This is a genomic window from Streptomyces sp. NPDC000075, assembly GCF_040301925.1.
In the GTDB taxonomy this organism is placed as follows: Bacteria; Actinomycetota; Actinomycetes; order Streptomycetales; family Streptomycetaceae; genus Streptomyces; species Streptomyces polychromogenes.
Genome location: NZ_JBEPFL010000029.1, coordinates 56879 through 114549, shown reverse-complemented (window position 1 = coordinate 114549; position 57671 = coordinate 56879). Strand labels below are relative to the sequence as shown.

The 57671-nt window shown below is 71.6% G+C and carries 46 protein-coding genes (2 of these 46 running past the window's edge); 21 read left to right on the top strand and 25 right to left on the bottom strand.

Features of this window, described 5'->3' with window-relative positions; translation table 11 throughout:
* On the top strand, positions 1 to 512 hold the 3' portion of the coding sequence (locus ABT403_RS28725) for a hypothetical protein (RefSeq protein WP_344150438.1). The gene continues 277 nt to the left of window position 1, outside the view; only the last 512 of its 789 coding nucleotides appear in the window; its start codon lies beyond the left edge, outside the window; its stop codon occupies positions 510 to 512.
* Positions 513 to 547: 35 nt separating this feature from the next.
* Positions 548 to 1006 (top strand): SAM-dependent methyltransferase, encoded by a 459-nt coding sequence (locus ABT403_RS28720; RefSeq protein WP_344150436.1) that lies wholly within the window; start codon positions 548 to 550, stop codon positions 1004 to 1006.
* A gap of 59 nt (positions 1007 to 1065) precedes the next feature.
* Here ABT403_RS28720 and ABT403_RS28715 read toward each other — a convergent pair whose 3' ends face one another.
* Positions 1066 to 1614: an MOSC domain-containing protein gene (locus tag ABT403_RS28715; protein WP_344150434.1), complete on the bottom strand. Its 549-nt coding sequence runs from the start codon at positions 1612 to 1614 to the stop codon at positions 1066 to 1068.
* Between the two features lie 28 nt (positions 1615 to 1642).
* On the bottom strand, positions 1643 to 1825 hold the full coding sequence (locus ABT403_RS28710; protein ID WP_344150431.1) for a tail-anchor membrane protein: 183 nt from the start codon (positions 1823 to 1825) through the stop codon (positions 1643 to 1645).
* Between the two features lie 231 nt (positions 1826 to 2056).
* Between ABT403_RS28710 and ABT403_RS28705 the strand changes: the two genes are divergently transcribed.
* From ABT403_RS28705 to exaC, 4 genes are all read left to right on the top strand, one after another.
* The gene (locus ABT403_RS28705; protein WP_344150428.1) at positions 2057 to 4978 is read left to right on the top strand and encodes an SCO1167/SCO6262 family helicase; all 2922 of its coding nucleotides are present in this window, start codon (positions 2057 to 2059) and stop codon (positions 4976 to 4978) included.
* On the top strand, positions 4975 to 6333 hold the full coding sequence (locus tag ABT403_RS28700; protein WP_344150425.1) for an SWIM zinc finger family protein: 1359 nt from the start codon (positions 4975 to 4977) through the stop codon (positions 6331 to 6333). Before ABT403_RS28705 ends, ABT403_RS28700 begins: the two co-directional genes overlap by 4 nt.
* A 115-nt stretch (positions 6334 to 6448) precedes the next feature.
* Positions 6449 to 7786: a GAF domain-containing protein gene (locus tag ABT403_RS28695; protein ID WP_344150422.1), complete on the top strand. Its 1338-nt coding sequence runs from the start codon at positions 6449 to 6451 to the stop codon at positions 7784 to 7786.
* 56 nt (positions 7787 to 7842) lie between these two features.
* Complete coding sequence (gene exaC, locus ABT403_RS28690) at positions 7843 to 9366, top strand: acetaldehyde dehydrogenase ExaC (RefSeq protein ID WP_344150419.1); 1524 nt, start codon at positions 7843 to 7845, stop codon at positions 9364 to 9366.
* A 460-nt stretch (positions 9367 to 9826) separates the two neighbouring features.
* Here the strand turns inward: exaC and ABT403_RS28685 are convergent, their stop codons facing one another.
* The 4 genes from ABT403_RS28685 to ABT403_RS28670 all read right to left on the bottom strand — a co-directional run bounded on the left by ABT403_RS28685 (position 9827) and on the right by ABT403_RS28670 (position 18080).
* Complete coding sequence (locus ABT403_RS28685) at positions 9827 to 10936, bottom strand: hypothetical protein (RefSeq protein ID WP_344150416.1); 1110 nt, start codon at positions 10934 to 10936, stop codon at positions 9827 to 9829.
* A 551-nt stretch (positions 10937 to 11487) separates the two neighbouring features.
* Complete coding sequence (locus ABT403_RS28680) at positions 11488 to 12426, bottom strand: hypothetical protein (protein WP_425580090.1); 939 nt, start codon at positions 12424 to 12426, stop codon at positions 11488 to 11490.
* Between the two features lie 30 nt (positions 12427 to 12456).
* A complete protein-coding gene (locus ABT403_RS28675) occupies positions 12457 to 14394 on the bottom strand; it encodes a DNA/RNA non-specific endonuclease (RefSeq protein WP_344150410.1) in 1938 nt (645 codons plus the stop codon).
* 338 nt (positions 14395 to 14732) lie between these two features.
* Positions 14733 to 18080: an ALF repeat-containing protein gene (locus ABT403_RS28670; protein WP_344150407.1), complete on the bottom strand. Its 3348-nt coding sequence runs from the start codon at positions 18078 to 18080 to the stop codon at positions 14733 to 14735.
* A 445-nt stretch (positions 18081 to 18525) separates the two neighbouring features.
* On the opposite strand from ABT403_RS28670, the gene ABT403_RS28665 reads away from it, so the two are divergent.
* From ABT403_RS28665 to ABT403_RS28655, 3 genes are all read left to right on the top strand, one after another.
* Positions 18526 to 19041, top strand: coding sequence for a hypothetical protein (locus ABT403_RS28665; RefSeq protein WP_344150404.1), 516 nt, complete (start codon positions 18526 to 18528; stop codon positions 19039 to 19041).
* A gap of 776 nt (positions 19042 to 19817) precedes the next feature.
* A complete protein-coding gene (locus ABT403_RS28660; protein WP_344150938.1) occupies positions 19818 to 21257 on the top strand; it encodes an FG-GAP-like repeat-containing protein in 1440 nt (479 codons plus the stop codon).
* A 235-nt stretch (positions 21258 to 21492) separates the two neighbouring features.
* Entirely contained in the window at positions 21493 to 22416 is a 924-nt protein-coding gene (locus ABT403_RS28655) for a D-alanyl-D-alanine carboxypeptidase family protein (RefSeq protein ID WP_425580095.1), read from the top strand.
* Positions 22417 to 23699: 1283 nt separating this feature from the next.
* Here the strand turns inward: ABT403_RS28655 and ABT403_RS28650 are convergent.
* The 5 genes from ABT403_RS28650 to ABT403_RS28630 form a co-directional block, all read right to left on the bottom strand.
* On the bottom strand, positions 23700 to 24035 hold the full coding sequence (locus ABT403_RS28650) for an ArsR/SmtB family transcription factor (RefSeq protein ID WP_344150398.1): 336 nt from the start codon (positions 24033 to 24035) through the stop codon (positions 23700 to 23702).
* 333 nt (positions 24036 to 24368) lie between these two features.
* Positions 24369 to 24794, bottom strand: coding sequence for an ATP-binding protein (locus ABT403_RS28645; protein WP_344150395.1), 426 nt, complete (start codon positions 24792 to 24794; stop codon positions 24369 to 24371).
* Entirely contained in the window at positions 24791 to 25213 is a 423-nt protein-coding gene (locus tag ABT403_RS28640) for a pyridoxamine 5'-phosphate oxidase family protein (RefSeq protein ID WP_344150392.1), read from the bottom strand. The genes ABT403_RS28645 and ABT403_RS28640 overlap by 4 nt, the downstream gene beginning before the upstream one ends.
* On the bottom strand, positions 25210 to 26922 hold the full coding sequence (locus ABT403_RS28635; RefSeq protein WP_344150935.1) for a SulP family inorganic anion transporter: 1713 nt from the start codon (positions 26920 to 26922) through the stop codon (positions 25210 to 25212). Before ABT403_RS28635 ends, ABT403_RS28640 begins: the two co-directional genes overlap by 4 nt.
* A gap of 17 nt (positions 26923 to 26939) precedes the next feature.
* Positions 26940 to 27281 (bottom strand): ArsR/SmtB family transcription factor, encoded by a 342-nt coding sequence (locus ABT403_RS28630; protein WP_344150389.1) that lies wholly within the window; start codon positions 27279 to 27281, stop codon positions 26940 to 26942.
* A gap of 209 nt (positions 27282 to 27490) precedes the next feature.
* Between ABT403_RS28630 and ABT403_RS28625 the strand changes: the two genes are divergently transcribed.
* The 3 genes from ABT403_RS28625 (at position 27491) to ABT403_RS28615 (ending at position 30809) form a co-directional block, all read left to right on the top strand.
* On the top strand, positions 27491 to 27850 hold the full coding sequence (locus tag ABT403_RS28625; RefSeq protein ID WP_344150386.1) for a zinc ribbon domain-containing protein YjdM: 360 nt from the start codon (positions 27491 to 27493) through the stop codon (positions 27848 to 27850).
* Positions 27851 to 28032: 182 nt separating this feature from the next.
* Positions 28033 to 30465 (top strand): molybdopterin oxidoreductase family protein, encoded by a 2433-nt coding sequence (locus tag ABT403_RS28620; protein WP_344150383.1) that lies wholly within the window; start codon positions 28033 to 28035, stop codon positions 30463 to 30465.
* 8 nt (positions 30466 to 30473) lie between these two features.
* Entirely contained in the window at positions 30474 to 30809 is a 336-nt protein-coding gene (locus ABT403_RS28615; RefSeq protein WP_344150380.1) for a hypothetical protein, read from the top strand.
* A gap of 81 nt (positions 30810 to 30890) precedes the next feature.
* Here ABT403_RS28615 and ABT403_RS28610 read toward each other — a convergent pair whose 3' ends face one another.
* The 4 genes from ABT403_RS28610 to ABT403_RS28595 are packed head-to-tail and all read right to left on the bottom strand — an operon-like array spanning position 30891 to position 36684.
* Complete coding sequence (locus ABT403_RS28610; protein ID WP_344150377.1) at positions 30891 to 32867, bottom strand: acetoacetate--CoA ligase; 1977 nt, start codon at positions 32865 to 32867, stop codon at positions 30891 to 30893.
* Positions 32864 to 34534 (bottom strand): bifunctional 3-(3-hydroxy-phenyl)propionate/3-hydroxycinnamic acid hydroxylase MhpA, encoded by a 1671-nt coding sequence (gene mhpA, locus ABT403_RS28605; protein ID WP_344150374.1) that lies wholly within the window; start codon positions 34532 to 34534, stop codon positions 32864 to 32866. The genes ABT403_RS28610 and mhpA overlap by 4 nt, the downstream gene beginning before the upstream one ends.
* A 19-nt stretch (positions 34535 to 34553) precedes the next feature.
* The gene (locus ABT403_RS28600) at positions 34554 to 35492 is read right to left on the bottom strand and encodes a fumarylacetoacetate hydrolase family protein (RefSeq protein ID WP_344150371.1); all 939 of its coding nucleotides are present in this window, start codon (positions 35490 to 35492) and stop codon (positions 34554 to 34556) included.
* A gap of 37 nt (positions 35493 to 35529) precedes the next feature.
* Positions 35530 to 36684: a VOC family protein gene (locus ABT403_RS28595; RefSeq protein WP_344150368.1), complete on the bottom strand. Its 1155-nt coding sequence runs from the start codon at positions 36682 to 36684 to the stop codon at positions 35530 to 35532.
* 135 nt (positions 36685 to 36819) lie between these two features.
* Between ABT403_RS28595 and ABT403_RS28590 the strand changes: the two genes are divergently transcribed.
* Together ABT403_RS28590 and ABT403_RS28585 are read left to right on the top strand one after the other, a co-directional pair.
* Positions 36820 to 37455, top strand: coding sequence for a TetR/AcrR family transcriptional regulator (locus ABT403_RS28590; RefSeq protein WP_344150365.1), 636 nt, complete (start codon positions 36820 to 36822; stop codon positions 37453 to 37455).
* 470 nt (positions 37456 to 37925) lie between these two features.
* The gene (locus ABT403_RS28585; RefSeq protein ID WP_344150362.1) at positions 37926 to 39557 is read left to right on the top strand and encodes an MFS transporter; all 1632 of its coding nucleotides are present in this window, start codon (positions 37926 to 37928) and stop codon (positions 39555 to 39557) included.
* A 96-nt stretch (positions 39558 to 39653) separates the two neighbouring features.
* Here the strand turns inward: ABT403_RS28585 and ABT403_RS28580 are convergent, their stop codons facing one another.
* From ABT403_RS28580 to ABT403_RS28555, 6 genes are all read right to left on the bottom strand, one after another.
* Positions 39654 to 40301 (bottom strand): TetR/AcrR family transcriptional regulator, encoded by a 648-nt coding sequence (locus tag ABT403_RS28580; RefSeq protein WP_344150359.1) that lies wholly within the window; start codon positions 40299 to 40301, stop codon positions 39654 to 39656.
* A gap of 103 nt (positions 40302 to 40404) precedes the next feature.
* Positions 40405 to 41502, bottom strand: coding sequence for a catalase family protein (locus ABT403_RS28575; RefSeq protein ID WP_344150356.1), 1098 nt, complete (start codon positions 41500 to 41502; stop codon positions 40405 to 40407).
* Between the two features lie 27 nt (positions 41503 to 41529).
* The gene (locus ABT403_RS28570; protein WP_344150353.1) at positions 41530 to 42870 is read right to left on the bottom strand and encodes a Dyp-type peroxidase; all 1341 of its coding nucleotides are present in this window, start codon (positions 42868 to 42870) and stop codon (positions 41530 to 41532) included.
* A gap of 13 nt (positions 42871 to 42883) precedes the next feature.
* Positions 42884 to 43357, bottom strand: coding sequence for a hypothetical protein (locus ABT403_RS28565; RefSeq protein ID WP_344150350.1), 474 nt, complete (start codon positions 43355 to 43357; stop codon positions 42884 to 42886).
* A gap of 189 nt (positions 43358 to 43546) precedes the next feature.
* Positions 43547 to 45208 carry a phosphoenolpyruvate--protein phosphotransferase gene (gene ptsP, locus ABT403_RS28560; RefSeq protein ID WP_344150347.1) on the bottom strand — a complete coding sequence of 554 codons (1662 nt, stop codon included), beginning with the start codon at positions 45206 to 45208 and terminating at the stop codon, positions 43547 to 43549.
* The gene (locus tag ABT403_RS28555) at positions 45205 to 45477 is read right to left on the bottom strand and encodes an HPr family phosphocarrier protein (RefSeq protein ID WP_344150344.1); all 273 of its coding nucleotides are present in this window, start codon (positions 45475 to 45477) and stop codon (positions 45205 to 45207) included. The genes ptsP and ABT403_RS28555 overlap by 4 nt, the downstream gene beginning before the upstream one ends.
* Positions 45478 to 45797: 320 nt before the next feature.
* On the opposite strand from ABT403_RS28555, the gene ABT403_RS28550 reads away from it, so the two are divergent.
* The 3 genes from ABT403_RS28550 (at position 45798) to ABT403_RS28540 (ending at position 49619) form a co-directional block, all read left to right on the top strand.
* The gene (locus ABT403_RS28550) at positions 45798 to 46559 is read left to right on the top strand and encodes a DeoR/GlpR family DNA-binding transcription regulator (protein WP_344150341.1); all 762 of its coding nucleotides are present in this window, start codon (positions 45798 to 45800) and stop codon (positions 46557 to 46559) included.
* Positions 46556 to 47512, top strand: a complete 957-nt coding sequence (gene pfkB, locus ABT403_RS28545) for a 1-phosphofructokinase (protein ID WP_344150338.1) — start codon at positions 46556 to 46558, stop codon at positions 47510 to 47512. The genes ABT403_RS28550 and pfkB overlap by 4 nt, the downstream gene beginning before the upstream one ends.
* 121 nt (positions 47513 to 47633) lie before the next feature.
* A complete protein-coding gene (locus ABT403_RS28540) occupies positions 47634 to 49619 on the top strand; it encodes a PTS fructose transporter subunit IIABC (protein ID WP_344150335.1) in 1986 nt (661 codons plus the stop codon).
* 113 nt (positions 49620 to 49732) lie between these two features.
* Here the strand turns inward: ABT403_RS28540 and ABT403_RS28535 are convergent, their stop codons facing one another.
* Positions 49733 to 50872, bottom strand: coding sequence for a PucR family transcriptional regulator (locus tag ABT403_RS28535; protein ID WP_344150332.1), 1140 nt, complete (start codon positions 50870 to 50872; stop codon positions 49733 to 49735).
* Between the two features lie 131 nt (positions 50873 to 51003).
* Here ABT403_RS28535 and ABT403_RS28530 point away from each other — a divergent pair, with 131 nt between their 5' ends.
* A complete protein-coding gene (locus ABT403_RS28530) occupies positions 51004 to 52014 on the top strand; it encodes a ferredoxin reductase (protein WP_344150932.1) in 1011 nt (336 codons plus the stop codon).
* 7 nt (positions 52015 to 52021) lie between these two features.
* Complete coding sequence (locus ABT403_RS28525) at positions 52022 to 53140, top strand: fatty acid desaturase family protein (RefSeq protein ID WP_344150329.1); 1119 nt, start codon at positions 52022 to 52024, stop codon at positions 53138 to 53140.
* A gap of 24 nt (positions 53141 to 53164) precedes the next feature.
* On the opposite strand, the gene ABT403_RS28520 is transcribed toward ABT403_RS28525, so the two are convergent.
* Positions 53165 to 53977, bottom strand: a complete 813-nt coding sequence (locus tag ABT403_RS28520) for a DUF2182 domain-containing protein (RefSeq protein WP_344150326.1) — start codon at positions 53975 to 53977, stop codon at positions 53165 to 53167.
* 216 nt (positions 53978 to 54193) lie between these two features.
* Here ABT403_RS28520 and ABT403_RS28515 point away from each other — a divergent pair, with 216 nt between their 5' ends.
* The gene (locus ABT403_RS28515) at positions 54194 to 54847 is read left to right on the top strand and encodes a DUF1326 domain-containing protein (RefSeq protein WP_344150323.1); all 654 of its coding nucleotides are present in this window, start codon (positions 54194 to 54196) and stop codon (positions 54845 to 54847) included.
* A gap of 78 nt (positions 54848 to 54925) precedes the next feature.
* Entirely contained in the window at positions 54926 to 55303 is a 378-nt protein-coding gene (locus ABT403_RS28510) for an FKBP-type peptidyl-prolyl cis-trans isomerase (RefSeq protein WP_344150320.1), read from the top strand.
* Positions 55304 to 55312: 9 nt separating this feature from the next.
* On the opposite strand, the gene ABT403_RS28505 is transcribed toward ABT403_RS28510, so the two are convergent.
* Both ABT403_RS28505 and xdhC read right to left on the bottom strand, forming a co-directional pair.
* Positions 55313 to 56770 (bottom strand): DHA2 family efflux MFS transporter permease subunit, encoded by a 1458-nt coding sequence (locus tag ABT403_RS28505; RefSeq protein ID WP_344150317.1) that lies wholly within the window; start codon positions 56768 to 56770, stop codon positions 55313 to 55315.
* A 191-nt stretch (positions 56771 to 56961) separates the two neighbouring features.
* A protein-coding gene (xdhC, locus tag ABT403_RS28500) for a xanthine dehydrogenase accessory protein XdhC (protein WP_344150929.1) crosses the window boundary here: on the bottom strand, positions 56962 to 57671 show its 3' portion. It continues 100 nt past the right edge of the window; only the last 710 of its 810 coding nucleotides appear in the window; its start codon lies beyond the right edge, outside the window — the gene reads right to left on this strand; the stop codon is at positions 56962 to 56964.

Genomic DNA, 57671 nt, shown 5'->3' with positions numbered 1-57671 from the left:
TGCTCTCGCTGGCGGGCTGGCCGCTGGAGCTGACCGTCAGGGCGCCCGGCGTCCCGGCGCCGCACGACCCGGAGCGGGGCGCGGACGGGACCGGGCGGGTACCGCTCGCGCCGCCGGCGGCGGACACCTGGGGGCCGGTGCAGCGGCGGCTGGGCGCGGACCAGATCGCCCGGGAGTGGGCGGACTGGCGCGAGCGCGTGGCGGAGGACGGCGGGGCCGCGGCCGCCGCGCACCCCGGGCTGGCGCGGGCGCTGCGGGAGGCCGGGGACTACACCCGGCAGGCGCCGCCGCCCGGGCGGGTCCGGTCGGCCTTCGCGGGTGAGGGCGTACGGACCCTCCGGGCGGACGGGCCCGGCTGGTCGCTGGTGGCCCGCACGGACGACGCGGCCTTCGTCCTGCTGGACGAGGAGCCGGGCGAGGTGCTGGCGGTACCCCGCGAGGCGGCGGGCGGACTGCCCGAACTGTCCGGTCTGCTGGCGGCGCTGGACCGCGTCGCGGCGCGGCCGGCCTGAACCGGAGTGGACACGAGGGGGAACGGGGAACGGTGATGGTGGAGTCGACGCCCGTGGGCGTGGTCGTGGGCGGACGGGCTGAGGTCGTGGACGACGACTGGGGGCGGGAGCGGGCCGTGATCCGGCTGGACGCCGGCCTCTTCGGCCCTGAGGCCCTCTACGGGCTGGAGGACTTCTCGCACGTCGAGGTCGTCTACCACTTCGACCGGGTGCCCGCGGAGAAGATCGAGACGGGAGCCAGGCACCCGCGGGGGAACGAGGACTGGCCGCTGGTCGGCATCTTCGCCCAGCGCGGCAAGAACCGGCCCAACCGCCTCGGGGTCTCCCGCTGCCGGGTGGTGCGGGTGGACGGGCTGGACGTGCACGTGGAGGGCCTGGACGCGGTGGACGGCACCCCGGTGCTCGACCTCAAGCCGTACATGGACGAGTTCGGCCCCCGGGGCGAGGTGCGCCAGCCGGAGTGGGCGACGGCCCTGATGCGCGACTACTACTGACGCGCGACCACGGCTGACGCGGTGACCACGGCTGACACGGCGGCCACTGCTGGCGCGGCTCAGACGCGCTCGAGCGGTATGTGCGGCAGCGGCGGGAGGGTGACCGTGATGCCGTCGCCGGGGCGGACCGTGCCGCCCCGGTGGACGACGCCCATGATGCCGGCCTTGCGGACCACCCTGCCCTCCTCGTCCCGGCCGACGACCTGCTTGAGCAGCCCGTCCTGGAAGGCGTTGATCTGCGGGCAGGGGTTGCGCAGGCCCGTGACCTCCACGACGGCCTCCTCGCCCAAGCCCAGCAGGGTGCCGGTCGGGAGCGTGAGCAGGTCTATGCCCTCGGTGGTGACGTTCTCCCCGAGCTGGCCGGGCGTGACGCTGAAGCCGGCCTCGGCGACCTCGTCGAAGAGTTCCCGGTGGATCAGGTGCACCTGGCGCAGATTCGGCTGAGTCGGGTCCTGTGCCACGCGTGAACGGTGCTTGACCGTGACCCCCGCGTGCACGTCCCCCTCGACGCCGAGGCCGGTGAGCAGGGTGATGCTCTCCCGGTTCGGCTTCGTGAAGGAGTACACGCCGTTGCTACTGACCGCCGCGACCCGTGCGGTGTCGTTCATCTCTTGGTCCCCCCTGCCGTCGCCGCTCTCAGCGGCCGATCCGCTTCCTCGACACTCCCCGCACCCGGCGCCTCTGGGCGGGGTCCAGGAGAAGGTAGGCCAGGACCGGGATCCCGATCAGGACCGCCAGCGCCGGCCAGAACCCGAACAGCCAGAACAGCACGACCGCCGCCGCGACCGCGACGACCGCGGTCCTTCCGCTCCTCGACATCGCGGACACCTCCTCCTGTGTGCTGCCGGGCACTAACCGCACAACGTGCCGCGACGGTGGCGCGTTCCCGGCCACGTGCCCGGTCGTGTTCCCGGCCACGCGGACCCTACGCCACATGATCGCCCGCGAGGCTGCCGCGTGACCCGGGTCACTCCGGCGCCGCGTCCGGCGGGCCACCCGGGTGGGGTACTCTCGGCCGCCCCGTACCCGGCAGGAACGACTGAGGAACGCGTGCTCCCCGAGATCTCCGGCCTCGTCCACCGCTCCGCCGTCTTCCTGCCCGCGGACCCTCCGCGCGAGGGGCGCATCGCTTTCTGGCACCCGGACGGCGCCGCCCTCCCCCCGGCGGCCCTCCCCCCGGCGGCCGTCGCCGAAGAGCTCACCGTCGTCACCCCGGACCTCCGCCTCGCCACCGTCCCCGCCCTGGTACTGCCCGTCGGCGCCGCCCTCCCCGTCCTGACCCGGGCCAGTGCCGCCGCTACCCCGGGCCCCTCCCCCGCCTCCCCCGTCGCGTTCTGGGGGGCCGCAGCACTGCTCGCCCTGGGCTTCGCCGCGCGCGGGCTGCTCCTGCCCGGCCTGAGCCCAGGGGGCCACGACGCCTGGCGCATGGGGCCGCTGGACGCCGAGGACCTCGGGCGGATCCGCGAGCTGGCCGCCGCGATGCCGCCCGGGGCCCATTGCGTCCCCTTCAGCCCCACCGACCCCAGCGGCCCCGGCGACCCCCTGGGCTCCCCCGGCCCGCTCCGACTGCCCACGCCCGAGCCCCTGCTGCGGGCCTTCCTCGACGCGGTCGCCGACACCCTGCCCCGCTCCCCCGCCGCACCCGCCGCCACGCGCGGGCCCGCCTACGCCGCCGTCGGCACGGCCCGGGACACCCTCCCGTACGCCGCCCTGCGCCCCTGGGCCGACGAGGTGGCCGCGACCCACGACGCGGGGATCCGGATCTCCCTGCGCCTGGAACTCCGGGAACCGGCCGAGCCGCGCAGGCCGGCCGGTACGTCCGGAGCACCCGGCCCCTCCGCCGCCCCCGCCTTCCGCGCCGTCCTGCGCCTGCACGGCCGCGCCGACGCCTCCCTGGCCGCCGACGCCGCCGACGTCTGGGCGGCCTCGCACCCCGCCGGGGCGGCCTTCCCGCCCCGGGCCCGGCTGGACGCCCTGCGCGCCCTGCGCCGCGCCGCCCGCGTCTGGCCGCCCCTCTCCCCGCTGCTCACGGCCGCCGTACCGGACTCCGTGGACCTCGCCGACGAGGAGGTCGGGGAGCTGCTCGGTGACGCCCGCGCCGCGCTCGCCGCCGACGGCGTCCAGGTGCACTGGCCGCCCGGGCTGGCCCGTACCCTCACCTCCCGCGCCGTCATCGGCACCGGTGCCGTACCCCCGCCCCCCGGCTCCCCCGCGCTGCCTCCCAGCACCCTGTTCTCCCTCGGCTGGTGCCACTCCCTCGGCGAGGGGGCCGGCGACCTCACCCCCGCCGAACTCGACCGCCTCGCCGAGGCGAAACGCCCCCTGGTGCGGCTGCGCGACCGGTGGGTGCTGGTCGACCCCGCCGCCGTGCGCGCCGCCCGCGCCCGGCGGGAGCGGCCCGCCGCGGTCACGGCCGCCGACGCGCTGGCCTCCGTCCTCACCGGCTCGGCGGAGATCGACGGCGTCCGCGTCGAGGTCACCGCAGCCGGGGCGCTGGCGGCGCTGCGGGACCGGCTGACGGGTGAGGTGGGGCCGGTGGTGGCTCCGGTGGGGCTGAAGGCGGTGTTGCGGGATTACCAGCTGCGGGGTCTGGCGTGGCTGGACCTGATGTGTTCGCTGGGGCTGGGGGGTTGTCTGGCGGATGACATGGGGCTGGGCAAGACGGTGACGCTGATCGCGCTGCATCTGCGGCGGGCGCGTCCGGAGCCGACGCTGGTGGTGTGTCCGGCGTCGTTGCTGAGGAACTGGCAGCGGGAGATCGAGCGGTTCGCTCCGGGGGTGGCGGTGCGGCGTTTCCACGGCGGGGACCGCAGCCTCGACTCCCTCGACGGCGGCTTCGTCCTGACCACCTACGGCACGATGCGCCGGGAGGCCGCCGGACTCGCCGCCGTCCCCTGGGGCATGGTCGTCGCCGATGAGGCGCAGCACGTCAAGAACCCCCGCTCGGCGACCGCGAAGGCCCTGCGCACCATCCCCGCCCCGGCCCGCGTCGCGCTCACCGGCACCCCGGTGGAGAACAACCTGTCCGACCTGTGGGCCCTGCTCGACTGGACCACGCCCGGCCTGCTCGGACCGCTCACCACCTTCCGCGCGCGCTACGCCGAGCCCGTCGAATCCGGACGCGACCCGCGGGCGGCGGCCCGGCTGGCGGCGCTGGTGCGGCCGTTCCTGCTGCGCCGCAGGAAGTCCGACCCCGGTATCGCCCCCGAGCTGCCGCCCAAGACCGAGACCGACCACCCCGTCACGCTCGACCCCGAACAGGCAGCCCTGTACGAGGCGGTCGTGCGCGAGGCGCTCGCCGCGATCTCCGCGTCGGACGGGATGGAGCGGCGCGGCCTCGTCCTGAAGCTGCTGACCGCGCTCCGGCAGATCTGCAACCACCCCGAGCAGTACCTCGGGGAGCACGCGGCCGACGCCCCCTCCGGCAACCGGTCGGGCAAGCTGGAGCTGCTCGACGAGCTGCTGGACACGATCCTGGCCGAGGGCGGCTCCGTACTGGTCTTCACCCAGTACGTGACCATGGCCCGCATCCTCGAACGCCACCTCGCCGCCCGGAACATCCCCACCCAGCTCCTCCACGGCGGCACCCCCGTCCCCCGCCGCGAGGAACTCGTCGACCGCTTCCAGTCCGGCCAGGTCCCCGTCTTCCTGCTCTCCCTCAAGGCCGCCGGCACCGGCCTCAACCTCACCCGCGCCGGGCACGTCATCCACTACGACCGCTGGTGGAACCCCGCCGTCGAGGAACAGGCCACCGACCGCGCCTACCGCATCGGCCAGACCCAGCCCGTCCAGGTCCACCGCATCATCGCCGAAGGCACCGTCGAGGACCGCATCGCCGAACTCCTCGCCTCCAAACGCGCCCTCGCCGACGCCGTCCTCGCCACCGGCGAGACCGCCCTGACCGAACTCACCGACGCCGAACTCGCGGCGCTCGTGGCCCTGCGCCCGGCGCCCTCCGGGAGCCACGGATGAGCGACCCGTACGAGCGCACCTTCCGGCCCCTGCCCGCCCCCACCGGCCGTGGCTTCGCCACCACCTGGTGGGGCCACGCCTGGCTGCGCGCCCTGGAGGACAGCGCGCTGGACGGGGAACAGGTCCGCCAGGGCCGCCGGTACGCCCGCGCGGGCGCGGTGGGAGCGGTCTCGGTGCGCCCCGGCGGGCTGACGGCGGTGGTGCGCGACCGGGACGGGACGGCGCACCGGACGGACGTCCTGGTACAGCGGTTCACCGAAGCGGAATGGGACCGGCTGCTGGGTCTGGCCGTCGCCGAGTCGGGCTGGGTCGCGGCGCTGCTGGACCGCGAGGTGCCGCCGGAGCTGGCGGCGGAGGCGGCGGCCGCCGGGGTGGACCCGCTGCCCGGGCTCGGCGACCTCGACCCGCGCTGCGACTGCGGGGAATGGGACCACTGCGCGCACACGGCGGCGCTCTGCCACCAGGTGGCACGGCTGCTGGACGAGGACCCCTTCCTGCTGCTGCTCCTGCGCGGCCGCGCGGAGCGGGACCTCCTGGAGGAGCTGGCGGACCGCGGCGCGGCGGGGGCCGGACCGGAAACGGAATCCGGGCCCGGGCGCGGGCCGACGGCCGACCCCGGGATCCCGGCGGCGGAGGCCTTCGGCGCCGGGCGGAGCCTGCCCCCGCTGCCCGGCCCGCCCGCGCTGCCGCCGGAGCCGGGGCAGCCCCCGACGCTGGACACGGAGACCGAGCCGGCCGGACTGGACGTGGACGCGGTGGAGTTCCTCGCGCAGGCGGCGGCGTCGCAGGCGTACCGGCTGCTCGCGGAGGCCCTCGCTCCGGGCCACGCGTCGCGCCCGCCCGGACCCCCGCCGACCGTCGCCGAAGATGCCGTACGGCTCACCGCCGAGGCGGCCGATTTCCGGCTCTGTTACCGCCTGGCGGTGGCTGCCGGACGGGACGGGGCGGCCATGGACCGGGCCGTCCGGGCCTGGGGCTTCGGCGGGGCCCCGGCCCTCGCGGCGCTGGAGGACGACTGGACGCCGGACCGCGCCGCCCTGGCCCGGGCCCGCTCCGCCCTGGCGGCGGCCTGGCCGGACGAGGAGGCCCCGGAGCTGCGGCGGGTCCGCGCCCGCTGGACGGCCCCGGGCGCGCGCCGGCAGCTCCGGCTCGGGCGGGACGGCCGCTGGTGGCCGCTGCGCCGCGAGGCCGGCCGGTGGGTCCTGGCGGGCCCGTCCTCCCCGGACCCGGCGTCGGCACTGGCGGCGCTGCCCGAGGACGGGGGCTCTGACGGGTCTGACGGGGCTGACGGCTCTGACGGGACTGACGGGTCTGACGGGTCTGACGGGGCGGGGGAACCCGGGGAGCCGCGCTGATCCCGGCCGGGTCAGGTCGCCGACTGGCCGACACACCCCTTGCCGGGCTCCCGGACCCGCACCACGATGGGGGCGCTCCGCTTACCGCGGCTCCACGGTCCCTGGGGAGGGTGACATGGGCGATCCGTCGCCGGCGCTGCCTGGCGGGGCCGATCCCGTCGAGCGCACGCGCGTCCTGCGGCGGGCGCACGAGACCTTCACCAGGGACGGGCGGGTCGAGCCGCCGGTCCGGGCGGTGATCGCGAAGTCCTGGCGGCGCTGCGCGCGGGCCCGGGTCAGCCCTGAGTGCGCGCCCCGCCTGGAACGGTCGGAGGCGGAGCTGGCGGCGTACCGGGAGCGGCATCCGCTGGCCCGGGTGATGCCGCTGTTCCGGGACCTGGTGGGGGCGTTCGCGGCGCACGGGGCCCATCTGCTGGCCGTGTGCGACGCGCAGGGCGGGCTGCTGTGGGTGGAGGGCGAGCCGGGCACCCTGCGCCGTGCCGAGGGGCTGGGCTTCGTCCCGGGTGCGCGCTGGGCGGAGACGGCGATGGGCACCAACGCCCCCGGTACGGCGGTCGCGCTGGGGGAACCCGTACAGGTCTTCGGCGCCGAGCACTTCAGCCGCCGCGTGCACCCCTGGACCTGTGCGGCGGCCCCGGTCCGGGACCCGCGCACCGGCCGGGTGCTGGGGGCGGTGGACATCACCGGCGGCGACGGACTGGCACACCCGCACTCCCTGGCCTTCGTCCAGGCCGTGGCCCGGGCGGCCGAGGCACAACTGGCGCTGCTGGCCCCGGAACCGGACGCGGCCGCCCCCGACACGCTGAGCGCGCTCGGCCGTGACGAGGCGCTGCTGGTGCTCGGCGGGCGGCGGATCACGCTGGGGCGACGGCACAGCGAGATCCTGGCGCTGCTCGCGCAGCACCCCGAGGGGCTGTCCGGGGAGGAGCTGGCGTACGTCCTGTACGAGGACGAGTCGGTGGCGGCGGTGACCCTGCGGGCGGAGCTGTCCCGGCTGCGCGCCCTGCTCGGTGCCGGGAACCTGCTCTCGCGCCCGTACCGCACCGCCGTCCCCCTGGAGGCCGACTTCGCCGCCGTGACCCGGCACTTGGCGGCGGGCGCCGTCTCGGCCGCCCTCACCCGCTACCCGGGTCCGCTGCTGCCGGCCTCCTCGGCCCCGGGGATCGTGCGGCTGCGGCGGCGGATCGAGGACCAGGCGCGGGCTGCGGTGATCGCGCGGGCGGACGTGGGGCTGCTGTCGGACTGGGTGTGCAGTCCGTGGGGCGCGGAGGACCCGGCGGTGTGGCGGGCCCTGGCCGCCGCGCTGCCGCCGCGCGACCGGCCGGCGGCGCTGGCCCGCGTGCGCGCCCTCGACGCGGAACTGGGCGCGGAACCGGGCGTCGGACCGGAGCCGGCACCGAGGCAGAGGCCGCCCGCGGTGCGTGCAACGTTCCCGCAACCCGCCCGCTCCTAGCCTCCTCCCCGAGCGCTGTCCGACGGAGGCCGGCGCCCGTCAAGGGGAGGACCACGATGACCCGTTACGCCGCACCCGGTACCGAGGGCGCCCTGATGGAGTACGCGTCCCGCTACGACCACTACATCGGCGGGGAGTACGTGGCGCCCGCGCGCGGCCGGTACTTCGAGAACCCCTCCCCCATCACCGGGCGGCCCTTCACGGAGGTCGCGCGGGGCACGGCGGAGGACGTGGAGCGGGCGCTGGACGCGGCGCACGCGGCGGCCCCGGCCTGGGGCCGTACGTCCGTCGCGGACCGGGCGGGGATCCTGCTGCGCATCGCGGACCGGATGGAGCAGCACCTGGAGGCCCTGGCGGTCGCGGAGACCTGGGAGAACGGCAAGCCGGTCCGCGAGACCCTGGCCGCCGACCTCCCGCTGGCCGTCGACCAGTTCCGCTACTTCGCGGGGGCGCTGCGCGCGCAGGAGGGCTCGCTGAGCCAGCTGGACGAGGACACGGTCGCCTACCACTTCCACGAGCCGCTGGGCGTGGTCGGGCAGATCATCCCGTGGAACTTCCCGATCCTGATGGCGGTGTGGAAGCTCGCGCCGGCCCTGGCCGCCGGCAACACGGTGGTCCTCAAGCCGGCCGAGCAGACCCCGGCCTCCGTCCACTACTGGCTGAGCCTGGTGGCGGACCTCCTTCCCCCGGGGGTGGTGAACATCGTCAACGGCTTCGGCGAGGAGGCGGGCAAGCCGCTGGCGTCGAGCCCGCGCGTGGCGAAGGTGGCCTTCACCGGGGAGACGGCGACGGGCCGGCTGATCCTGCAGTACGCGGCGGAGCACCTGAAGCCGGTCACGCTGGAGCTGGGCGGCAAGAGCCCGAACCTCTTCTTCGACGACATCTGGTCGAAGGACGACGACCTGCGCGACAAGGCCCTGGAGGGCTTCACGATGTTCGCGCTGAACCAGGGCGAGGTGTGCACGAGCCCCTCACGCGCCCTGATCGAACGCGGCCGCTACGGCGACTTCCTGGACGCGGCGGTGGCCCGCACCGAACTGATCGTGCCGGGCCACCCGTTGGACACGGACACGATGATCGGCGCGCAGGCCTCGCAGGAGCAGCTGCGGAAGGTCCTCTCGTACGTGGAGATCGGCCAGCGGGAGGGCGCGAAGATCCTCACGGGCGGCGGCCGCATCGACCACGGCGGCGACCTGGCGGGCGGCTTCTACGTCCAGCCGACCATCTTCGAGGGAGACAACCGGATGCGGATCTTCCAGGAGGAGATCTTCGGCCCGGTGGTGTCGGTGACCTCGTTCGAGGACTTCGACGACGCGGTCCGCATCGCGAACGACACGGCGTACGGCCTGGGCGCGGGCGTCTGGACCCGCGACGTCAACACGGCCTACCGCGCGGGCCGCGCGATCCAGGCGGGCCGCGTCTGGACGAACTGCTACCACGCCTACCCGGCCCACGCGGCGTTCGGCGGCTACAAGCAGTCGGGCATCGGCCGCGAAACCCACAAAATGATGCTGGAGCACTACCAGCAGACCAAGAACATGCTGGTCAGCTACTCCCCGAAGAAGCTCGGCTTCTTCTAGAGAAAAGAAGCATTTACAGGGAAGGGGTGTTGCCTACCTCAGGCAACGCCCGCCACCTCCACAGAAGTTCATCTACAGCATCGGCGAGTGTGCTTCGAGTGCCTCACCGGGCTCTCGAGCTGAGTGCCGAGTCCGCGAGGCCCTTTGGTCTGTGAGACAGCGAGCTCACTTGCCACGCCCATACAGCCGATCGCCGTGCGCATCGCGTCAAACGTCTCGACACCCTGGCGCGTGAACGCCAACGCACCAGCCAGCGCCGGGCCCTCACGGGCGCCCGAACGCAGCCCGCGACCGCACCACCCACTGGCGCAGCGACTCCGCATAGCTGAAGTCGGCCCGGCACCCCATCGGCGTGAGTCGATCCCAACCACTCGACCGGAGCGTGCTTGATCACCGAGCGAAGAGTCAGGCCCCGCTCGCGCTAACCTGACGCCGCCCCCGAACCAATACGGGACAGCCCTTAGGACCTCGTAGCCTTCCCGCATCCGTCCCCCGAGGAAGCACCCCGCCCGACCGGCGCGCTGCGGTCGTACGGGTCGACTTTCTCGCCAGCGTCGTCTGTCCGGCGGTCCGTGCCGAAGGGCGGGTCGAGGTACCCCTTTGAGGCGTCACATCCGCCGTTGGTCGCCTCGTACTTGTACGAGATGACCGAGAAAGTGCCCGGCTTGGTGATCACCTTGGCGGGGTTGTCCCAGCTCATGACCAGCTCTCGCCGGACAATCGTGCGCACGATCTCGTCGTCGCCGTCCGCGTTCGCGCGGGTGACCGGGTAAACGAAGGTGACGTCGGCGGTCACCTGCAGCGCCCCACGCTCGCCCTCCTGGTAGGTGAGCCGACCACGGGTTTTCACAACATCGCCGACCAACTGGGTACGGGACGGCTGGAAGCGGCTGAAGAGGAGGAGGGGGTCGTTCTTCTCGCTCGGGGTTCGGAAAGAGGATTCCAGAAGGTCCTGGACGTCCTTCTGGTGTGGGTTGATGAGGGCAATGGCCTTCTCAGGACGCTCACCCCGCAGCACCGCGCGGTCCAGGCTGGACGCGACGAGGAAGTCCCGACTGCCGACGAGGGCACGTTCGACCTCGGCCGCTCCCATCCATCCGACCGCTCGGGCCTCCGGCACGGTGATCCCCGCCGCTCCGTTCGCCCAGTCGGCCGCAGGCGAGCCGCGGAACGGTTCCTTCATGGTCGGGCGTTGGGCCGCCCGCGCCGGCGGTCCCTGGGTCGGACGGGCGGTCTCGGCCCCCAGCGGCACGGAGTCAGACAACCCGCCGGCGAACAGGTTCGCTATCGGCCCCGGCACGAGCGTCACCAACACCAGCAGCACCAGCACCAGCGAGGCCAGCAGCCCAACCGTGTACCAGCCCCTGCGCCGTTTGGGCTGGGCGGGCGTGTAGCTGCGCCAGCCGTCCGGGGCACGGCCGGGCTCTTCGCGCAGCCGCTTCGCCACCTCGCGGGCCCGCGCTGACGGCTCCTGGGGCGCGTCGGCAGCACCCGCCACTGAGTCGCGCAGAAACCGCTCCCACTCCTCATCGGACCTGGACGCACCGTCCGGCTCCGCACCCGCACCCATTCCTCAACCCCCTGGCAATCAGCAGACAACATCCCACTCCCCCGGGGACACGTCCGAACTATGCGATGGCCCCTGGAGCTTAGACACAGGGGTTCACACTGCGAGTGACAGTTTAACTGTCTTGAGGCGCTGCTGATCGAACTCCATCGGCGAGCGGTAGGAGAGCACTCCGTGGCGCCGAGACACGATGCAAATGAGCCACCGGACGACTTCCAGCCTAGCTTGCCGCGTCACCAGGAGCGGCTTCTCGTCCATCATTTCTCCCTTTGGACAAGAAATTCCTAGGCAGCGATCAGACTTGCTGATGAGAGTAGATTTGGCCACGTTTCTGGCGCTTGTCGGCTGTGTTCACTTGCCCACTTGGAGAGGATTGGCGGACGGGGGCATCTTCTGCGGCAAGTAAGGAGCGAAGCTCGTCAAGTGGGGCACCGCACGAACGAAAGTACGCCCCTTTCGATGCGAGCAGATACTGGCCGGACCCGACCGACACCATCGGGAACGGCCAATATGCGCTCACGTAGCCGCCGGGGCCGCCCAGTGCTGAGGCGAACTCACTGGATCAAGCTGGCGTGCGGGTGATCCGGGGATTGTGGGCAGATATAGAGCTGGAGGCGGTTACTCCGGGAAACCTGAACCATACATGGGTTCGCCGCATTTGGGTCCTCGAGCGTGATGAGGTGTCGGTCCTCGTACGGAACCCAACCTGTGTTGCTGATGTCCCATTCGCACGAGGCAATCGTCAACAGCGGCACCATTCTTGCCTCACAGGCGGTACAGAAGAGGGCGATCGGGTCGGTGAGGCCCCAGCGTGGCCAGCCGCCGACTTTCCATCCCGGGGCGACGGACAGCTCCCTTCCGTAGTACGAATCCGGGTAGGGGGCCCAGGAACTGTCCACGGCAGCTCCGGCTACCTGCCAGTTGTTCCAGTCGCCAAGCCGCTGCTGCAGTTCCTTGTCCAGGTCCATGAGATTGGGGTACTCGGTGATCTGTTCAGGCATGATCATGCACGGCCGCGGTATGTATTCCTCGTACTCCACGGCGAAGGGGCCGGGCGGCGTAGCGAGGATTTCGGTGACTTCAGCCGAGGACCGCCAGAACAGCGAGGTCGGGGGCTTGTAGTCCGGCTCGTGCTCGAAGGGGCACCACAGCACCTGGAGCAGGTCGGCCTGCCCGGGCGGTCGCAGCACGGGTACATCGTGCACGTACAGCTGCGCTACGGGCACCAAGGGGTTCGGACCGTCCCTCCACTCGTGGTCCTGGCTGGCGTACACCCCGTACGCCTCGTACAGGTCGTTCGCCTCGTTGTGTGACTCCTCGCAGTGCGGCCACGGCTCGCCGGCGGGCCACAGCAGCGGCCCGCCGACCGAACTGTCATGCGGAGTCGGAGATCCGGGGCGAGGGTGCAACCGGGTCGCCGGGCGTGCCCGCGGGGCCAGTTGAGGAAAGACCGCAGTGACGTCGACCGGTCGCGGTGGGGTGGTACGGCTCATTCTGGCTCCCGATGGCTCGAACTGGGTCGGTCAGTTTCCGAGGTTCAGCTGACCGGTGTTCTTCTGAGTGTTGGTGATTTCAACGTCGGGGAACAGTGGCTGCGACGTACCGTCCGAACGCTCGATCCTAGCGCTCATCTTGACAGCCTGAGGAATCGTGCTGTCGGTGTACAGGTAGACAGGCGTTACCTCGTAGAAGATCGCGTCATTCGGCCCAAGGATGCCGCCGTCCTTGATCTCCCTCACTGCCCTTTGAGCCACCGTCTCGTATGTTCGCATGCTGGGACTCCCCGTGTTCGTCCCAGACTGCCAGCAGGGGAAGAGGTTGTTGCCGTCGGCCTTTCCACCCTTGCCGCCGAGGGCGTTGGGTATCAGATGACACCGGGCGATCCCAGTACCGGGCGAATTTTGGTCGCGGAACGTTTCGGCGTCCTTCCAGCCGGTGATGTCAAACGTCTCCGCCTCGCTACCCTTCGGGGGTGTGATGCCCAAGCACGCCTGAGCAATGGCCGCCCGCTCGCCGGGCGGCGACTGCGGGTCGGTCTTCTTGACATGCGGCACCGGCTCGGTAGTGTTCTTGATCCAGCCGGTGCCCGAAGAGACCCATCCCGCGGGAGGATTCTGGCGGCAAACGGCCTGCGGCTCCGCGATCGAACCGGATACTTCCAGCCTGAATTGGTCGCCTTCCACTATTCGCTGGTTCGCGAAGCCTTCGGCGAGCTGCGCCTCACCAGCCTGCTTGTCGGCCAGCGGGACGTGAGCACGGGTGCAAGAGCTACCTGTGCCGCCGTCCAGCACATCGGTGACCCACCCCCCGCGGGTGCTGTGGCGGGGGAGGATCTCAGCGCACTGAGCACCATCGATTCCGCCTTCACGGGTGGCCGCGAAGGGAAACTCATCGCACCTGTCGTCCGCTACGAGGTCATTGCGCGCCTGGAAGGTCCCACAGGTCCGGGCTGTCCGGCCGGCCAAGTCACCCTTCGCTCGGGTCAGCGGCTTGTCGCGCCCCCAGGCGCCGAGGTTACTCTGGGCCCAGAGATAACCGGCGGCAGCGGCCCCGGCGCCTGCGGGGGTCGGCTGGTCGCTCATCTTGACGACCGGCATTTTGCTGGGCACAACGCAGCCGGGGTCCGGCGTACCGGTGCCGGCCGTGTCCCGGACCGCGTCGTCGCAACGGATCTTCTCCGGATTGCTCCAGGAGGCGCTCGGGTCGATGATCTGGGCACCGGGGGACCAGACAAACAACTCATACGACGTCGAGAAATCGACTTGCGCCCCGGGCGCCGGGGTGGATTCGTAGATCACATCGCCGACGAGGATCTTGTCCTTGATAAGGGGCTTACCGGTCCATACGGGGGACTTGGTGACCTTGCAACCGGCCGAGCAAGTGGGCTTGAATCGCACGTTCAGGGTCGTTACGGCCCCGGTCGCACCGGTCATGGTCACTCGAACGAATTCGGTCCATCTGGTGCCCTTGGCGGGCAGGACGGCGCTGCTTGAAACGTCGAGTGTCCCGGTACCGATCGGCTTGTCGTTGCTGTCCTTCAGCGTGTAAAGCACGGTCAGGCCGTCGACACAGTAGGTGAAACGGTTGTGGTACCAATGCCCGGTGGCCGCGAGCGAGCAGCTACCCGTGTCGGCGGCGACAGCGGGGGCCGCCGGTGCTGCGGCGAAGGACTTAGGCCCGGCTGCGGTCGCTGGGGCGGCGATCATGGTGACACAGCCCTTCACGGCTCCTGCCTTGCGCTCGCGGGAACTGGCCGATGTCGGCTCGCAGTTCTCCGCGGCAGTCAGCGTGGCTGGCTGGGTCGTGCCCGGGGTGAGAGCACCGGTCAGGCCGTTCGAGTCGACGCCGGTCGCCGTGGCGGCGGCTGAGATAGGGACCTGCGCAACGGCAGTGCCGGTCGTGGTGACGGTTAATGTGAGAAGGAGACCGGGAAGTATTCGTTTCCAGCGTGGTGAGTTCATGTCTTCTCTCGATAGGAAGCCGCCCCGGGGCGACATCTGACTGACGTTGTGGTGGTTTAGGTGGACCGACTTCTACGGCCAAGGCGAAGGTGAAAAACGGAACTACTTCTGGATGCTGGGGAATGCACCCCTTGGGGCCGCATGTCGACGGATCCGGCGCTCGCGGTGCGGGTCCGTACGACTGGCCGATCAGGGATCGTCGAGCGCCCGTAGCGCTAGCCACACCGGGCCCGTAAGGACCTGAGGAAAGGTTTCACCTCGGCCCGAACGGCCCCGGGTGTCCGAAACCCGGGAAGGGGCCAGCATGACCAGGCGGGGAGCTCGCGGTGGATCAGCTGTCAGGCGACGAGGTCATACAGCAGTTTGGATGCAGCCCCGGCGGCCTTCTCCACGGTCTTGACGACCGGCTTGGCCACAGCGCTGGCTGCGCGGCCGCCGCCGCGGGTGACAAGTCCCAGCGCTGCACGTCCGGCGGAGGAGATGAACGCACCGCTTGCGAAGCCGTACTCGATTCCGTTTGCGATCGCGCTGACTCCGGCGGCGACGACTGAGACGCCAAGGCAAACGGCAGCGATGCTGCCGAGAACAGGTGCCGCCGGGAAGAACACGCACGAAACGCCGAAGCCCGACGCCAGGAGTCCGGCGGCCGTGCTCACCTTGTCGGCGCTGTCAGCCCACCACTTGGCATCGTTCCACCATTCGTCCTTGCCGGGCTGGCTCCCCTTGGGATTGACCGTGTCGTTGTTCGTCGTGTCGGAGGGGTTGCGGTTGGCGTCCCGGTCCTTCTGGGCTTGCTCGGCTGCGACACGGGCGGCCTCCTTCACTTCTGCGGTTCGCTTGTCCGCTGCGGTCTGGCGTGCCTCGGCGGCGGCAGCGGCAGCGGTCTTGGCGTCCCGTCCGGCGGCCAGCTCGGCTTGGTGGGCATTGGCGGCGGAGGCTTGGGCGCTGTAGGCGGAAGCCTGGGCGCTGCGGGCCGCGTCGACGGCGCGGTTCGCAGAGAGGTTCGCGGCACGGGAGGCGCTGCGGGCGGTGGCGGCGGCGTCCTTGGCCCTTTCTGCCGAAGCCTGGGCGTCGGCGGCGGACTTGTCCGCCGCATCCGCATGCTCGCGGGCCTTGGCCGCATAGTCATCAGCCTGCTTTGCCGAGTCCAGCGCCTTCTGCGCCCATTCTTGGGCCTTCTGGCCGGCATCCCGTGCCACTGCCGCGACCTGGGAGGCAAGTGCCGCGTCCCGCTGCGCCTCCTGTGCAATCTTGGCCGCGGCGGCGATGGCCGCCTGCATGGCGGCGGCGTGGCTGAGGGAGTCGTAGTCGAGCTGGGCGGCGCGGTGCTGGACGGATTCGATGAAGTTCCGGCGCATCCATGCCGGGCCTTCCATGGCCACCTCGGCGTAAGCCTTGGAGTACGCGTCACCGCTGGCGACGATCTTCATGGTGGCCACGGCATCGTCCTCTTCGACGGCCTCGGCCAGGTCCTCGTCGAAGAACTTCTGGAGGGCCTCCGGCGTGTTGGCGTTGAGGGCGTCGTTGGCTGCTTTGGTGACGGTCTTGCCGGGCCTTTCGTGTAGAACCTTCAGGATGTTGACCCTGTTGTCATCGGCACGTGACTTGATGACGCCGGAAGTGTTGAAGTCACCCTCCGCGGGGATCCCGCCGGTGAGGGCCTGCACCGCGGCCCTGGCGACAGCCGGTTCGGATACCTGGGCGATGAAGAGAATGGTCTCGCGGTTGTCCTGCGACTCGGCGAGCAGCCGGTCGATGTTGATCCACGAGTGGACGTCGTAGTCGGATCCGGCGAGTGCGAAGCGGGCCGCCTGTCGGGTCCAGGTGCCCTTGGAGTCCAGCAGGGCGACGGCGGCCTGGCGGCCGAGGGTGGCGGCTGCCGCGAGCTCGTCGTTGCCGAGGGCCTGTTCCGCCTTTGCGATGAGGTCCTTGGTGGCCTGGGCGGTCTGCTGAGCCTGGGTGCGCTTGTTGAGGGCGGCCGCACGTTCGCTCTTGTCCAGCTGGGCGAGCTGGGCGGCTTCCTTCATACCTTCCAGCTTGTCGGCCGCCAGCACGGCGGCTTCGGCGGCGCGTGCGTTCTTCTCCACGGTCAGGGCGTCGGCGATGGCCTGTGTCGCGATGTTGGCTGCCTTGACCGCCTCGTCGGCGTGGGCGGTGGACCTGTTGGCGAAGTCGATTGCCTGGCCAGCGTACTTGACGGCCTGGTCGGCGGCGTCGGCGGCCTTCTCGGCGTGTCCGGCTGCGGACTTGGCTGCGGCGTTCGCCGCGCGTGCTGCTCGAGCCGCGGCCGAGGCCAATGCCTGGGCCGTGGAGGCGGCGTTCGTGGCCTGGTTGGCGGCGTTCGAGGCGATCCCGGCCTGCCGCTTGGCTTCGGCTGCCTCGCTCTGTGCGACACCGGAAGCTTCAGCCGCCTGTGCGGAGGCCTTCGCGGCGGATGCGGCGTCACGGGCTGCATCAGCTGCGGCCAGACCGGCGTTCGCAGACTGCTCGGAAGCGACGGCTGCGTCGTCTGCTGCCTTGGCGGCGGAGTAGGCCTTGGCGGCGGCGTCGCGGGCTGCGACGGCGGCGTTCTTCGCCTCGCTGGTCTTCGTCGCATCCTTCGACGCGGCGATCGCGGCGTTATAGGCGCGGGTGGCCGCGGATCCGGCTACTGCTGCTGCCTGGGAGGCCGCTGTGGCTGCCCAGGACGCCCGCTGCGATGCCTGGACGGCTGCGGAGGAGGCGCGGATGGCTGTCCGGGCTGCGGACGCAGCGCCGCTGGCGGCGTTCGCGGCCTGCCGGGCCGCCTCAGCGGACCTGCGCACGTCGTTCTTTGCCTTCTCGGCCTCTGCTGCAGCCGCTTCGGCCTTCTCTTTGGCTTGGCCGGCGGCTGTCGTCGCCCGCTCGGAGGCCTCGACGGCGAGGTCGGTCTGCTCGCGGGCACGCGCGCTCTCACGTTCGACGACGGCGACCAGATGCGTGATGGTGGCGGCCTCCTGGTCCCGTGCACGCGCGATGTGCTGTCCGGTGTCGAGGTACCACTGCACGTCGTCCGCGGTCCCGCTCAGGGCGCGGTTGGCGTACTTCTTGAGCTCCGGGCCGGCCGTGGCGAGGCTGCGAATGATCTCTGCCCTCATGTCTTCCAGCCGGGCGTTGTACTGGCCTGTGAGCAGGAACTGCTCCAGTGCCTGGTCCGTTCCGGCGGTCAGCGCGGCGTTGCCGTCCCGCTTGACGCTCTTTCCGCCGTTGGCCATCACAGAGAGGGTGGTAACGCGCATGTCCTCTGTGACCGAGGCACGGAAGCCGTCCTTGACGAAGAGGGATACGGCCTCGTCCCCACCGTTGAGGGCGGCGGTTGCGTCCCTTCGGACGCTCTTTCCTCCGTTGCCCAGGTACGTGAACGCGGCGACACGGTTATCGATCTGTGTGGCCCTCGGCAACTGCTCGGTGAGGAAGGCCGTGATCTCCGCATCGGTGCCGGCGAGTGCGTAGGCGGCCGCTTCCCTGACTGAGCGCCCGCCCAGGATCCATGCCCTGACAGCTTTGGCCCGGTCTGTGTCCGGGAGCGCCAGCGCGTCGCCGACTGGGGCGGTGGCGCGGGTGGCCGCGCGTGTGGGTGTACTGAACAGCAGCGGAGTCGATAAGGCGGCTGCACTCGCCGCGAGGGCGGTGGTGAAACGGCGCCGGCTCCAAAACGTTTCCTGCACAGAAGAACCTCTGATTCCGTTTTTCTCGAGGGTCGCGGTCGATTCTCGTCCGGAGATATCTCAGCGGAAGAGGGGTGACCCGACCTTATGCAGGACGTGCGCCGCAAACACCCCTGGCGGCGCCCGATCGGTATCACAATCGAAAGATGACCGAATCTCTTCCTGAGGTTTTCGCAAAATCGCCGCAACCGTTCCACGGGGTGACGCAAGTCACCTGCCGAGTGGGCGATATGTCCCTCATTGGACGATTTATTCACCTGGCTTGATCGGCGTATCACTTGGTTTCATTCGAAAGATCACCGGCGAGTTCGCATTGCTTCAGCATCCCAATTCCGGAGACGCTGGGCGGCCGCGACCCGGGTGCAAGCAAAGTTGCGCGAGCGCCGTACCTCATTGGGCTCTCGCACACGCCTGCAAACACCTGGGACCGAAACGAAGGACGAAGATGAACGTACGTAGCGCAATCCTGCGCATCACTGCTGCGGCTGCGGTCGCAGGGGTTCTGGGCTGGGCTGCAGTCTCGGAAGGCGGAACCAGTGGATCCGCCACGGAATCCATCACTGCGAAGGCGATCGTCGACGAGGGGCCGGGTGAGGCCATCGAAGACTTCGCATACCCGAACGCCGCCAAGATCCTTGCCGAGCAGAAGATCAAGCTCAAGAGCGGAGACGGACACATACTCCTTGCCGAGTGCACGGGCGCGCCCGAGCTGATGGAAGTCTTCTCACACAAAAGCGAGAAAGTGTGCTTCCGGGTCACCGGAGACAAGGGATATCTGAGCTTGGAGATCCCTTCGGTCTTCGGAGTCAAGGGAAACAATTACGCTGCACAGGTCGAGATGTCTTCCGGTGCCGAGCAGAAGACCTACACCGTCGACAAGAACTCCTGGACTGCTGTGGGTGAGACTGCAGACGAGCAGGGCCGCGATTTCATGCTTCTGGAAATCAAGACTTCCAAGTAGACGCAAGGGCCGCGCTGAGGCCTGCCGAACACGAGTGACAACGCTCTCGGCTGCCCCCGCGTCCCACATCTAAGAGGCCGGATGCTCCACAGCATCGCGCAGGCGGCCGGGCTGAGACGGTTCCTGAGGCCATGAAGGACCTGCGGGACAGTGAGACGCGTTGACCGCACGGCTGACGAAGAAGAATGAGGAACCAGGAACGCGGGAGGAGGGCGAGCTCCTCAGGGACCGCATCATCCTGCGGATGTAGCACCTCTCCGTCCGGGGCATGGCTGACTGCATCAGGCTTCGTCGAACGGATCTGCCGCTGAGGCACCCGATCTCGCCTCAATGCGGCATCACGATGCGCATGGTCACCGAGGAAGGCGCCTCTGCCTCACCGCAGTCATCGATCGCCGCACTGGCAGAGCATCTGTCCCAAGCGCGGGGACCCACAGACCGATGGACGCATGGGAGCCGTGTTCGTGCAACGCCCCCAGCAAGGCCCTGCACACCGATCTCAAGGCCAAGTACGGCTACCGGCAGACCCACCGCACTCTGTTGCCAGCCTCATCGTGTGACTGGCTGCACAGGAAGCGCTCGCGATCCGAGGGGAACAGCCCGCGCCACTCCGGCCCTGCCGGCTCGTCCCCGAGCACGCGGCCACCCGAGACATCCACTCTTCCGAAAGACATTCTCTGATGCCTTCCCAGCGTTCCCGTCACCCGCAGATCACGGTCGCCGCCGCGCTCGCCGCAGCCACCGCGGTCGTCCTCACCGCAACGCCCGCCTCCTCCTTGTCCGGCACACCGGTCACCGACGGCAGCCGTGCCTTCACAGCGAACATTCTCTTCGGTGATCACCTCAAGGGATGCTCAGGGGTTCTGGCAGACAAGAGCTACGTCCTTACCACTGCCAGCTGCGTATCGCCCACCAGCGGCCGGCCCGTGAGCGGCAAGCTCCAGGCCAAGACCACCGTGACCGTCGGCCGCGCGGACCTCAACACGGGCACCGCCGGCGCCGTCGTCGAGGCCACCGACGTGATCGTCCACCCAGACCGCAACGTAGCCCTGCTGAAGCTGAGCACGCCGGTCACCAACGTCGCCCCGGCAGTGCTGTCCGATCAGGCTCCGGCGGCTGGGCAGGCCCTGCAGAGCGCTGGCTTCGGACGCACCGCGACCAGCTGGGTGCCGGGTCTACTCAACAGCGGCCAGTTCAACGTCACCGGCACCGCCGACGCGGTCGTCGCGCTGGAGCCGGCTGGCAATGCAGCACTCTGCCAAGGCGACGCGGGCGGCCCGCTCACGCGGGAGAACACGGGCAGGCAGGAGGTGGTCGCCCTGACGACCAGTTCCTGGCTCGGTTCCTGCCTCGGCGGCCCCGAGGGCGAGACCCGCAGGGGGGCCCGTGCCGTGCGTGTCGACGACCTCGGGCAGTGGCTCAAGGACAACGTCACCGTGCCGGGTCCCGACACCAGCAACCTAACCGACAACCGAGCCCTGGCCGACTTCAACGGGGACGGCAAGGCCGATCTGGCGGCCGTCGACAAGAACGGAACCCTCCAGGTCTACCGCGGCCGCCCCGAGGGCACCTTCGAGCCGACCCCGACTGCCGTCGGAACCCCGGGCGTGTGGAAGACGGTGCAGCGGATCTTCGCGGGCGACTTCAACGGCGACGGCAAACGCGACATCGCCGCCGTCTGGGAGAGCGACCGCATCCTGCTGCACGCCGGCAAGGGTGACGGCACCTTCAACACCACGGTCACCCTCAGCCCGCAGAACGCCACCTGGGCGCAGCTCAAGCACCTCACCCGCTACAAGCTCGACCCGGCCAGCCCGAGGGACGGCGTCCTCGCGACCCGCCCCAACGGTGACCTGTACGCGTACAGGGTCGGTACGAACGGTCAGCTCGACTTCAACGGTGGCAAGAAGATCTGGCCCGACACCTCTTTCAACAGCGTCATCATCCTCGGCACTGGTGACTTCAACGGCGACGGCCGTGACGACGTAGTCGGCGTGTGGGAGAACGGCGCCCTGGTCCGCTGGACCGGCAACGCCGCCGGGGCCCTGGATTCCGGCGGTCTGGCCGCCGCCGGTACCTGGACGGACCTGAAGATCGTCACCGGTGACGTCGACGGCGACGGCAAGATCGACATCGTCAGCTGGAAGGGCAACAAGATGTCCTTCCACCGAGGCAGGGGCAATGGCACCTTCGAGGGGGTTGGCGTCCAGCTCTGACACACGGACCCACCCGCCGTCGCACGTAATCGGGATGCTCCCGGCCATGCGGCGGCGGGCCGAGCGACGGAACCGCCGCCCTGTTCGCACACCTACCGACTACCCGACTCCGACGGGTTCGGCCGACGCCGACAGCGGAGTCCGGCCATACGATCTCCCGGATGGGAAGCACCTCTGTGGCACCTCCCATCCGGGGGCTTCAACACGATCAAGGACTGAAGTGATCTCCAACCTGATGCGGCGCACCAAGGGCGCGCTCGCAGTGACCATCGCCACCGGTGCCCTGCTCACCGTTACGGCTCCCGCTCAGGCCGCGCCCGTACCAACGCTCACCGCGGCCGGCGCGATCGTGATCGACGGCACCAACGGGACCACACTGACGGCCAAGGACGCCGACACCAAGCGCCCCATGGCGAGCACCACGAAGATCATGACTGCCCTGGTGGTCACCTCCCTGCCGAGCCTCAACCTCGACCAGAAGGTGACCGTCAAGCAGGAGTACCTGGACTACGTCTACGTCCAGGGAGCTAGTTCGGCCCAGCTCAAGGCCGGGGCGACCCCGACAGTCCGTCAGCTGCTGTACGGGATGATGCTGCCCTCGGGCTCGGATGCCGCGTACGCCCTCGCGGACACCTTTGGCACCGGCACCACCATGGCAGCGCGGACCACCGACTTCATCGCCAAGATGAATGGCAAGGCGCAGGAACTGGGCCTGACCAACACCGTCTACGACTCCTTCGACGGCATCTCGCCGACCGGCAAGAACCTCACCAGCCCGCGCGACCTGGCGAACCTCACCCGGCATGCGATGACCAACCCCCTGTTCCAGAACCTGGTGAAGACCACCTCGTACAGCACGGACGGCACCGCCACCACCGCCACATGGAGCAACACCAATCTCCTGATCCAGCCGCGCCCCACCGGCTACGCGTACCCGGGCGCGATCGGTATCAAGACCGGATGGACCACCCCCGCCGGCAAGTGCCTCGTCTTCTCCGTGAGCCGCAATGGCAAGACGGTCATTGGAGTCCTACTGAACGACGAAGAGCGCTACATGGACTCCATGGCCCTCTCCGACTGGGCCCTCGGCCCGGCCGCCGGCTCCAAGAGCGCCCTCCAGCGCAGCAACACCGAACCGATCCCCGACGTCCTCGACTGAACCTGCTCCGAAGGGGACACCATCACGTCCGCATGAAGTCTTGCTGCCGACTCCAACCCGCGTCGGCAGCAGGGCGCTCAGTGGGGTGCCCCGCCTGCCCGCCCAGGCGGATACCAAGGACGATTTCCACCGGGTCGTCACTCTCGTCAGTGGTCGTCCGCGCTCGCCGGGACGTCGCAAAGACCAGGGGCGGGTCGATCAACTCCAGCGCGATCACGGTGTCATGACACCCTGGACCACGGAGACCCGCAGAATCGGGGCTCGCGCACCAGGGTGCTGCCGAACTGAAGAGGCCATGGCTCCCATCGCTAGTCCTCAACGGCGCGACCCTCCCCCTGACAGGCCAGACATACCGTCCCGGCGCGCTGGCTCAGGTGCGGGCGGAGGGGAAGTTCTCGCGCGGATCCACACAGGCGATGTCAGGTTCGTCGCGCAGGTCTACCGGCCCCGCACAGCACCGCTCGCTACAGCCGACAGCTCCAGGTGGACTGGTCCGAGCTGACCACCCACTGACCCGTCCGACCCCAACCACCCGCCCCGAACCGGCGCCCCCGGACCAAGATCCGGACCATTTCCGGACCAGCCCCCGCCTGCAGGCCGCCGCGACTGTCATTTGTCCAGGCGCCGTACCACCAGCAGACGAAGAACATGCTGGTCAGCTACTCGCCGAAGAAGCTCGGCTTCTTCTGAGCACCTTGGGGGGTGTCTCGGCTCCACGGCGAGGCTGTCGTGCATGTTGGCGTCGGACACGGTGAGCTCATCAGGAACCAGCCGACGCCGGCAAGGGATCAGCAGTCCCGGCTGGCACCGTGTAGCCCGAACGTCAAGTCGCGCGAGCCGTCCTCAGGATCGGCGAGGCGATGGACCGGGCGTGGCACGGGCCGCTCGCCGCGGACTGGCCGCAACCGCGCGCGATTTGTGAGGTGGGCGTGATCGGTGAACACGGCTGGGCCACGGCCATCGAGAGCTGCGCCCGGACATCGCCTGGCGCGTCGGCGGGCAGCTCCTGGTGGCACCGGACGCCCCGGCCAGCACCGGCCACCTCGCCATCCTGCGCGGCGCGGGCCTGCTCGTCCGCGCCCGCTCCGGACGGACCTGGGGCAGCGCGCCCAAAAGTGGGACCGGGACCGAAGTGGGATCCGGGCGCGCCCGGGGGGGGCGGGTGCGGTAGGGGAGAGAGCGGCCGTCTTCCGGTGTCAGAAGCGCGTTGAACCCGCACTAACGGAAGACGGCCGCCGTATAGGGAGTGCGGGCCCTGTGGGGCCCGCACCGTGGAGCTCCGCTCAGGCGTGGCGGCCGGCCCTGAGGTCGGCCAGGAGTTCGGCCTGGCCCTCCAGGACGCCGGAGAGGATGCCGCGGGCGACCCGCAGAAGCTCGGCGATCTGGGGATGGGTCAGCCTGTAGTAGACGTTCGAGCCCTCGCGGCGGGTGACCACCAGGTTGGCCTTGCGCAGGACGGCGAGCTGCTGGGAGAGGCTCGCGCCCTCCACCCCGACCTCGGGCAGCATCTCGGCGACCGCGTGCTCGCGCACCGAGAGGAGTTCCAGGACACGGATGCGGACCGGGTGCCCCAGCGTTTTGAAGAACTCCGCCTTCAGCTGGTACAGCGGCGTGCTCACCTGGGTACCTCTCCCCTGACTGCCCATCTCATCCACCCGGAACCGTTCCTTCGTAGGCATCCGTTCGCCCCTCTTCACACCTTGCGACCTCCACAATTGCAGAGCCCTGCAACTCGTGGGACCTGGCGGGGTGCCTTCGTGGCCTTCGGCTCCCCCGTCGTCGGCGGTCCACCGCTTGACCGTCCCGCGGAGTCCGAGGCCGCGCCCGCTCTCAGCGAGACGGCGGGCGGCCTGGGCAATCTTCCCGTCGACCGACCAGCCCCGCTGGACGGCACGCCCAGGTCCTGACGGGGGGGTGCGGCGCCAGTCGATCGTCATCGTCAGTCCTCGGCCTCACAGGGGAAGGGTGATCCAGATGGCCTTGCCGCGCCCGTCCGCATCCGCCCGTACGACGGCGGTGCCGCCGAGCTCCATCGTCATTTCAGCCACCATGGCCAGGCCGCTGCCCGGCGCGGTGCCGAGAGCACCGAACAAGGCGGGCTGACAGGGGTGACGGTCGTGGACGGCGAACGCGAAGGCGCCGGGTCCGTGGGCGTAGGTCACGGTGATCATCGGTGAGGACACGGCGGCGTGCCGGACGGCGTTGGTGACCAGCTCGGCCACGATCAGCAGCGCCGGCCCCACGCTCGGATGGCGTAGGCCCACGCCGCATTCCACGAGGACGAGCTCGGTGGTCTCCCGGGCGATGCGCACGGCCGAGCCCGTGGCCGGCACGTCCAGCACATGCCGGTAGGGCATCGCCTCGGCCCGAACGCTCACCGGCCCGCCCCCGAGACCGTACGGGCCAGACGGAACCCGGACACGGACTGCGGGCGCAGCCGCAGCAGGGTGTCGTGCGGGCCGTGGCGCCAGCCGGGCAGGGTGCGCCGGTAGTGGGCGGCCTCGTCCGGGTCGGTGACGACGTCGGCCGGCCCGTGGGCGCTGACCGTCCAGCCGGTCCCTTCCGGACCGCGGATCTCGTCGAGCTGGTAGGTCAGTACCGCGCGGCCGGGGACGGTGGCGGCTTGTACCGGGGCTCGGACGACGAGGCGTCCGTACTCCATGACGTGTGCGGCGGGCCGGACGACTGCCAGCTCCCGCTGGACGTAGACGAGGCGGCCCCGGGCGGAGCCTTCGAGGAGCCACAGGGCCTCGGTGCCGGAGAGCTCGATCATCCGGCGGTCGGCGGGAACGGTCATCGTGCGGCCTTCCGGATGCGGTGCGGTCGGTGATGCGTATGCGGCAGCAGGCCCGCCTGCTCCAGATACTTGCGGGCGCCGGCGATCGCCTCCGGGGTGGTGGCGTACTCCCGGCCCTCCAGGCGCAGCAGCTCCAGGGCTCCGACGGCGTCCAGGGCCTGGCGCTGGCCGGGCCGGATGCCGGAGGTCATGACGGCGATGCCGCGCCGGTTCAGTTTGTCCACGGCGTCTTTGAGGACGAGGGCGCCGGTGGCGTCCAGGGTGGTCACCCGCGCCATGCGCAGGATCACCACCTTCACGTCGGCGACCTCGGAAAGTTCGAGGAGAAAGCGGTGGGCGCCGGCGAAGAAGAGCGGTCCGTCGATGCGGTAGGCCACGATGTGCTCGGCCAGCAGCGCGTGTTCCTCGTCGCTGTGCTCGCCCGGCACGTCCGGGCGGAAGTCGACCTGCTCCATCCGGGCCTGGCTCGCCACCGCCTTCAACGCGAGGGCGCCCGCCACGACGAGCCCGATGATCACCGCGTACACGAGGTCGAGGGCCAGGGTGGCGGCGGCGGTGAGGACCAGGACGACGGCGTCCGAGCGGGTGGCCTTCGCCATCGCGCGCAGCGAGCCGACCTCCACCATGCGGATCGCCGTCGCCAGCAGGACGCCCGCCAGCGCGGCGAGCGGGATCTTCGAGACGAGGGGGGCGGCGGCGAACACGATCACCGCGAGGACCGCGGCGTGGGTGAGAGCGGCCAGCCGGGAGGTGGCGCCGGTACGGACGTTGACCGCCGTGCGGGCGATCGCGGCGGTGGCGGGCACGCCGCCGAAGAGCGGGGCGGCGAGGTTGGCGACGCCCTGCCCGAACAGTTCCTTGTCCGGGTCGTGCCGCTGCCCCCCCGTCATCCCGTCCGCCACCGTCGCCGACAGCAGCGACTCCAGCGCGGCGAGCGCCGCGACCGCGACCGCCGGGGCCATCAGCGAGCCGAACGCGGACACGTCCAGGAAGGCCAGCGACGGGGCGGGGAGCCCGGAGGGAAGGGAACCGATCGGGGCCGCCGCGTCGAGGTGGAAGAGCTGCGCGATCACGGTGGCGGCGATCACGGCGACGATCGAGAACGGGACCGCCGGCTTCCACCGTGCCCCGGCCAGCATCACCGCCGCGACACCCAGCGAAAGGCCGATGGCCGTCCAGTTCGGGAAGGCCACGAAGTCCACCACGGCCCGCCACGCCACGAGCAGGACCTTCTCCCCCTCAGGTTTCTCGACACCGAGGGCGCCCGGTATCTGCTGGAGGCCGATCACGCACGCGATACCCAGGGTGAAGCCCTCCACCACCGGCGCCGGCACGTACCGCATGTACTGCCCGGCCCGCAGCAGCGCGAGACCGATCAGCAGGACACCGGCCATCAGGCCGACGGTGAGGACACCGCCGGGCCCGTACCGGGCGACGATGGGCACCAGGACCACGGTCATCGCACCGGTCGGACCGGACACCTGGAGATTCGACCCGCCGAACAAGGCGGCCAACGCACCCGCGACCACGGCCGTGGCCAGCCCCGCCTCCGCGCCCAGACCGGAGGAGACCCCGAACCCGAGGGCGAGCGGCAGGGCGACGATGGCCACCGTGAGGCCGGCCAGGAGGTCCCGGCGGGGGGCCCGGGCCATCACCGCGTAGTCCGCCCGGGCGGGCAGGACGGAGCGAACCCGGCCCAGCCCGGCCATCACCACGGTGTTCACGCTCACGGGACCGCGACCTCGGACTCGCGCAGCTCCTCCAACAGCACGCTCTGCCCCGTCAGGACCTCGGTCAGGATCCGGCGCGCCGCCGACATCAGCTGCGCCACGTCCCCGCCCGCCAGCTCGTAGACCACGGTCGAGCCGTCACGGGTCGAGGTGACGATCCCCGAACGGCGCAGGACCGCGAGCTGCTGAGACAGGGAGGAGGGCTCGACCTCGATCGCGGCCAGCAAGTCCCGTACGGGCATCGGCCCGTCCCGCAGCAGTTCCAGAACCCTTATCCGCACCGGGTGCCCGAGCATCCGGAAGAACTCGGCCTTCGCCTGATACAGCGGAACCGGCACGGTCTCGCACCCTTCTCACCACCCCGAACGGGGCGAACGCCTGGTGCTGTGCCCGCGGCTACCTACGGACACAGCCACCACAGGATGTATGAAATTGCAGACTTTTGCAATTTGCTAGGATGGTCACTCCATCGCGCGAACGCCCGGCGGTCGGCCAGCCGGTCCACGTCGGGGCGCTCCCGCGTCCCGACGTCCAGAAACCCGCGTGAATGAGCGACAGCCTGCCTCCGTGTCCGAAGTGCTCCAGTGAGTACACCTACGAGATGAACGCCCTGGTGGTCTGCCCGGAGTGCGGCCACGAATGGGTGCCCGCCGACGGCGCCGAAGGCGATGCCGGCGCCGCCTCGGAGCGGGTGGTCAAGGACGCCGTCGGCAACGTGCTGCGCGACGGCGACAGCGTGACGGTCGTCAAGGCGCTGAAGGTCAAGGGCAGCCCCTCGGGCATCAAGGCGGGCACCAAGGTCCGCAACATCCGTTTGATCGACGGCGTCGACGGCCACGACATCGACTGCCGGATCGAGGGCTTCGGAGCCATGCAGCTCAAGTCGAGCGTGGTCAAGAAGGCCTGACCCGCGGATCGCGCACGCGGGACTTCATGCCGACGGTCCTTGAGGTCCGGGATGCGGTCGGCGGCGACGGCGAGCGCCGGGGTACGCACACGAGTGCCGTCCCGGGAGCCCTCTGAGGTGACGCCCCAAACGCGCCGGGCGCCCGCCGGCATGGCGACGGCAGACGAGGGCAGGCGCCGGGTATGACGACCGAACGCGTCCCGGCCGGGCGCATCGCCGACCCGTGGGGTCGCCGCACTCCGTTCGGGCGCGGGGGTTCCTGGCCCGCTCGCGTGGACCATCACCTCGCCGGGGACGCCGGCAGCAATGACGTCGACCGGTGGGTCCAGACGGCTTCGAACCTCCATTCCAACGGCGATGCGATGGAGCTGGCGGTGAGGAACGGCCGCCTCGTCGGCGTCCGGGGAATGGCCCGCGACCGGGTCAACCGCGGCCGCCTCGACCCCAAGGACCTGTACGGCTGGCAGGCCATCGGCTCCCCCGACCGCCTGACCAGCCCGCTGATCCGCAAGGACGGCAGCCTGCGCGAAGCCGACTGGGACTCCGCGATGACCCGCGTCACGGAACGTACGCACGCACTCCTCGACGGCCCCGGCCCCTCGTCGATCGGCTTCTACACCAGCGGCCAGCTGTTCCTGGAGGAGTACTACGCCCTGGCCGTCCTCGCCCGCGGCGGCCTGGGCACCAAGCACCTCGACGGCAACACCCGACTGTGCACGGCCACCGCCGGCGAGGCGCTCAAGGAGTCCTTCGGCTGCGACGGCCAGCCCGGCTCGTACACCGACATCGACCACGCCGACACCATCGCACTGTTCGGGCACAACATGGCCGAGACCCAGGGCGTGCTGTGGAGCCGGGTCCTGGACCGCCTGGCCGGACCCGAGCCGCCCGTCCTCCTGTGCGTGGACCCCCGCCCGGGTCCGGTGTCCGATGCGGCCACCGTTCATCTCCAGCCGAAACCCGGCACCAACCTCGCGTTGATGAACGGCCTCCTCCACGAAGTGATCGCGAACGGCTGCATCGACCAGTCCTACATCGAGGCGCACGTCGCGGGCTTCGACCGTCTCGAACAGCAGGTGACCCTCTTCCCGGCCGAGGCCGCCGCCGCGGCCACCGGCGTACCCGCCGAGCAGATCCGTACCGCGGCCCGGCTGCTCGGCCAGGCCGAGCGGCTGCTGTCCACCGTGCTGCAGGGCTTCTACCAGTCCCACCAAGCCACCGCCGCCGCCGTCCAGGTCAACAACCTGCACCTCATCCGCGGCATGCTCGGCCGGCCCGGCTGCGGCGTCCTGCAGATGAACGGCCAGCCGACCGCGCAGAACACCCGCGAGTGCGGCGCCGACGGCGACCTGCCGGGCTTCCGGAACTGGGCCAACCCCCGCCACGTCGAGGAGCTCGCCAGGGTCTGGAACGTCCCGGCGGACCGCATCCCGCACGATGGTCCGCCCACCCACGTCATGCAGATGATCCGTCTCGCCGAAGAAGGCTCCCTGCGCATGCTGTGGATCTCCGGGACCAACCCCGCCGTGTCCCTCCCGGAGCTGGAGCGCGTCCGTGCCGTGCTCGGCCAGGAGCGGCTGTTCCTCGTCGTCCAGGACCTCTTCCCGACCGAGACGACGGAGCTCGCCGACGTGGTGCTCCCCGCTGCCGGCTGGGGCGAGAAGAACGGTACGTTCACCAACGCCGACCGCACCGTGCACCTCTCCCTCCAGGCGGTCGAACCGCCCGGCGAGGCCCGCCCCGATCTCGACGTCTTCCTCGACTTCGCCCGCCGCATGGACCTGCGCGACGGCTCGGACGCACCCCTGCTGCCCTGGCACGGCCCCGAGGAAGTCTTCGAAGCATGGAAGGCGTGCAGCCGGGGACGCCCCTGCGACTACAGCGGACTCAGCTACGCCCTCTTGCGCGAGCGCGGCGGCATCCAATGGCCCTGCACGAGCGGACATCCCGACGGAACCGAACGCCTCTACACCCGGGGCGACTTCCGCAGCCGTCCCGAGGACTGCGAGACCTACGGCCGCGACCTCCTCACGGGAAACCCCCTCGACGAGGAGGCGTACCGGTCCCTGAACCCGGACGGCAAGGCGGTCCTGCGCACCGCCCCGTACGTCCCGCCGCCCGAGCAGCCGGACGCCGAGTATCCACTGTGGCTGATCACCGGTCGCACCCTGTACCAGTTCCACACCCGTACGCGTACCGGCCGTGTGCCCGAACTGCGTTCCGCCGCGCCGGACATGTGGATCGAGCTGTCCGAACCCGATGCGGCGGAAGCCGGCATCGGGGAAGGCGACCTCGCCGAGGTGGCCACCCGGCGCGGCACGGTCCGGGCCCGGGTGCGCATCACCGGCATCCGCGAAGGCGTGGTCTTCCTGCCGTTCCACTACGGCTACTGGGACGCCCCGGAGGCGGCCGGCCACCACCGGGCCGCCAACGAGCTGACGCCGACCTCGTGGGATCCGGCCTCCAAGCAGCCCCTGTTCAAAACGGGCGCGGCCCGCATCACACTGGTAGCCCGCACTTCGGGCCCGGCCTCGGCCCCCACGACCACGGCCTCGCGGCCCGAGCCCGGCCCGGACGCGAAGGACGACCACACCACCGCGACGGGACCATCATGAACGCGCCCGTGCCACCCACCACAACGGTTCTTCGCCCGCTCGGTACACCGCTGCCCATCGGATTCCTGGGCCTTGCCGCAGCGGCATTCGTCGTCTCGGCGGTCCAGCTCGGCTGGATCCCGCCCCATGAGCGCCACGCGGTGGCCTTGGTCCTCGTGGCCTTCGCCTTCCCGCTCCAGCTGCTCGCGGCCCTGATCGGCTTCCGCGTCCGGGACACGGCGTTCGCCACCGCCATGGCCCTGGAGGACACCCGGGGGCGGCCCGTTCTGCCCGTCGGCCGGCACGGATCCGGCGCCCGGGCAGTGGAAGAAGGGGCAGAGCCCGGGGTCCGGCCGCTGCTCTGATCGCCCCACTGCCCGTGGAGCATCGCCTGTCCGGCGCCTCGTGTTGTCGGAGCGGGCGGGGCCGGGGCGCGGGTGGGGTGGTCACGTCGGGCTGTGGCGGCGTTCGGTGGCCAGGTGGGCGAAGTGGGCGATGAGGTCGGGGGCGTCCACGGCTGCCGGGTTGACGACCTGCTCGACCGGGGCGCCCTGGAGGAGGCGTTTGACGGGGAATTCGAGTTTCTTGCCGGTGCGGGTGTGGGGGATGCCGGGTACTTCGAGGATCTCGTCGGGGACGTGGCGGGGTGAGGCGCCGGTCCGGATCGCCTCCTTGATCTTCTCGCGGAGCGGGTCGTCCAGGGTCACACCGGCCGCGAGGACCACGAACAGGGGCATCCAGTAGCCGCCCCCGGGTTCTTCCGCTCCGATGACGAGGGCCTCGGCGATCTCGGGGAGGCGTTCGACGACGTCGTGGATGTCGGCGCTGCCCAGGCGTACGCCGTTGCGGTTGAGCGTGCTGTCGGAGCGGCCGTGAACGATCACCGAGCCGTGGGAGGTGAGGGTGATCCAGTCGCCGTGCCGCCACACGCCCGGGTGGGAGGAGAAGTAGGCGTCGCGGTAGCGGGTGCCGTCGGGGTCGTTCCAGAAGTACAGCGGCATGGACGGCATCGGCCGGGTGACGACGAGCTCCCCGACCTGGTCGACGATCGGGGCGCCCTCGGCGTCGTACGCGGCCAGGGCCACGCCCAGGTGGGGGGCTGACAGCTCTCCGGCCCACACCGGTGTGGTGGGGGCGCTGCCGGCGAAGCCGGAGACGACGTCCGTGCCGCCGCTGGTGGACGCGAGCAGGACGTGGTCGCCGACGTGCCGGCGGACCCAGGGGTAGGCGGAGGCCGGCAGTGCGGAGCCGGTGCAGCCGACCACGCGGATCGAGGACAGGTCGTGCGCCGAGGGGTCGATGCCGTGCTTGGCCATGCCCAGCAGGTACTGCGGGCTGGTGCCGAAGACGGTCACCCGGTGGCGCGCGGCCAGCTCCCACAGGACGTCGAGCTGGGCGAAGGGCGCCGGACTGCCGTCATAGGTGCAGGTGGTGGCGCCGGTGAGCAGCGTGGAGGCGACCAGGTTCCACATCATCCAATGCGTGGTGGTGTACCAGAGGAGGCCGTCACCGGGGCCGAGGTCGGAGTGCAGGCCGAGGGTCTTGAGGTGTTCGAGCAGGACGCCGCCGTGGCCGTGGACGATGCCCTTGGGCAGGCCGGTGGTGCCCGAGGAGAACACGATCCAGAGGGGGTGGTCGAAGGGCACGGGCGTGCAGGTGAGTTCCTCGGTGCGGGTGGAGGCGTCCTCCCAGCGCACCACCGGTGACGGGTGCGCCTGGGGCGGCGGCCACGGCAGGCCCACGTGGTTCACGAGCACGGTGGCCTTCAACGTCGGCAGCGCGGCGGCGAGTTCGGCGGTGGCCTCGCGGCGGTCGTGGGTGGTGCCGTTGAAGAGGTAGGCGTCGGCGGAGATCAGGACGGTGGGTTCGAGCTGGGCGAAGCGGTCGGCGGCGGCCTTGGGAGCGTAGTCCTGCCCGCAGACCGACCACACGGCGCCCAGGCTCGCGGCGGCGAGGAAGGCGACGATCGCGTGCGGGGTGTTGGGGAGGTAGCCGACGACCCGGTCCCCCTTGCCGACGCCCAGGTCGCGCAGGGTGGCGGCGACGGAGGCGACCTGGGCGCGCAGCCGGCCGCCGGTCACCTCGTATCCGGAGCCGGTCTCGTCGAGGGCGATGATCGCCGCGGTGTCGTCGGTGAGGTTGCGCAGGGCGTGGTGGGTGTAGTTGAGGGTGGCGCCGGGGAACCAGCGGGCGCCCGGCATCCGCTCTTCCGCGAGCACCTGCTCGTACGGGGAGGCCGCGTCGATGGCGAAGTACTCCCACACGGCGGCCCAGAAGCCCTCCAGGTCGGTGACCGACCAGCGGTGCAGGGCGGCGTAGTCGGTGCCGTCCACGCCGGCGTGGCGGGCGAAGTCCATGATGCGGCTGTCGGCGACGGCCTGCGGGTCGGGCGTCGTGAAGGGGTCCGGGTACGGCCGGGTCATCGTGTGGCGCTCCTCGGCAGGCTGTTCTCTACGGTCCGTGGGGACGGGCGGGGGCTGCGCGTGGTGTGCAGGAGGGACGCCCAGGCGGCGGTGTCCGTGAAGTCGTGCCTCCCGGCCGGGACGAGGTCCATGACGACGCGGTCGGGGCGCAGCAGGACGGCGTCCGCCCGGCCGGCGCGCAGCCAGGCGGTGAGGGTGCCGTCGTCACGGAGGTCGGTCACGGGGATCGCCGGGGCGCCGAGCCCGCAGGCGAGGGCACGCAGCGAGGGCCGGGGTTCGGTGGCGGTCAGCACGGTGAAGCCGTCGCCGAGCAGTTCGTCGAGACGGGTCGGCCGGCCGCCGGGCCCCACCACCCGTGGTTGCGGGCAGTGGGTGCCCACGAGGCTCCTGCGCGTACGGCGCCGGACGAGGGGCCCGGCGGTCAGGGGCGGGCTGAGGTCGCGGCCCGCCGCCGCCGTGAGGCCGGGTATGCGGCAGGCCGCGGCCAGGATCCCTCGGCGCAGTGCGGCGGCGCCGTCCTGGCCGCCGGTCATGGCCCAGCCCATGGCGACCGCGAGCCGGATCGCGTGCCGTGCGTGCGGCTTGCGCTCGCTCTCGTAGGTGTCCAGCAGCCGTTCGTCGCCGCCCTGGCCCAGGACGCGGGCCAGCTTCCAGGTGAGGTTGTGGGCATCACGCAGGCCCGCGCACAGCCCCTGCCCGATGAACGGCGGGGTGAGGTGGGCGGCGTCGCCGAGGAGGAAGACCCGTCCGCCGCGCCACCGGTCGGCCACCCGCGCCCGGAAGGTGTACTGCGTCTCCCGTACGACCTCGAAGTCCCCGTCGTACGAGGGCGACAGCCACGGGGCGATCAGTTCGCGGACCGGTTGCCGCCCGTCTTGCAGCCGGAACTCCCAGCGGTAGCGGTCCTCACCGACGCGCATGAACGTCGCCGGCCGGTGCGGGTCGCAGACCTGGTCGACGCCTTCCCAGCAGCGGACGTCGGCCTTCGTGCGGACGTCGATGACGGTCCAGCGTTCCTCGAACCGCAGGTCCTCCCATGCGGCGCCGATGGCGGCACGGGTGAGGCTGCCCGCGCCGTCGCAGCCGAGGACCGCCTCGGCCCACAGCTGATGGTCACCCTCGTCGTCGCGGTAGGTCACGCGCACGGGTCCGGCCGGGTCCGGGGCGACGACTCCGGTGACCTCGACACCGCCCCGCAGTTCGCACTCCGGGCGCCGGGCGAGGGCGTCGCGCAGCAGTCGTTCCAGCTCGGGCTGGTCGAACATGCTGGTCTGCGGGTAGCCGTGGTGGCCGTGCGCGGAGCGCCGGAACTCGGCCATGACCCGGTGGCGGGCGTCCAGCAGCCGGAGTCCGTTCGCGGGGCGGGCGATCGCGGCGAACTCCTCGCCCACACCTGCGGCCTGGAGGATGCGGCGCACCTCGTCGTCGGTGGCGACGGCACGCGGGAGCGGGTAGACGTCCTGGTGGCGTTCCAGGACGACGGCGCGGATCCCGCGCCGGGCGAGGAGGAGGGCGGCGGTCACACCCACCGGCCCGGCGCCGATGATCACGACGGGGGCGGGGGCTGTCCGTCCGGGGTCTGTCGGTGCGGGCCCGGTTGCGGGGTCTGTCGGTGCGGGCCCCGGTGCGGTGTCCCGGGGTCCGGCCTGGTCGGGGTCGGCGGTCATGTGCGGCTCACCTCGGGTCTTACTTCGCGTCCGTGACGGGCGTGCGCTGCTCGCCGAGGTCGATCCGCCCGTCAGCGGTCGAGATCGTCGCCGTGATTACGTCACCCGCGTGCAGGTAGTGCGGATTGCGGGCCTGGCTCTTGAAGAACGCCTTCCACTTCACGGCGGGCGGCAGCAGCGCGCCGATCTTCTCGACCGCCTTGGGCGGGGCCTTGAGGGCCGTGCCGCCCGGGGTCCCGGTGAGCAGCAGGTCGCCGGGGGCGAGGGTCTGGAAGCGGGCCAGCAGTGTCAGCGCCCGTGCCGGGCGGACGATCATGTCGGCGAGGGTGCGGTCCTGGCGCGGCTCGCCGTTGACCGACAGCCGCAGCCGCAGGTCGAGGAGGTGGGCGAAGTCCTCGGGCTCCAGTAGCGACAGGTGGGGCCCGGTCGGGGTGAAGGTCGGGTACGACTTGCTCTCGTAGAACTGCGTCTTGGTCAGCTGCACCTCACGGGCGCTGACGTCGTTCGTGATCACCAGCCCGGCGACGTACTTCGGCAGGTCGCGTTCCTCGACCACGGTGCCGACGGGCAGGGGTGCGCCCATGACGAGCCCGAGTTCGATCTCGTAGTCGAGGAACTTCACGTGCGACGGGCGGACGACGGCCTCGCCGGGGCCGCTCACCGATCCGGACGCCTTGCGGAAGAAGGCGGGCGGGATGTCGCCGGTGAAGCCCGAGTCGCGGGCGTGGCTGTGGTAGTTGACCATCTGGGCGACCACCCGGCAGGGAGTGGTGACCGGCGAGAGGACGACCAGGTCGGCGACGGGCGTGCCCGCCTCCCCGGAGCGGGCGGCCTCGCGCACGGCCGCCCGGTCGGCGATCAGCTCGGCGGTGGTGGCGGCCTTGGTGGCGACGGGGACGGCCCGGTCGCCTCGGAGGACCCACCAGCCGTCGGCGGTGCGCAGGACGTTCGTACTCATGTCAGTGCCTTTGTGAGGGGGTTGGGCGTGCGGAGGTTCAGGACGTGGCGGCTTTGAGCAGGCCCAGCAGGCGTGCCGGGTCCATCTCGTTGTCGCCTCGCAGGGCCTCGATGACGTCACGGACCCGCTGCGGGGAGGGGCTCGCGCCGAGGAAGTCGCGGGTGGCCGGGGGTCCCCACTGGGCGAGGCCGCTGGTCGACATGGGTGCCCAGCCGGGCTCCAGGTCGCTGGAGAACAGGTCGCCGTCGGCGAAGTGCTCCAGCATGAAGCGGTCGGGGTCGCGCCAGTAGTCGAAGAGCTGGCTGCCCTGGATGTGCCGGCCGATGCCCCAGCTGCGCCGGTAGCCGCGCTCGGCCAGGTACTCGCCGCCGGCGGCGATCGAGTCGAGGTCGGTCACCTGGTAGGCGGAGTGGACGTAGCCGTTGCCCGGGCCCAGGTGCATGGCCAGCGTGTGGTGGTCGACGGCCCGGCTGCCCTGGTCACAGCGGATGAACGCCATCGTCGGGCCACGGTCGCGCCGGCCGTCCAGGAACAGGAAGTCGGACACGATCATCCCGAGGGTGTCCAGGTACCAGTCCAGGGCGCGCCCGAACACCCGTGTCTCCAGGACCACATGGCCCAGGCGCTGGATGCGGGAGGGTTCGCGCGGCGGGCGCTGGGTGACGTTCACGCGACGGTGACCGGTGCCGAAGTTGAGCGGAAGCGGCTGCTGCTCGGGCAGCGCCGGCAGTTCCTGCCCGCAGTGCGCGACCCGGACCGGGAAGCCGGAGGGGTCGAGCAGGTCGACCGCCTTGCCGCCGCCGGGTACGTCCGCGTCCCGTACGGACGTGCCCGTGGCGCGGGCCAGCCGGTCCAGGTCGGCCCGCTCGGCGGCGCGGAACGCCGGGCCGATGAAACGGGAGGTCCGGCCGCGCCGGATCACCATGCACGGTGAGCCGGCGAAGGTACCGCGCAGCCACAGCTCGCTCTCGCTCCGGGCGGCGATACCGAAGCCGAAGTCCCGGGCGAAGACCTCGGCCCGGTCCAGGTCGGGCTTCTCGAACTCCAGCCAGGCCAGGTCGGCCACCTTGATCACGGGGTTGCGGGAGCGCCCGGGGTGTTCGCCGCGCAGGGCGCCCTGCGCGCTGTGGAGGTCCTGATGGGCCGTCCTGACGCCGGGGACGCCGACTGCGTTGACGCGGGTTTCGGACATGGTGTCCTCCAAGCGACATTGCCTTATTGAGGAAATCATCAAGTGTGACGGTTCCATCGTCAAGGCCTTCGCGGCGGGAAATGATGAATTCATCAGGACTGCGATCGCCATCGCCTCCCCGGTTAGACTCTGGGTATGCCTACGTCAGCCCCGCCCGGCAACCGATTCGAGCGGCGTCGCGCCGAAACTCGCGGAGCCCTCGTCCGCGCGGCCCGCCAGATACTCGGCGAGACCGGGGACACCAGCGTCAGCATCCAGGTGATCGCCGAGCGCGCCGACGTCGGTTTCGGCTCGTTCTACAACCACTTCGACTCGAAGACGGAGCTGTTCGAGGCCGCGGTCCGGGACGCGTTGGAGGAGTACGGCCGGACCTTCGACGAGCGCCTGGCCGGCATCGACGACCCGGCGGAGCTCGTCGCGACGGGCTTCCGGCTCAGCGCCCGCATGGCCGAGTCGCACCCGGAGCTGATGCAGGTGCTGCGGCGGCGGGGGCTGGGCCACATCCACTCGGACAACGGCCTGGCCCGGCGGGCCCGCCGGGACGTCGAGGTGGGCATGGCCTCCGGCCGCTTCACCGCCGTCGACCCGATCGTGGCCCTGTCCGCACTGGGCGGCACCCTGCTGTCCCTGGTGGAGCTGCGGTTCGCCCGGCCCGACGTGGACGGCGACGCCGCCGCGGTGAACCTCGCCGAGATGGTCCTGCGCATGCTGGGCGTCCCGCCGGACGACGCCCACGAGGTCGCCCGGCGACCCCTCCCCGACCTCGCCTGACCGGCACCGGCACCGGCACCCCCTCTCCCGCCGGGACCAAGGGGCTCCCTTAGGCGGTCGCGGGACGCGCCCTCGTCGATCCAGGCCCCGGCGTTCACGCACTCCAGGCACGCCCCCGCCCCCCTGGGCGATGATCCACGCCGCCCTTGCGCGCGCCGGGGCGAGAGCCCCGCCATCGCGGGAGTCCCCGGTGCCGCGAGCACCTGCCGCAGCGCCTGCGCGGCGTCCTCCACCAGCTCCTCCACGAGCGCGGCCCGGCCCCTGAAGCGGCCGTAGACCGTGCGACGCACCATGCCCGCCGACAGCTCCATAGTTGCACAGTGATGGGCAATAAACTAGCCTGCACATCAATGGGCAATTAACTGCTCGGCGCCTCGCCGGTCCCTGGCCACGGCCGCCCTCCAGCCCTTCACACTCCTTCCGCGAACCCCTCGAAGCCCCGGCTTCGCCTCCTGTCGAGGAGCCTTTTCATGCCGCTCTTTGCGCATACACCTGCCGAGACGACGACCGGGCCCTATGCACGGCGCTGGTGGGCCCTGCTGGTGCTCTGCCTGAGCCTGCTGATCGTCGTCATGGCGAACACGTCGCTCGTCGTGGCCGCGCCGGACCTGACCAAGGACCTGGGGCTGTCCAGCAGTGACCTGCAGTGGGTCATCGACGGCTACACCGTCCCGTATGCCGCGCTGATGCTCGTCCTGGGCGCGATCGGCGACAAGTACAGCCGCCGCGGCGCACTCGTCCTGGGCCTGCTGACCTTCGCGGGCGGTTCGGTGATGGGCGGCCTGGTCCACGAGACCAGCCTGGTCATCACCGCCCGCGCGATCATGGGCGTCGGTGCCGCCGTCGTCATGCCGGCCACGCTGTCGCTCCTGGTCGCGATCTTCCCCAGGGCCGAGCGCGCCAAGGCCATCACGGCCTGGAGCGCCACGTCCGGTCTCGCCATCGCCGCGGGCCCGGTGGCCGCCGGCTGGCTGCTGGAGGAGCACGCCTGGGGCTCCACCTTCCTCATGAACGTCCCCCTCGCGGTCCTCGGCGTCATCGGCGCACTGCTCCTGGTTCCGCCGTCCAAGGCGAAGGGCATGGGCCGGATCGACTACATCGGCGGACTGCTCTCGATCGTCTTCATCGGCAGCCTGGTCTACGCGACCATCGAGGGCCCGCACTTCGGCTGGGGCGCCGGCCCGATCACCGCGGCCGTCGTCGCCGCCGCCGGCCTGCCGGCCTTCGTGGCCTGGGAGCTGAAGCATCCGAACCCGATGCTGGACGTGCGCAAGTTCAGGGAGCGGCCCTTCAGCGGCTCGATGCTCGCGGTGCTGTTCTTCTTCTTCGGCACCTTCGGTTCGATCTACTACTCCACCCAGTTCCTGCAGTTCGTCCTCGGCTACAACGCCCTGGAGACCGGCATACGCCTGCTGCCGCTGGCCGGAACCGTCTTCGCCGGCGCCGCGGTCACCGGCAAGCTGGCCCCGAAGCTGGGTGTCAAAGTGGTCGTGGGCGCCGGCATGGTGATCGGCACGGCGGGCGTCTTCCTCCTCACTCGGATCGAGTCGGGCTCGGCCTACACGGACTTCCTGACGCCCCTGCTGATGCTCGGCTTCGCGATCGGCCTGAGCCTGTCCCCGGCCACCGACACCATCATGGGCTCCTTCCCCGAGTCCGAGCTGGGCGTCGGCGGCGGCGCCAACGACACCGCGCTGGAACTCGGCGGCGCGCTGGGTATCGCCGTGCTCGGCTCACTCCTCGCGACGTCCTACAAGGACAAGCTGACCGGCATGATCGGCGGCCGCCTCCCGGCCGAGGCGATGGACGTCGCCAAGGACTCGGTGGGCGGCGGCCTCGCGGTCGCCGAGCACGTCGCCACGACCCCGGGCGGTGGCCCCCGGCAGGCCCAGACCCTGATCGAAGCGGTGCACGAGTCCTTCGCCCACGCCATCGCGCACACCAGCCTCATCGGCGCGATCGTCATGGGCGCCGGAACCCTGATCGTCATCGCCGTGCTGCCCGGCCGCAAGGCGAACGGAAAGCACCGCCAGGAAGCTTCGCCAGAGGCGGAGGCGGAGGCGAAGACGGCGGCGGAGGCCGAGACCGTGGGCGCCGCCTGAGCACAACGGCGCGTCGGAGCCGGGCGCACGTGACAAGACCCCGGTGCCTTCGCACCGGGGTCCGTCCGGTCTCCGCGTCAACCGCCGTACCGGAACTCAGCCCTCGGCGAGGGCCTGCGCCGCGACCACGGCGGCCACCTCATCGACCACGACGTGCGCCTGCTTCTCCGGCACACCGGCCGCGATGAGCGTGGCGACGGCGGTACGCGTCCCGTCGTCCTCCAGCGCGCCGGTGTTGACCTCTTCCAGCAGGGCGACCGTCATCGCCTCCAGCCCGGCACCCATGACCGCGGGCGGCAGGTGGGAATGGAAGACGCCGTCCCGCTGCCCCCGTTCCAGGATGGCCGTGACCCTGACCCGGGCGGGCTTGAGGATCTCACCGACCCTCTCCATGCCCAGGTCCCGCTGGGCCAGCGCCAGGAGCATCCGGTAGCGGTCGCCCACCGGCCACATCGACAACGAGAAGCGCGCGAGGGCCCGCTCGGCCGGGTCCGTCGCCTCCACCCCGGCCGCCGCGGCGGCCTGGAGGGCCTCGGCGGCCTCCTCGGCCAGCGCCTCCAGGAGCGCCGCCCGTCCGGGGAAGTGCCCGAAAAGGGTGCGCCTGACGACACCGGAGGCGCGCGCCAGCTCCTCCAGAGTGGTGTCGGGGTTCCGTCCGAGCTCCTGGCGCGCGGTGGCCAGGATGCGCGCCCGGTTGGACCGTGCATTGCGTCGCTGCGGCACGCGGCCGACGGGCTGGGACACGCGGGAACCTCGATGATGAAAACCGGACGGGGAACGGGCCCGTTCATTCTGACATGTGGGTCGCGCCCCGATCCGTGGCCGCCTCCCCGGACGTCCTGCCTGGTCAGGCGGGAAGTTCCGTGATGCTCGCCGGCTCCTGGGGGTCGACCCCGTTGAGCCGGTGACGGAAGTCGCTGGAGCTGGGATAGGCCGCGCGGCGGGAGCGCATGATGGAGCCCAGCGGACGGTGGGCCTCCAGGGCGTGCCAGGGGCTGAAGGACAGGACGTCGTCCGCGTAGCGGCGGCGGGCGTCGCTGTAGGCGTCCTGTGCGGGCAGGTGGAGCACGGCCACGGCTTCGTGGGGTGACAGCTCCTCGGGCCACAGGACCGACGCGTCCTCCACCGGCATGCGGTCGATGTCCGTGCACAGCTGGGCGCGGATGTCGTACTCGGCGCTGTCGTGCGCGAAGAAGTCGACCACGAGGTCACGCAGCGCCGATTCTCCCGCCTTCTTCTCGACGGGCCGGCCGGTCAGGGCCCGTACGTTCGCGGAGCGCGGGGCGGCCGAGATCTTGGCGACGTGGTCGCCGTAGCGCAGCGCGGCCATCGAGTAGAAGGTCTCGCCGAGGATGTGGTGGTTGGCGGCGGCCAGGGTCTCCACGGCCGGTGGGAGCGGGCGTCCCACGCGGGTGAGGGCCTTGGCGGCGGCGCGGGCGGCCAGCCCGGTCAGCTGGAGCTGCCGGTCGCTCTGGCGGGGCTGCTTTTCGAGCAGGTCCTGGAGTTTCGCGTACTCGGCGATGTTCCCGAAGGGAAGGGTGGGGTGGTTGACGAGGAGGAGGTCCTGGGTGGTGTGGCCGTCGTCAAGGGCGCGGGGGCCGGGCGCGCCGATGACTTTGACGGCGATGCCGCGCTGGACGGGCACTTGGTCGGAGCGCAGGTCGCCGGGGGCGGAGGAGAAGCGGACGATCACCGGGTAGGCGGCCGGTTCGGTGAAGAGGCCTTGGGCCAGGTGGGCCGGGAGACGGGAGTGGACACGCAGTTCGCCGGCGAGGACGCCGTGACTCTTGGCGTGCGCGTCACGCAGGCCGTGCCGGTGTTTGTCGGCGACCTGCCGGTTGGCCTTGCCCATGGCCTCGACGACCTGGCGGATCAGCTCCTCCTCGTCAGGGAGGGGCTGTTCGAGGTCGGGGCGGTACCGGACGTACGTGCGGGGTGTGGTCATGGGTGGCCTCCGCGCGAGGGTGGGGGGTCAGATGCCGCCGAGCCAGCGGATGGCGGAGAGGCTGGGCATGAAGAAGTACTCGCCGCCGAGAAGGGTGTTGAAGGACTGGATGTTCCGCACCCTGCGGGGCGGAGTGCCGGGCACGGTGAAGTAGGCGCCCTTGTCCTGGAGGGAGATCATCGGGTCCTTCTCCTTGCCCAGGCCCATGAAGTTTCCGGAACCGACCCACTCGCTCTGCAGGAACTCGACGTTGTCGATGGCGCGTGCGCCGAGGGCGATGAAGTCCAGGCCGCGCGGCTTGCCGTCGTCCTTCAGCCGGTCCGGGGGCAGCGGGGTGCCGTAGGAGGTCCCGCGGCGGACGATCCGGCGGATGTTGACGTCGGTGAGGACCGTCAGCCTGGTGTCGCGCGGGTTCATCCGGCGGATGTGGGAACCCAGCGGGGTGCGCAGTCCGCGGGGGTCGGCCGCGTAGTCGAAGTCGTTGATCCGGTTCGGGTCCTCGCCGATCGCGGGATCGTCGCGTTCGGGGGCCAGGGCCAGCGGTGCGCCGCTGCGCCAGCGGCCGACGAGCTTGGCGGCCAGCAGTTCGCGTTCGGCCTCGGTACGGGCGTTGTCGTGCAGCCACTTGTTGAAGGCGGCGACGTGGGAGTGGTACTTGCGGAAGACCACGTAGGTGCCGTTGCGGCCGAGGACGTCCGGAACCGGCACCGGCAGCGGGACGCCCGTCTCGCTCGGGTATCCGAGCACGAACTCGCCCGCCTTGATCGGGCGCCCGTCGCCGGGCAGCGGTTCGGCGCCGCTGCCCTCGACCACCGGCTGGCTGAAGCCGTCCCGGTAGCCGAACACGTTGAACCCGTCGGCCGCGAAGTCCTGGTGGGACAGCAGCCGCACACCGGACACCTCACCCAGCTCTTTCTCGTAGGCGGCGACTTCGGTACGCCGGTCGTCCTCGCTCGCGGCGTACACCGTGACGGCGACGTGCACGCGCGGCGTACCGAAGGGGAACTCCCAGTTCTCGGGCGCGTTCACGCCGGTGTCGCGCAGCCGCTCGGCGCGGGCGGCCATTCCGGCACGGAAGTTGGCGGGGAAGGAGGCCAGTGAGGTCTCCGGCACGCCCAGCGCCACCAGGCCCCGGTGGCTGAGGGCGAGGGCCAGCCAGGACGGCCGCGGTTCGTCCCAGCGGGCCGCCGAGGTCACCCGCGGAGCCAGCCTGCGCAGCAGTTCCCCGCCCGCCGCGGGCTCGGTGATCTCCAGGATCGCGTGGGTGCCGAAGTAGGGCTCGGGCCGGGCCCGCAGCAGTGTCGCCTGGATGTCGTCGAGGTCCAGGGTCGGGGGCCGGCGCAGCCGCCGGAACAGCGGGGAAGGCATGGTGCGCCTTCCTTCAGTTGAGGTCCGACAGGAAGCGCTGCACCGCGGCCTCCTGCCGCTTGAGCCGGTGGGCTTCGGCGACGGTGAGGTTGGGGTGGGCGACGAACCACGATTCCGCCGGGACCTGGTACTTGACGATGAAGTCCTTCACCTCGGGCGAGGTGATGCCGGGCCAGCCCTCGACATTGGAGAACAGGTAGTCCATGAAGTCGGGGATCTTGGTGGCGAAGTCGTCGATGTAGGGGTCCCACTCGCCGTCGAAGGCGGTCGCGAACAGCAGCTTGGTGTCGCCGTCGAGGAACACGAAGCGCATGTTGTGCAGCGTGCCGACCTGCCCGGCGCCCGCGAGATTCCCGCCGACCAGCTTGAAGAACCTCCGCAGGCGTTCGGCGCCGTTCGGCTTCAGCGGCAGGATCGTGGTCAGCTCGGACACCTCGCCGCTCTTGGCTCCGATCCGGCCGGCGGTGGTGACGGCGTGCTCGGCCATCTGCTCAAGCTCCGCGTCGCCGAGCCGCTGGCCGACAAGGAGGACAAACTGATGATGTAATCAGTTATGCGAGGATGCTCAAACTCGCCTGCAGCGAAGTGGTTCAGCGTCGGCCGCCGACGCTGAACCACAAGGAGAGGTGCCATGACGGAGGCTTTGCCAACGCGCCACTCGCCCGTCGACGCCTTCTCAGCCGCCTCCCGCGATCCTCGACCGGACCTTGCCGCGGGCGTCGGCGGCGTCGTCGGCGAGCAGGGCCAGCTCGGCGAGTTCGCGGCACTCCGCGAGGGTGTGGGCGGCCAGGGCCGCCCGTACCTCGGGGAGCGAGGCGGGCGCGGCCGACAGGCTGGTGACGCCGAGGCCGACCAGCACCAGGGCCAGCACCGGGTCGGAGGCCGCCTCACCGCACACGCCGACCGGGCGGCCGTGCTCGGCCGCTGAACGGGCGGCGGAGGCGACCAGCGTGAGCAGGGCCGGCTGCCACGGGTCGAGGAGCCCGGCCAGGGAGCCGAGCGTACGGTCGGCCGCGAAGGTGTACTGGGCCAGGTCGTTAGTACCGATGCTGAAGAAGTCGCAGACCTCCGCCAGCCGGTCGGCCCGCAGGGCGGCCGCCGGGACCTCGATCATGGCGCCGGCCAGCGGCAGGCCGTGCGCGCGGACCCGGGCGGCGAACGCGGCCGCCTCGGAAGGGACCGACACCATCGGGGCCATCACCCACACCTGCGCGGCGCCGTCCTCGGCGGCCTCGGCGATCGCGGCGAGCTGGGTCTCCAGCAGCTGGGGGTCGCGGGCGGCCGTCCGCAGGCCGCGGACGCCGAGGGCCGGGTTCTCCTCATCGGCGGCCGTGGCGAAGAGCAGCGGCTTGTCCGCCCCCGCGTCGAGCGTGCGGACGACGACCCGGCGGCCGGCGAAGGCCGTGAAGACCCGCCGGTAGGCGGCGGCCTGTTCGGCGAGGCCCGGCGCCTCGGCGCGGTCCAGGAAGAGGAACTCGGTGCGGAACAGGCCCACGCCCTCGGCGTCGGCCGCGGCCGCGCCGGGCAGTTCGTGCGGCGCTCCGAGGTTGACGAGGAGTGCGACCGGATGGCCGTCCGCCGTCCGGCCCGGCCCTTGGACCCGGGCCGTCAGCTCGCGGCGGCGGCGCTCCCGTTCGGCGGCCCGCCCGAGGGCCTCCGGGCTCGGGTCGGGCTCGACCAGGCCGTCCGCGCCGTGCACCAGGACCTGCCGGCCGTCGTCGAGCTCCATGGCACCGGCGCAGCCGACCACGGCGGGGACGCCGAGCGCCTTGGCGAGGATGGCCGTGTGGCTGGTCGGCCCGCCGCGGACGGTGACCAGGGCCAGCACCCGGGCGGGGTCGAGCAGCGCCGTGTCGGCGGGCGCCAGGTCCTCGGCCACCAGGACGTACGGGTGTCCCGGGTCGGGCAGACCGGGCACGGGCAGGCCCAGCAGGTGCGCCACCGCGCGGTCGCGCAGGTCGTCCAGGTCGGCGACGCGCTCCGCGAAATGACCGCCGGCGGCGACCAGCGCGGTACGGAATCCGTCGAAGGCGGTGGCGAGCGCGTGGGCGCCGTCGGTGCCCTGTCCGGCCAGGGCGGCGGCCGCGTCGGCAAGGACCGGATCGGCGGCCATCATGGCCTGCGCGGCGAGCACGTCGGCAGCGGGGCCGTGCACGCGGGAGGCCCGCTCGTCCAGATCGGTGATGACCGCACCGAGGGCGGCGCGGACCGCCGCCGCCTCGGCGGCCGGGTCGGTGACGGGCCTCGGGGCGGGCAGCGCGGGTACGGACGCCATCCGGGCGACCGGGCCCGCCGCGCTGCCCGTGCCGACGCCGATCCCGCGGATCGGATCGCTCATGCCGCTGCGTCGAGGTCGGAGGCGAGCAGGTCGGCGAGCGCCTTCAGCGAGTCCTGGGCCTGGTCGCCGGTCGCGGTGAGCTCCAGGGCCTCGCCGCAGCCGGCGGCGAGGGCGAGGACGGACAGCAGGCTGCGGGCGTCGACCGGGACCTGTCCCGGGCGGCCGACGGTGACCTTGACCGGCTGGCGGGCGGCGGCCTGGACGAACAGGGAGGCCGGGCGGGCGTGCAGGCCGCTCCGGGAGCCGACGGTGACCTGGATGGAGTGCATGGGAGGTCCTTGGAGGAGGTGAGCAGGGAGACGGGCGCCGGCCCGGGTGGGATCCGGGTCGGCCGGGGAGTGGGCCACGGCGATCGGAGCCCGGTCTCCGCGGTACGGGGGCGGTGGCGGAGGGCCGGGCAGACCGTGGTTTCAAGCCCGTGAACGCGTTGTTTCGGTTGGTTCTACGTCCGATCGTCGACCCATGTCAACAGATTCGGGCAAATTCAAAGATGAGCGCAAAGCCCGTACGACCTCTTGCTTTTTCGGTCGGAGCGCGTATGGTCGGCCTGAAGCAAGCGCGAACAGACATGAAACGGACCCAATCCCACATGTACGCACCCGAGCGGCAGCAAGAGATCCTCCGCCTCGCTCAGAAGCAGGGCAGGGTGGACGTGCCGACACTCGCCGAGGACTTCGGCGTCACGCAGGAGACCATCCGGCGTGACCTGAGCGCCCTCGACCGGGCCGGTCTGCTGCACCGGGTGCACGGCGGCGCGCTGCCCGCCGGCGCGCTGCACCTGGAGCCCGGTCTGGCCGAACGGGACTCCACGGCCGCGACCGAGAAGGAACGCATCGCCAAGGCGGCCCTCGCCCTGCTGCCCGCCGAGGGCAGCGTGATCCTCGACGCCGGGACGACCGTCTCCCGGCTGGCCGGCCTGCTCCCCGCCGACTGCGGCCTCACCGTCGTCACCAACGCGCTCCCGGTCGCCGCCCGCCTGGCCGACCACCCCGGGCTCACCCTCCACCTGGTGGGCGGCCGACTGCGCCACCGCACCCAGGCCGCCGTCGACGCGTGGGCGCTGCGCGACCTGGCGGACGTCCACGCGGACGTCGCGGTGATCGCCACCAACGGCTTCTCCCCGGAGGGCGGCCTCTCGACGCCGGACCTCGCCGAGGCCGCCGTGAAACGGGCCATGCTCACCGGTGCCCGGCGGGTCGTCCTGGTGGCCGACTCCTCCAAGTACGGCGCCCGCCACTTCGCCCGCTTCGGCTCGCTGGACCAGGTGGACGTGCTGGTCACGGACACCGGGCTGACGGACGAGCAGGCCGCCGCGATCGAGAACCACGGACCGGAAGTCATCCGCGCATGATCGTCACCATCACCCCGAACCCCAGCCTCGATCGCACCTACGAACTGGGAACCCTCGTCCCGGGCGAGGTCAACCGGGCCTCGCACGACCGGCTCGATCCGGGCGGCAAGGGCGTCAACGTCTCCCGCGCGCTCACGGCCGCCGGCCACCGCACCAGCGCGGTCCTCCCCCTGGGCGGTGCCTCCGGGCAACTGCTCGCCGACCTGCTGCGCCGCCAGGGCATCGACGTCGCGGCGGTCACGATCGCGGGCGACACCCGGATCAACGTCTCGATCGCCGAGGACGGCGGCGCCCTCACGAAGATCAACGCCGTGGGCCCCGAACTCAGCGCCGCCGAGTCGGCCGCACTGCTCGCGCTCGTCCGCGACGCCCAGAAGACCGGGCAGGGCACCGGGAGCGACGTGCGGTGGCTCGCCTGCTGCGGCAGCCTGCCGCGCGGTCTCGCACCCGAGTGGTACGCGGACGTGGTCGCCCAGGCGCACTCGGGTGGTGCGCGGATCGCCCTCGACACCTCCGGTCCCGCGCTGCTGGCCGCGCTCTCGGCCCGCCCCGACGTGGTCAAGCCCAACCGGGAGGAACTCGCGGAGGCCGTGGGCCGCCCGGTCCGCACCGTCGGCGACGCCGTGGACGCGGCCCGGGAGCTGCGCGAGCTCGGCGCCCGGCAGGTCCTCGCCAGCCTCGGTGCGGACGGGATGCTGCTCGTCGCCGAGGACAGCTGGTACGGCACCGCACCGGTCGCCGCCGTCCGCAGCGACGTGGGAGCGGGCGACGCCTCGCTCGCGGGCTTCCTCGGCGCCGGCGGCACCGGCCCCGAGGCCCTCGTGGCGGCCCTGGCGCACGGCGCCGCCGCCGTACAACTGCCGGGGAGCGTCATGCCGACCCCGGCCCATCTGGACCCGGCCGCGGTGGTCGTGACGGCGGACCTCCCGCTCGACCGGCCGCTCCGCGGTTGAGAACGGCCTCCTGGGGACGGATTCGTCCTCAGGAGGCAGCACGCCCGGCCGTGTGGGACGGAAGGGCAGCGCTTCCCGGGGGCAAGGGACACCGTCAGGAACCAGTCGAAGGATCGACACGATGACCGACACGATGAGCGAGACCAGCGGGCTGATCACACCCGCACTCGTCGATCTCCACCTCGCCCCCGAGGACAAGAACGAAGCCCTCCGCGTCCTCGCCCAGAGGCTGGTCGCCGAGGGGCGAGTCACCGACCTCGACGGCTTCCTCGCCGACGTCGCCGCCCGGGAGGCCCAGGCCCCGACCGGAATGGGTGACGGGATCGGCATTCCGCACTGCCGGTCGACCCACGTCACGCAGCCGAGCCTGGCCTTCGGCCGCAGTGCCCGGGGGGTGGACTTCGACGCCCCGGACGGACGGCCCGCCGACCTGATCTTCATGATCGCGGCTCCGGCCGGCGCGGACGATACCCATCTGCGGATCCTCGCCGGGCTGGCCCGCCGCCTCATGGACCCCGCCTTCACCGGCGCCCTGCGCGACGCCGAGAGCCCGAGCGCGGTCGCGGCGCGGATCAACGGCGAGGAGCCGCCGGCCGGCGTCGCGGAGACGGCCGCTTCCGGCGGCGGGCTGCGGCTCGTCGCGGTGACCTCCTGCCCGACCGGCATCGCCCACACGTACATGGCCGCCAAGGCCCTGGAACTGGCCGCCGCCCGGGCGGGGGCGCGGATCCAGGTCGAGACCCAGGGGTCGGCCGGGGCGACGCCGCTCGACCCCGAGGTCATCACGGCGGCCGACGCGGTGATCTTCGCCCATGACGTGGAGATACGGGACCGGGCCCGCTTCGCCGGCAAGCCGACCGTCGACGTGGGCGTCAAGGCCGGGGTCAACCGCGCCGACGACCTGATCGCGCAGGCCGCCGGACTGGTCACCGAAGCCGGCGCGGCCGCGCGCGGCAGCACCGCCCCGGCCGCCGCGCCGGCCGCACCCGCGGGCGAGCACTGGGCGCAGCGGCTGCGCACGTACCTGATGACGGGCGTCAGCTACATGATCCCGTTCGTGGCGGCCGGCGGACTGCTGATCGCGCTCGCCTTCGCGATCGGCGGCTACCAGATCGCCTCCGCGCCGTCCGTGCTGGGCCACTTCGACTGGACCTCCTCGCACAGCTGGGCGGCGATGCTGTTCCAGACCGGCAAGACCTCCTTCGGCTTCCTGGTCCCCGTCCTCTCCGGGTACGTCGCCTGGGCGATCGCGGACCGGGCGGCACTGGCCGCCGGCATCGCCGGCGGTGCCGTCTCGGTGGCGGTCGGCGCGGGCTTCCTCGGCGGCATCGTGTCAGGCCTGGCCGCGGGCTTCCTGGTGCTGTGGATGATCCGCTGGAACGTGCCCCGGGCGATCAAGGGCATCATGCCGGTCGTGGTGATCCCGCTGCTGTCCGTGGCGGCGGTCGGCTTCCTGATGTTCGTGGTGGTCGGCTCGCCGATCGCCTCGGCGATGAACGGCCTGACCGGCTGGCTCAACGGCCTCTCCGGCTCCAACGCGATCCTGCTCGGCGTGCTGCTCGGCGCGATGATGGCCTTTGACATGGGAGGTCCGCTCAACAAGGTCGCCTACACCTTCGCGGCCGGTGTGCTCACCACCGCGGGTACCACCCCGGACGCCGGCAGCCTCAAGGTGATGGCCGCCGTGATGGCCGCGGGCATGACCCCGCCGCTGGGCATGGCCCTGGCGACCGTCGTCCGGCGCGGGCTGTTCACCCCGGAGGAGCGGGAGAACGGTAAGGCCGCCTGGGTGCTCGGAGCCTCGTTCATCACCGAGGGCGCGATCCCGTTCGCGGCGGCCGACCCGCTGCGCGTCATCCCGGCGGGCATCGCCGGCAGCATGACCGCCGGTGGTCTGGTCATGGCCTTCGGCTCCACCCTGCGTGCCCCGCACGGCGGGATCTGGGTGCTCCCCCTGATCGGCAGCCCGTTCCTCTACCTGGTCGCGATCGCGGCGGGCACGGTGGTCACCACGGCGGTGGTGGTGCTGCTCAAGGGCATGCGGAAGTCCGCCGCCGCCCCGGCGCCCTCCGCCTCCCTCGCCGGGAAGCAGCCGGCCGCCGTCTGACCCGACGGGCCGCGGGACGCCCGCCGGTGACCCGGCCGCCCGGTGGGAACGGGCGGCCGGGCCGGGAACCCGCCGGTCTCCGCGGCCCGCCGGCCGGTCGGCCGACGTACGCGTCAGCCGCCCCGGAGACCGACCGCCAGCGTCAGTTCGAGAACCCGGTGTGGCGACGCCAGATCCGGAAACAGCTCCCGGAGCTGCGCCATCCGGTACCGGACGGTCTGGGGGTGGACGAACAGCGCCGCCGCCGCCTCGTCCCGCCTGCCCTGGTGCAGCAGCCACGCCCGCAGCGTCTCCTCCAGCCGCCGTGCGGTCGCGACGGGCAAGGTCCGCAAGGGGGCGAGGGCCCGGGCGCGCAGGTCCGCGTACGCGTCCACGTCGGCGCTCAGCACCAGCTCCGGCAGGTGGTCCTCGGTGTCGCGGATTTCACGGGAGAGGGAGCGGGCACGTTCGGCTCGTGCGTACGAGGCGGACGCCCGCGTCCATGGCCGGGGCGGGCCGACCACGGCGGTGCGGTCGGTCAGCTGCCGCAACAGATGCGACCGGTCGGCATCCGGGACGAGCAGCACACCGGAGGCGTCCGGCAGATCGTCGAGGACGAGGGTGCCCGGGTCGAGCGTGCGGTAGGCGGGCCGGGCCTGGGCGGCGGGCAGCAGGACCGCGGTCAGTGAGACGGGGGGCTGCCACCCGGCCCGTTGAGCGGAGGCCAGCAGCACGTCGGGGCTCGCGCCGGCGAGGAGGTCGCGGGCCAGGTGTTCCAGGTGGCGCTCGTGGTCCCGGCCCCGGGCGGCCAGTTCGTCGGCGTGGCCGGCGGCGCTCGCGGCGGAGAGCTCGTCGATGTAGGCGAAGGTGAGCTCGGCGAACTTGGCGACCTCGGCGGCGGGCAGACCCGCGGGGACGGCACCCGCCGCCAGGCATCGCCAGGCCACGCGGGCGCCGACGCGGTAGGCGCTGAGCAGGGCGTCCATCGAACGGCCGTCGCGCACCTCGCCTCGGCCCAGCTCGTAGGCCGCGTCGCCGGCGTCGCCGCCCGTGGCGTTCCCGCTCGCGAGGTCCAGGTAGTGCCCGAGGGCGGTGCGGACGGCCCGGCGGATGGTGACGCCCATGCGGCCGGAAAGGGCGTTGGCGTAGGGAGGGACCTCGTCGATGATCGCCTGGACGACCTCGTCGGCGGTGGTCGTCAGCGCCGCGCGAAGCGCGGTGACCGTCGTCTGATCCAGGGCCGGTTCGGTGACCCTCCGGATGGGGTGGCTCATGTTTCATTCCCTGCGAACAATTCAGCCGGACAGATTTACGTCCTGCGGTCAGGACTTTACGCCTTGAGGCACATCAAGCTGGGGTCATGACGAGTGCAGCCCTCCGCAGTGGGGCGTGGAAACTGCTGGAGATGGTCACGACGCCGCTGCTGCCGTCGGACTACCTCGACCTGGTCAGTCCGCTGCGTGCGGGCGCCGACCTGCGCGGGCGCATCGAGGCCGTGCACCCCGAGACGGGTGACGCCTCGACCATCGTGATCAGACCGGGGCGGGGCTGGCGCGGCCACAGGGCCGGTCAGTACGTGCGGATCGGGGTCGACGTCGACGGGAGGCGCCTGTGGCGCGCCTACTCCCTCACCTCTCCGGCGAACCGCCGGGACGGCCGGATCACGATCACCGTGAAGGCGACCCCGGACGGCAAGGTCAGCAACCACCTGGTCCGCAGGGCGCGACCGGGCACGCTGATCCAGCTCGGCCAGGCGACCGGTGACTTCGTGCTGCCGCGGGCCAAGCCCGCCAAGGTGCTCTACCTGACGGCCGGCAGCGGCATCACGCCCGTGATGGGCATGCTGCGCGACACCGAGTTCGAGGACGCCGTCATGGTCCACTGCGCGCCACGGCCGCAGGACGTGATCTTCCGCGACGAACTGCACGACCTGGTCGCGAGCGGGAAGCTGCGGCTCACCGAGGTGCACACCGGCACGGACGGCAGGCTCGACATCGCCCGTCTCGGCGAACTGGTGCCCGACTGGGCCGCGCGCGAGACCTGGGCCTGCGGACCCGCGGGCCTGCTCGACGCGGCGGAGCGGCACTGGAGCGAGCACGGCGTCCGGGAGCTCCTGCACACCGAACGCTTCCACACCGCCGCCGTCGTCACCGGCGACGGCGGCGAGGTCACCTTCAGCGCCACCGGCAGGACCGTCGACGCGGACGGCGCCACGTCGTTGCTGGACGCCGGCGAGGAGGCCGGCGTCCTCATGCCGTCCGGGTGCCGCATGGGCATCTGCTTCGGCTGCGTCACGCCGCTCAAGGCCGGCGCCGTCCGCGACCTGCGCACCGGCGAGATCACCGAGGCGGAACCGGGCGTCCTCATCCAGACCTGTGTGTCCGCCGCGGCGGGCCCCTGCGACATCGAACGGTAGGACCAACTTGACCGCCATCGACCCCACCGCCCATCTGACCGCGGAGCAGATCGAGGAGCTCGGCCGCGAGCTGGACGCGATCCGCGATGAGGTGATCGCCAGCCGGGGGGAGAAGGACGCCGCCTACATCCGCAAGGTCATCTCGGCGCAGCGCAAGCTCGAGCTGGTCAGCAGGGGCGTGCTGCTGTTCTCGTTCTTCCCGCCCGCGTGGCTGATCGGCACCGCCGGGCTCTCCGTGGCGAAGATCATGGACAACATGGAGATCGGCCACAACATCCTGCACGGCCAGTGGGACTGGATGCGGGATCCGAAGATCCACTCCACCACCTGGGAGTGGGACCACGTCTCCCCGTCCGACCAGTGGAAGCACTCGCACAACGAGCTGCACCACACGTACACCAACGTGATCGGCAAGGACAACGACCTCGGCTACGGCATCATGCGCGTGGACGAGGACCAGAGGTGGCACCCGTTCCACCTCGGCCAGCCGCTGTGGAACTTCGTCAACGCCTGCTTCTTCGAGTACGGCATCGCGGCGTACGACCTGGAGCTCGGCAAGAACCTGCGGGGGCGCCGCCGCAAGGACCCGGAGTTCCGCGCGCGGGCCAGGGCCGTGGGCCGCAAGATCCGCAAGCAGGTGCTCAAGGACTACGTGATCCACCCGCTGCTGTCGGGCCCGTCGTTCCTCACCACGCTCGCCGCCACGTTCACCGCGAACCTGGTCCGCAACATCTGGACCCACTCGGTGATCATGTGCGGGCACTTCCCCGAGGGCGTGCAGGTCTTCGAGCGCCGGTCGATCAACGGCGAGACGCGCGGCCAGTGGTACCTGCGCCAGATGATGGGCTCGGCGAACATCAGCGGCGGCAGGGCCATGCACTTCATGACCGGCAACCTGTCGCACCAGATCGAGCACCACCTGTTCCCGGACCTGCCGAGCAACCGGTACGCCGAGGTCGCGGTGAAGGTGCGCGCGCTGTTCGAGAAGTACGAGCTGGAGTACGTCACCGGGCCGCTGCCGAAGCAGGTGTTCTCCGCGTGGCGCAAGGTCTTCCGGCTCTCGCTGCCGAACAGGAAGCCCAAGGCCGGGACGCCGGACCGCGAGCGGGAACTCGTCGCGGCCTGATTCCCCCGGCACCGGGCCGGGGGCTCACATCGGGGTCATCGGGCTCCGCAGGCCCGGCAGGGGCCAGTCCTGGAAGAGGGCCAGCACGGCCAGCGCCAGGAAGGCGAGGCCCGCGAGCCGGGCCAGCCGCGGCCCCCTGGACCAGAGCTTCTCCAGGAAGATCAGCACCGCCACCGCCGCCATCGCCGCGACGTTCATCACGCCGAGCGGGATCAGGACGACCATCAGCGCCCAGCAGCAGCCGACGCAGTACGCGCCGTGGTGGAGCCCCACCCTCAGGTCGCGCAGCCGCGGCCGGTACGCGGCGTAGCGCATCAGCTGGGCCATCGGGCTGCGGCAGTGGCGCAGGCAGACGTCCTTGAGCGGGCCCCACTGGTACAGCCCGGCCAGTGCGAAGGCGGCCGCGCCGATCCACTTCCCGGTGCCCGGGTCGCGGTCGACCAGGGCACCGGTGAGCGCCAGACCGCCGTACGCGAGGAGGCCGAACGCGGTCCACGCGATCAGGTAGCCGCAGAGGAAGGCCGTGGTGCGCAGCGCCCGTACGGCGCCTCCCGACTGGCGGGCGATCCCCCTGGCCCAGGTCACCGCGACGGGGGCGACGGAGGGCAGCATCATCGCCGCCATCATCGCCAGCCACAGCGGCAGGAACAGGGGCAGCGCCATCCCCATCGTGCCGGGCCCGACCCCCGTGCCCTCCGCCTGGCCCACGGTGAGCGCCCAGGCCAGGGCCGCGATGAGGACGATCAGCGACCAGGCGACGGCGAGGTCCCGGACCGGCAGCAGCGCTCCCGCCCGCAACGGGCCGTCCTTCGCGTCCGGCCGCTGAACCGTCGGCATGACGTACTCCCCTCGGACCCCCTTCCAGCACAGCACGGATCCCGGGGACGGCAACCCCCGCACCGCTGGTCTCCGGGGCGGCGCGGGCGCACGATGGAGGGGAGGAATGGAATCGACCGGTTCCGGCCGCCGGGCGCGGCCGGACGAACGCGGATCAACGGGTCCCGCCTTCCGCTCCCGCGACCCGCGGCCAAGGCTGTGTGAGGAGTGAGAGCGATGACACAGGCGGCAGAGGCCGTGCCGGCCTGGCGCCTGGCGGGCGACTGGTTCGACGTGTGCAAGTGCGACATTCCGTGCCCGTGCTCGTTCGCCCAGCCGCCGACCACCGGCGACTGCGAAGGCATTCTGGTGTGGCACATCCGCGAGGGCACCTACGGCGACGTCCGGCTCGACGGCCTGAACATGGCGATGCTCGGCTCCTTCACCGGCAACATCTGGGCGGAGCACTCGGACTCGTACGCGGCGTTCCTCTTCGACGAGCGGGCCGACGACGGGCAGCGCCAGGCCCTCCAGATGATCTTCAGCGGCCAGGCCGGCAGCTGGCCCGCGCAGCTGGTGACCATGGGCGCCTTCGAGGTGCGGGGTATGGACTTCGCGCCCATCGAGGTGGAGATCGACGAGGACCTGGCCACCTGGCGGGCCGCCGTTCCCGGGGTGTTCGAGGCCCGCGCCGAGGCGCTCACGGGACCGACCACCCCGGACGGTGCCCGCGTGCAGTCGACCAACCTGCCCGGCTGCGAGACCGGCCCCGGTCAGCTCGCCACCTGGGGCCGCGCCACCACGGACCGGGCCGACGCCTTCGGCTTCACCTGGAACCGCACCGGGAAGTCCAGCAAGACCATCACCTTCGACTGGTCCGGCCCCGGCTGAGGACCGCCACCGCGAGTCCGGCTCCCACGCAGCCCTACCCTGGAGAGCCGAGAGCGGAGAGTGAAGGGTGGGACTGCGGTGAGTGAACTGACGAAGCCCGAGGTCGAGGTCCCGGAGGGAGAGGCTCCCGAGGAGCTGACCGTCCGGGACCTCGTCGTCGGGGACGGGGCCGAGGCGAAGCCGGGCAGGGTCGTCCGGGTCCACTACGTGGGGGTGACCTTCGCGTCCGGAGCGGAGTTCGACGCCTCCTGGGACCGGGGGGAGCCGTTCAAGTTCGCCGTGGGCGGCGGCAGGGTCATCAAGGGGTGGGACCGGGGGATCCGGGGGATGAGGGTCGGCGGGCGGCGCGAGATCATCGTTCCCCCGCGCCTCGGCTACGGCAAGCAGTCGCCCTCGCGGCTGATCCCGGCGGGGTCGACCCTCGTCTTCGTGGTGGACCTGCTCTCGGTGGTCTGAGCCCCGCGCTCAGCCCTCGACCGCCGTTTCGGCCGGCTGCCGCACGGCGGGCGGGGTGCGGATCAGGAGGGCGACCAGGACGGCCAGTGCGCCGAGTACGGCGCCGACCCCGAAGCCCCAGCGGACGCCGGTGGCCAGGGCGCCGGTGGGTTCTGCGCCGCCCGCCGCCGCCGTGGCGGCGTGTCCCGACATGACGCTGATGACCAGGGCGGTTCCGGCGGCGGCCGCGACCTGCTGGAGCGAGCCGAGGATGGCGGAGCCGTGCGGGTAGAGGTGCGGCGGCAGCACGGAGAGGCCGGAGGTGAAGACGGGGGTGAAGACGAACGCCATCCCCGCGCTCAGGGCCACGTGGAGGGCGAGCACCAGCCACGGCGAGGTGCCCTCGCCGGTGAGCGTGAACAGGGCGAGGCACAGGGCGGTGAGCGCGGCGCCCGGTATGACCAGGCGCGGTGCGCCGACCCGGTCGTAGACCTTGCCGACCTGGGGTCCGAGCAGGCCCATGGTCAGGCCGCCGGGGATCAGGAGCAGCCCGGTCTGCAGGGACGTCAGGCCGCAGACCTCCTGGAGGTAGATCGGCAGGAGGATGAACGCGCCCATGAGCGCCATGAAGGACAGGCACATCAGGCCGAGCGCCACCGTGAAGTGGCGGAAGGTCAGGGTGCGGAGGTCGAGCAGCGGGGTGGACGAGCGCTGGAGCGCCAGCTGCCGCCAGGCGAACAGGCCCACCAGGGCGGCGCCCGCCAGGGTGGTCACCAGCGGGGGGATACGGTCCGAGGCCGCGTTCGCGGCGCCGAGCCGGCTCAGGCCGTAGACGAGGGCGCCGAAGCCCGCCGCCGCCAGCGGGACGGACGGCCAGTCGATCGGGCCGGCCTGCGGCTCGCCGACGTTGACGAGGTGGCGCCGGCCGAAGACGGCCATGGCGGCGGCGATGGGCAGCACGGCCAGGAACAGCAGGCGCCACGAGCCGATCTGGAGCAGCACGCCGGAGACGGCGGGGCCGAGGGCGGGTGCGACGGAGATGACCAGGGTGATGTTGCCCATGACGCGGCCCCGGTCCTGCGGGGGTACGAGGGTCATCAGCGTGGTCATCAGCAGCGGCATCATGACGGCGGTGCCGCTCGCCTGGACGACGCGGGCGGCGAGCAGGACGGGGAAGGCGGGCGCCGCGGCGGCCAGGGCCGTACCGGTGAGGAAGAGCGCCATGGCCAGGGTGAAGGCGGTCCGGGTCGTCACGCGCTGGAGGAACCACCCGGTGACGGGGATGACGACGGCCATGGTGAGCATGAAGGCCGTGGAGAGCCATCCCGCGGCGGCGGCGGTGACCTCGAACTCGCGCATGAGCCGGGGGATCGCGTTGACCATGATCGTCTCGTTGAGGAAGACGACGAACGTGGACAGCACGAGGATCCGCAGCACGGCGGTGACGCGGGCCGGGGGGAGGGTGGGCGTTTCGAGGGGTGCGGGCATGGCGCCTTCCGTCGGGTGAGTCTCCTGCGCACGTGGCGGGTCACCTGCTAGGACCGCCGCGCCGGGAGGAACTCATCGGTGTTCCCTCTCCGATCTTCTCGGTGCCGCCGCCCGGGCTCAACCCGTTTTGGCGACGGTGCCCGTGTGATCACGCCGCCGCCGGCCGGAGGGGCTCCGGCCGGCGGCGGCGTTCAGGCGCCGTCCCGTTCGAACGTGCGCAGGAGGTCGGCGGCGACCCCCACCGCGATCGCGGCGGGTTCCTTGCCGGTGATCTCCGCCATGCCGATCGGGGTCTTGATGCGGTCGATGGCCGCGTCGTCATGGCCGCCCTCGGTGGACAGGCGGTGGCGGAACCTGGTCCATTTGGCCGCCGAGCCGATCAGGCCGATGGTGCCCAGACCGGGGGTGCGCAGGGCGGCGTCGCACAGGGCGGCGTCCTCGGCGTGGTCGTGCGTCATGATCAGCACGTGGGTGCCGGGGGCCAGTTCGCCGAGCACCTCCTCCGGGAGCAGCGGGGTGTGGTGGACGTGGACCTGCGCCACCGCGTCCCCGAGGACGGCGAGCCGTTCCTCGGCGAGCTGGTCGGGGCGGGTGTCGATCAGGTGCAGGTCGAGGTCGAAACGGGCCAGGATGCGGGCCAGTTCGAGTCCGACGTGCCCGACGCCGAAGACCGCCACCGCCGGGACGACCGGCAGGGGTTCGAGCAGGACGCTGACGGCGCCGCCGCAGCACTGCACTCCGTGCCGGCCGGTGACCTTGTCGTTGAGGGCGAATTCCAGGAGTTCCGGTTCCGCTCCGGGGGTCCCGATCACCTCGCGGGCCCGGTCGATGGCGACGGCCTCGATGTTGCCTCCGCCGATCGAACCCCAGGTCCCGGTCCGTCCCACGACGAGTTTGGCGC

Coding starts and splice junctions, on each gene's coding strand:
- ABT403_RS28720 (WP_344150436.1), top strand. CDS start 548: ATGGTGGAGTCGACGCCCGTGGGCGTGGTCGTGGGCGGACGGGCTGAG.
- ABT403_RS28715 (WP_344150434.1), bottom strand. CDS start 1,614: ATGAACGACACCGCACGGGTCGCGGCGGTCAGTAGCAACGGCGTGTAC.
- ABT403_RS28710 (WP_344150431.1), bottom strand. CDS start 1,825: ATGTCGAGGAGCGGAAGGACCGCGGTCGTCGCGGTCGCGGCGGCGGTC.
- ABT403_RS28700 (WP_344150425.1), top strand. CDS start 4,975: ATGAGCGACCCGTACGAGCGCACCTTCCGGCCCCTGCCCGCCCCCACC.
- ABT403_RS28695 (WP_344150422.1), top strand. CDS start 6,449: ATGGGCGATCCGTCGCCGGCGCTGCCTGGCGGGGCCGATCCCGTCGAG.
- exaC (WP_344150419.1), top strand. CDS start 7,843: ATGACCCGTTACGCCGCACCCGGTACCGAGGGCGCCCTGATGGAGTAC.
- ABT403_RS28685 (WP_344150416.1), bottom strand. CDS start 10,936: ATGGGTGCGGGTGCGGAGCCGGACGGTGCGTCCAGGTCCGATGAGGAG.
- ABT403_RS28680 (WP_425580090.1), bottom strand. CDS start 12,426: ATGAGCCGTACCACCCCACCGCGACCGGTCGACGTCACTGCGGTCTTT.
- ABT403_RS28675 (WP_344150410.1), bottom strand. CDS start 14,394: ATGAACTCACCACGCTGGAAACGAATACTTCCCGGTCTCCTTCTCACA.
- ABT403_RS28665 (WP_344150404.1), top strand. CDS start 18,526: ATGAACGTACGTAGCGCAATCCTGCGCATCACTGCTGCGGCTGCGGTC.
- ABT403_RS28655 (WP_425580095.1), top strand. CDS start 21,493: ATGCGGCGCACCAAGGGCGCGCTCGCAGTGACCATCGCCACCGGTGCC.
- ABT403_RS28640 (WP_344150392.1), bottom strand. CDS start 25,213: ATGACCGTTCCCGCCGACCGCCGGATGATCGAGCTCTCCGGCACCGAG.
- ABT403_RS28635 (WP_344150935.1), bottom strand. CDS start 26,922: ATGGCCGGGCTGGGCCGGGTTCGCTCCGTCCTGCCCGCCCGGGCGGAC.
- ABT403_RS28625 (WP_344150386.1), top strand. CDS start 27,491: ATGAGCGACAGCCTGCCTCCGTGTCCGAAGTGCTCCAGTGAGTACACC.
- ABT403_RS28620 (WP_344150383.1), top strand. CDS start 28,033: ATGACGACCGAACGCGTCCCGGCCGGGCGCATCGCCGACCCGTGGGGT.
- ABT403_RS28610 (WP_344150377.1), bottom strand. CDS start 32,867: ATGACCCGGCCGTACCCGGACCCCTTCACGACGCCCGACCCGCAGGCC.
- mhpA (WP_344150374.1), bottom strand. CDS start 34,534: ATGACCGCCGACCCCGACCAGGCCGGACCCCGGGACACCGCACCGGGG.
- ABT403_RS28600 (WP_344150371.1), bottom strand. CDS start 35,492: ATGAGTACGAACGTCCTGCGCACCGCCGACGGCTGGTGGGTCCTCCGA.
- ABT403_RS28595 (WP_344150368.1), bottom strand. CDS start 36,684: ATGTCCGAAACCCGCGTCAACGCAGTCGGCGTCCCCGGCGTCAGGACG.
- ABT403_RS28590 (WP_344150365.1), top strand. CDS start 36,820: ATGCCTACGTCAGCCCCGCCCGGCAACCGATTCGAGCGGCGTCGCGCC.
- ABT403_RS28585 (WP_344150362.1), top strand. CDS start 37,926: ATGCCGCTCTTTGCGCATACACCTGCCGAGACGACGACCGGGCCCTAT.
- ABT403_RS28575 (WP_344150356.1), bottom strand. CDS start 41,502: ATGACCACACCCCGCACGTACGTCCGGTACCGCCCCGACCTCGAACAG.
- ABT403_RS28570 (WP_344150353.1), bottom strand. CDS start 42,870: ATGCCTTCCCCGCTGTTCCGGCGGCTGCGCCGGCCCCCGACCCTGGAC.
- ABT403_RS28565 (WP_344150350.1), bottom strand. CDS start 43,357: ATGGCCGAGCACGCCGTCACCACCGCCGGCCGGATCGGAGCCAAGAGC.
- ptsP (WP_344150347.1), bottom strand. CDS start 45,208: ATGAGCGATCCGATCCGCGGGATCGGCGTCGGCACGGGCAGCGCGGCG.
- ABT403_RS28555 (WP_344150344.1), bottom strand. CDS start 45,477: ATGCACTCCATCCAGGTCACCGTCGGCTCCCGGAGCGGCCTGCACGCC.
- ABT403_RS28550 (WP_344150341.1), top strand. CDS start 45,798: ATGTACGCACCCGAGCGGCAGCAAGAGATCCTCCGCCTCGCTCAGAAG.
- pfkB (WP_344150338.1), top strand. CDS start 46,556: ATGATCGTCACCATCACCCCGAACCCCAGCCTCGATCGCACCTACGAA.
- ABT403_RS28540 (WP_344150335.1), top strand. CDS start 47,634: ATGACCGACACGATGAGCGAGACCAGCGGGCTGATCACACCCGCACTC.
- ABT403_RS28535 (WP_344150332.1), bottom strand. CDS start 50,872: ATGAGCCACCCCATCCGGAGGGTCACCGAACCGGCCCTGGATCAGACG.
- ABT403_RS28530 (WP_344150932.1), top strand. CDS start 51,004: ATGGTCACGACGCCGCTGCTGCCGTCGGACTACCTCGACCTGGTCAGT.
- ABT403_RS28520 (WP_344150326.1), bottom strand. CDS start 53,977: ATGCCGACGGTTCAGCGGCCGGACGCGAAGGACGGCCCGTTGCGGGCG.
- ABT403_RS28515 (WP_344150323.1), top strand. CDS start 54,194: ATGACACAGGCGGCAGAGGCCGTGCCGGCCTGGCGCCTGGCGGGCGAC.
- ABT403_RS28505 (WP_344150317.1), bottom strand. CDS start 56,770: ATGCCCGCACCCCTCGAAACGCCCACCCTCCCCCCGGCCCGCGTCACC.